General features: G+C 63.7%; 43 protein-coding genes and 3 pseudogenes. 22 read left to right on the plus strand and 24 right to left on the minus strand.

Translation table 11 applies throughout. The features are described 5' to 3' along the window. The 12 genes and pseudogenes from AC2SGK_RS16060 to AC2SGK_RS16115 all read right to left on the minus strand — a co-directional run. On the minus strand, positions 1–226 hold a 226-nt coding region (locus tag AC2SGK_RS16060), incomplete at its 3' end, for a ParB/Srx family N-terminal domain-containing protein (protein ID WP_488324480.1). Then, the gene (locus AC2SGK_RS16065) at positions 223–1,485 is read right to left on the minus strand and encodes a site-specific DNA-methyltransferase (protein ID WP_488324481.1); all 1,263 of its coding nucleotides are present in this window, start codon (positions 1,483–1,485) and stop codon (positions 223–225) included. The genes AC2SGK_RS16060 and AC2SGK_RS16065, both read right to left, overlap by 4 nt. A 423-nt stretch (positions 1,486–1,908) precedes the next feature. Continuing rightward, the gene (locus AC2SGK_RS16070) at positions 1,909–2,982 is read right to left on the minus strand and encodes a hypothetical protein (protein ID WP_295019903.1); all 1,074 of its coding nucleotides are present in this window, start codon (positions 2,980–2,982) and stop codon (positions 1,909–1,911) included. After that, positions 2,975–5,434 carry a DEAD/DEAH box helicase family protein gene (locus tag AC2SGK_RS16075; RefSeq protein ID WP_488324482.1) on the minus strand — a complete coding sequence of 820 codons (2,460 nt, stop codon included), beginning with the start codon at positions 5,432–5,434 and terminating at the stop codon, positions 2,975–2,977. The genes AC2SGK_RS16070 and AC2SGK_RS16075 overlap by 8 nt, the downstream gene beginning before the upstream one ends. Then, positions 5,434–8,508, minus strand: a complete 3,075-nt coding sequence (locus AC2SGK_RS16080; protein ID WP_488324483.1) for a DNA methyltransferase — start codon at positions 8,506–8,508, stop codon at positions 5,434–5,436. Before AC2SGK_RS16080 ends, AC2SGK_RS16075 begins: the two co-directional genes overlap by 1 nt. A gap of 141 nt (positions 8,509–8,649) precedes the next feature. Beyond that, complete coding sequence (locus AC2SGK_RS16085; protein ID WP_488324484.1) at positions 8,650–9,318, minus strand: hypothetical protein; 669 nt, start codon at positions 9,316–9,318, stop codon at positions 8,650–8,652. After that, the gene (locus tag AC2SGK_RS16090) at positions 9,315–9,887 is read right to left on the minus strand and encodes a DNA methyltransferase (RefSeq protein ID WP_488324485.1); all 573 of its coding nucleotides are present in this window, start codon (positions 9,885–9,887) and stop codon (positions 9,315–9,317) included. The genes AC2SGK_RS16085 and AC2SGK_RS16090 overlap by 4 nt, the downstream gene beginning before the upstream one ends. A 52-nt stretch (positions 9,888–9,939) precedes the next feature. Beyond that, a pseudogene (locus AC2SGK_RS16095) lies at positions 9,940–10,398 on the minus strand (DNA cytosine methyltransferase); the annotation flags it as partial. 5 nt (positions 10,399–10,403) lie between these two features. Then, positions 10,404–11,411, minus strand: a complete 1,008-nt coding sequence (locus AC2SGK_RS16100) for a helix-turn-helix domain-containing protein (protein WP_488324486.1) — start codon at positions 11,409–11,411, stop codon at positions 10,404–10,406. Continuing rightward, a complete protein-coding gene (locus AC2SGK_RS16105) occupies positions 11,408–11,803 on the minus strand; it encodes a VRR-NUC domain-containing protein (RefSeq protein ID WP_488324487.1) in 396 nt (131 codons plus the stop codon). The genes AC2SGK_RS16100 and AC2SGK_RS16105 overlap by 4 nt, the downstream gene beginning before the upstream one ends. Then, the gene (locus AC2SGK_RS16110; RefSeq protein ID WP_488324488.1) at positions 11,800–12,039 is read right to left on the minus strand and encodes a hypothetical protein; all 240 of its coding nucleotides are present in this window, start codon (positions 12,037–12,039) and stop codon (positions 11,800–11,802) included. Before AC2SGK_RS16110 ends, AC2SGK_RS16105 begins: the two co-directional genes overlap by 4 nt. Then, on the minus strand, positions 12,039–12,296 hold the full coding sequence (locus tag AC2SGK_RS16115) for a helix-turn-helix transcriptional regulator (RefSeq protein WP_295019910.1): 258 nt from the start codon (positions 12,294–12,296) through the stop codon (positions 12,039–12,041). The genes AC2SGK_RS16110 and AC2SGK_RS16115 overlap by 1 nt, the downstream gene beginning before the upstream one ends. A gap of 573 nt (positions 12,297–12,869) precedes the next feature. Here AC2SGK_RS16115 and AC2SGK_RS16120 point away from each other — a divergent pair. Further along, positions 12,870–14,135, plus strand: coding sequence for a tyrosine-type recombinase/integrase (locus AC2SGK_RS16120; RefSeq protein WP_488324489.1), 1,266 nt, complete (start codon positions 12,870–12,872; stop codon positions 14,133–14,135). 25 nt (positions 14,136–14,160) lie between these two features. On the opposite strand, the gene AC2SGK_RS16125 is transcribed toward AC2SGK_RS16120, so the two are convergent. Next, positions 14,161–14,760: a hypothetical protein gene (locus AC2SGK_RS16125; RefSeq protein ID WP_488324490.1), complete on the minus strand. Its 600-nt coding sequence runs from the start codon at positions 14,758–14,760 to the stop codon at positions 14,161–14,163. A gap of 232 nt (positions 14,761–14,992) precedes the next feature. Between AC2SGK_RS16125 and AC2SGK_RS16130 the strand changes: the two genes are divergently transcribed. Both AC2SGK_RS16130 and AC2SGK_RS16135 read left to right on the plus strand, forming a co-directional pair. Beyond that, a complete protein-coding gene (locus AC2SGK_RS16130; RefSeq protein ID WP_488324491.1) occupies positions 14,993–17,032 on the plus strand; it encodes an ATP-dependent nuclease in 2,040 nt (679 codons plus the stop codon). A gap of 75 nt (positions 17,033–17,107) precedes the next feature. Next, complete coding sequence (locus AC2SGK_RS16135) at positions 17,108–18,454, plus strand: DUF7986 domain-containing protein (RefSeq protein WP_488324492.1); 1,347 nt, start codon at positions 17,108–17,110, stop codon at positions 18,452–18,454. A 404-nt stretch (positions 18,455–18,858) separates the two neighbouring features. Here the strand turns inward: AC2SGK_RS16135 and AC2SGK_RS16140 are convergent, their stop codons facing one another. From AC2SGK_RS16140 to AC2SGK_RS16150, 3 genes are all read right to left on the minus strand, one after another. Next, entirely contained in the window at positions 18,859–21,108 is a 2,250-nt protein-coding gene (locus AC2SGK_RS16140; RefSeq protein WP_488324493.1) for a S8 family peptidase, read from the minus strand. 127 nt (positions 21,109–21,235) lie between these two features. Continuing rightward, entirely contained in the window at positions 21,236–22,315 is a 1,080-nt protein-coding gene (locus AC2SGK_RS16145) for an AAA family ATPase (RefSeq protein WP_488324494.1), read from the minus strand. A 384-nt stretch (positions 22,316–22,699) separates the two neighbouring features. After that, on the minus strand, positions 22,700–23,377 hold the full coding sequence (locus tag AC2SGK_RS16150; RefSeq protein WP_488324495.1) for a LexA family transcriptional regulator: 678 nt from the start codon (positions 23,375–23,377) through the stop codon (positions 22,700–22,702). Positions 23,378–23,485: 108 nt separating this feature from the next. Between AC2SGK_RS16150 and AC2SGK_RS16155 the strand changes: the two genes are divergently transcribed. From AC2SGK_RS16155 to AC2SGK_RS16235, 17 genes and pseudogenes are all read left to right on the plus strand, one after another. Further along, entirely contained in the window at positions 23,486–24,169 is a 684-nt protein-coding gene (locus tag AC2SGK_RS16155) for a hypothetical protein (protein ID WP_488324496.1), read from the plus strand. A gap of 202 nt (positions 24,170–24,371) precedes the next feature. Next, positions 24,372–24,575, plus strand: a complete 204-nt coding sequence (locus AC2SGK_RS16160; protein ID WP_071166986.1) for a helix-turn-helix transcriptional regulator — start codon at positions 24,372–24,374, stop codon at positions 24,573–24,575. Beyond that, complete coding sequence (locus AC2SGK_RS16165; RefSeq protein ID WP_488324497.1) at positions 24,575–24,937, plus strand: hypothetical protein; 363 nt, start codon at positions 24,575–24,577, stop codon at positions 24,935–24,937. The genes AC2SGK_RS16160 and AC2SGK_RS16165 overlap by 1 nt, the downstream gene beginning before the upstream one ends. A gap of 27 nt (positions 24,938–24,964) precedes the next feature. Then, positions 24,965–25,453, plus strand: a complete 489-nt coding sequence (locus tag AC2SGK_RS16170; RefSeq protein ID WP_488324498.1) for a hypothetical protein — start codon at positions 24,965–24,967, stop codon at positions 25,451–25,453. Beyond that, positions 25,450–26,319, plus strand: a complete 870-nt coding sequence (locus tag AC2SGK_RS16175) for an ATP-binding protein (protein ID WP_488324499.1) — start codon at positions 25,450–25,452, stop codon at positions 26,317–26,319. The genes AC2SGK_RS16170 and AC2SGK_RS16175 overlap by 4 nt, the downstream gene beginning before the upstream one ends. After that, on the plus strand, positions 26,285–26,938 hold the full coding sequence (locus tag AC2SGK_RS16180; RefSeq protein ID WP_488324500.1) for a hypothetical protein: 654 nt from the start codon (positions 26,285–26,287) through the stop codon (positions 26,936–26,938). The genes AC2SGK_RS16175 and AC2SGK_RS16180 overlap by 35 nt, the downstream gene beginning before the upstream one ends. An 11-nt stretch (positions 26,939–26,949) precedes the next feature. Then, a complete protein-coding gene (locus tag AC2SGK_RS16185; protein WP_488324501.1) occupies positions 26,950–28,641 on the plus strand; it encodes a DEAD/DEAH box helicase in 1,692 nt (563 codons plus the stop codon). Positions 28,642–28,841: 200 nt separating this feature from the next. Beyond that, positions 28,842–29,042: a DUF6511 domain-containing protein gene (locus AC2SGK_RS16190; protein WP_488324502.1), complete on the plus strand. Its 201-nt coding sequence runs from the start codon at positions 28,842–28,844 to the stop codon at positions 29,040–29,042. Continuing rightward, entirely contained in the window at positions 29,042–29,809 is a 768-nt protein-coding gene (locus AC2SGK_RS16195) for a PD-(D/E)XK nuclease family protein (protein ID WP_488324503.1), read from the plus strand. Before AC2SGK_RS16190 ends, AC2SGK_RS16195 begins: the two co-directional genes overlap by 1 nt. After that, entirely contained in the window at positions 29,806–32,103 is a 2,298-nt protein-coding gene (locus AC2SGK_RS16200) for an AAA family ATPase (RefSeq protein ID WP_488324504.1), read from the plus strand. The genes AC2SGK_RS16195 and AC2SGK_RS16200 overlap by 4 nt, the downstream gene beginning before the upstream one ends. Before the next feature lie 467 nt (positions 32,104–32,570). Beyond that, positions 32,571–33,107, plus strand: a complete 537-nt coding sequence (locus AC2SGK_RS16205; protein ID WP_488324505.1) for a hypothetical protein — start codon at positions 32,571–32,573, stop codon at positions 33,105–33,107. After that, positions 33,104–33,310 carry a hypothetical protein gene (locus AC2SGK_RS16210; protein ID WP_488324506.1) on the plus strand — a complete coding sequence of 69 codons (207 nt, stop codon included), beginning with the start codon at positions 33,104–33,106 and terminating at the stop codon, positions 33,308–33,310. The genes AC2SGK_RS16205 and AC2SGK_RS16210 overlap by 4 nt, the downstream gene beginning before the upstream one ends. Next, complete coding sequence (locus AC2SGK_RS16215) at positions 33,307–33,735, plus strand: DUF6362 family protein (RefSeq protein ID WP_488324507.1); 429 nt, start codon at positions 33,307–33,309, stop codon at positions 33,733–33,735. The genes AC2SGK_RS16210 and AC2SGK_RS16215 overlap by 4 nt, the downstream gene beginning before the upstream one ends. A 412-nt stretch (positions 33,736–34,147) precedes the next feature. Continuing rightward, positions 34,148–35,524, plus strand: coding sequence for a site-specific DNA-methyltransferase (locus AC2SGK_RS16220; protein ID WP_488324508.1), 1,377 nt, complete (start codon positions 34,148–34,150; stop codon positions 35,522–35,524). 1 nt (position 35,525) lies between these two features. Continuing rightward, positions 35,526–36,032, plus strand: a pseudogene (locus AC2SGK_RS16225) (DNA cytosine methyltransferase); the annotation flags it as partial. A 148-nt stretch (positions 36,033–36,180) separates the two neighbouring features. After that, a complete protein-coding gene (locus AC2SGK_RS16230; protein ID WP_488324519.1) occupies positions 36,181–36,636 on the plus strand; it encodes a hypothetical protein in 456 nt (151 codons plus the stop codon). Next, positions 36,633–36,899, plus strand: coding sequence for a DUF7220 family protein (locus AC2SGK_RS16235; RefSeq protein ID WP_488324509.1), 267 nt, complete (start codon positions 36,633–36,635; stop codon positions 36,897–36,899). Before AC2SGK_RS16230 ends, AC2SGK_RS16235 begins: the two co-directional genes overlap by 4 nt. On the opposite strand, the gene AC2SGK_RS16240 is transcribed toward AC2SGK_RS16235, so the two are convergent. From AC2SGK_RS16240 to AC2SGK_RS16255, 4 genes are all read right to left on the minus strand, one after another. Next, positions 36,835–37,146, minus strand: a complete 312-nt coding sequence (locus AC2SGK_RS16240) for a type II toxin-antitoxin system RelE/ParE family toxin (RefSeq protein ID WP_488324510.1) — start codon at positions 37,144–37,146, stop codon at positions 36,835–36,837. The two genes, AC2SGK_RS16235 and AC2SGK_RS16240, sit on opposite strands and share 65 nt — an antisense overlap. Beyond that, positions 37,143–37,418, minus strand: coding sequence for a type II toxin-antitoxin system Phd/YefM family antitoxin (locus AC2SGK_RS16245; protein WP_488324511.1), 276 nt, complete (start codon positions 37,416–37,418; stop codon positions 37,143–37,145). Before AC2SGK_RS16245 ends, AC2SGK_RS16240 begins: the two co-directional genes overlap by 4 nt. Before the next feature lie 75 nt (positions 37,419–37,493). Beyond that, positions 37,494–38,006 carry a DUF3489 domain-containing protein gene (locus AC2SGK_RS16250; RefSeq protein ID WP_488324512.1) on the minus strand — a complete coding sequence of 171 codons (513 nt, stop codon included), beginning with the start codon at positions 38,004–38,006 and terminating at the stop codon, positions 37,494–37,496. A 96-nt stretch (positions 38,007–38,102) separates the two neighbouring features. Next, the gene (locus AC2SGK_RS16255; protein ID WP_488324518.1) at positions 38,103–38,327 is read right to left on the minus strand and encodes a hypothetical protein; all 225 of its coding nucleotides are present in this window, start codon (positions 38,325–38,327) and stop codon (positions 38,103–38,105) included. A gap of 111 nt (positions 38,328–38,438) precedes the next feature. Between AC2SGK_RS16255 and AC2SGK_RS16260 the strand changes: the two genes are divergently transcribed. After that, positions 38,439–38,999: a hypothetical protein gene (locus tag AC2SGK_RS16260; RefSeq protein WP_488324513.1), complete on the plus strand. Its 561-nt coding sequence runs from the start codon at positions 38,439–38,441 to the stop codon at positions 38,997–38,999. 190 nt (positions 39,000–39,189) lie between these two features. On the opposite strand, the gene AC2SGK_RS16265 is transcribed toward AC2SGK_RS16260, so the two are convergent. Continuing rightward, positions 39,190–39,804, minus strand: a complete 615-nt coding sequence (locus tag AC2SGK_RS16265) for a plasmid pRiA4b ORF-3 family protein (protein WP_488324514.1) — start codon at positions 39,802–39,804, stop codon at positions 39,190–39,192. Positions 39,805–39,852: 48 nt separating this feature from the next. Here AC2SGK_RS16265 and AC2SGK_RS16270 point away from each other — a divergent pair, with 48 nt between their 5' ends. Beyond that, positions 39,853–40,068 carry a phage head-tail joining protein gene (locus AC2SGK_RS16270; protein ID WP_488324515.1) on the plus strand — a complete coding sequence of 72 codons (216 nt, stop codon included), beginning with the start codon at positions 39,853–39,855 and terminating at the stop codon, positions 40,066–40,068. 198 nt (positions 40,069–40,266) lie between these two features. Here the strand turns inward: AC2SGK_RS16270 and AC2SGK_RS16275 are convergent, their stop codons facing one another. The 3 genes and pseudogenes from AC2SGK_RS16275 to AC2SGK_RS16285 all read right to left on the minus strand — a co-directional run. Beyond that, on the minus strand, positions 40,267–40,605 hold the full coding sequence (locus AC2SGK_RS16275; RefSeq protein ID WP_488324516.1) for a hypothetical protein: 339 nt from the start codon (positions 40,603–40,605) through the stop codon (positions 40,267–40,269). Then, positions 40,599–41,021: a tyrosine-type recombinase/integrase gene (locus AC2SGK_RS16280; RefSeq protein WP_488324517.1), complete on the minus strand. Its 423-nt coding sequence runs from the start codon at positions 41,019–41,021 to the stop codon at positions 40,599–40,601. Before AC2SGK_RS16280 ends, AC2SGK_RS16275 begins: the two co-directional genes overlap by 7 nt. Continuing rightward, positions 41,000–41,255 (minus strand): annotated as a pseudogene (locus tag AC2SGK_RS16285) (transposase); the annotation flags it as partial. The gene AC2SGK_RS16280 and the pseudogene AC2SGK_RS16285, both read right to left, overlap by 22 nt.

The raw sequence follows: 41,255 nt of genomic DNA on the forward strand, positions 1-41,255 counted from the left end.
GCGCCTCGGCCAGCCCGAGCTGGCCAGCGGCCAGGATGCGGCCATGGCCTGCAATCAACTCGCCATCGGCGGCGACGAGGCAGGGAACAGTCCAGCCAAACTCGGCCATGCTGGCGGCGATCTTCGCCACCTGGTCGGCGTCATGGGTCTTGGCATTCCGGGCGTAGGGCCGGAGACGGGCGAGGGGCCAATGCTCGATCCGGCCGGGCAGGAGGGGCGCGTTCATGCCGCGAGCCGCTTTGCCTTCAGGTTGGCGAAGGTCTCGCCGGTTTCCGCCAGCACCGCCTCCTGACCCGTGAAGGATTGCCAGCGCTCGATGGCGACATCGACATAGGCCGGGTTCAACTCGACCCCGAAACAGACCCGGCCGGTCGTCTCGGCCGCGATCAGCGTGGTGCCGGAACCCATGAAGGGCTCATAGACCGCCTGGCCGGGGCTGGAGTTGTTCAGGATCGGGCGGCGCATGCATTCGACCGGCTTCTGGGTGCCGTGCACCGTGTCGGCATCCTGATCCCGGTTGGCGATCTGCCACAGCGTGGTTTGCTTGCGGTCCCCGGCCCAGTGCCCCTTGCCCTTGGCGCGCACCGCATACCAGCAGGGTTCGTGCTGCCAGTGGTAATCGCCGCGGCTGAGAACCAGCCGGTCCTTCGCCCAGATGATCTGCGACCGGATGGCGAAGCCTGCGGCGGTCAGGCTGTCGGCCACGGTCGCAGCATGCAGCGCGCCGTGCCAGATATAGGCGACGTCGCCGGGGAACAGCGCCCAAGCCTCGCGCCAGTCTGCCCGGTCGTCGTTCAGCACCTTGCCGGTGCGCTTGGTCTTGGCCGCGCCCGCCTGGTTCCGCCAGGAGGGATCGTACTCCACGCCATAGGGCGGGTCGGTCACCATCAGCAGGGGGCGCACATCGCCCAGCAGCCGCCCCACCACATCGGCCGCGGTGCTGTCGCCGCAGATCAGACGGTGCGACCCGAGCTGCCAGAGGTCGCCGGGCACCGAAACCGGCGTGACCGGAAGCTCCGGAACCTCGTCCTCGCCTTCGACCGGACCATCCCCACCCAGCGCCTCGGGATGCCGTAAAAGCGCATCGAGATCATCGTCGCTGATGCCGAGCAGCGTCAGGTCGAAATCCTCGGCCAAGAGCCCCGCGATCTCGTCGCGCAGCAGGGCTTCGTCCCATTCGCCCAGTTCCGTCAGCTTGTTGTCGGCGATCCGGTAGGCCCGGCGTTCCGCCTCGTCGAGATGGCTGAGCCGGATCACCGGCACCTCGGTCAGCCCGAGCATGGTGGCCGCCAGCACCCGGCCATGGCCCGCGATCAGTTCGCCGTCGTCGGCGACCATGCAGGGGACGGTCCAGCCGAACTTGGCCATGCTAGCGGCGATCTTGGCCACCTGATCGTCGCCATGCAACTTGGCATTGCGGGCATAGGGGCGCAGCCGGGCAATCGGCCAGGATTCAACCTGGCTCGGCGCGAAGACGAGGTCCATTAGATGGGGCTCGGGATGTGGGGGAGGGGAAATGAAAAGCGCCCGCGAGGGGGTTCCTCCGGGCGCAATTCTTCGATGATCAAGGGGTAGGTCAATGGGGGCAGGTCTGTCAACCCGAAAAGTGAAGCGGATTCAACAGCTTCTCGCAAATTGGCTTGCGGGGTGGCTTCCCGACCCCTTGGCTTCCCCGGAGGTGGCTTCCCTGGCTTCCCGCCGGGAATCCACCTCGTCCAGATCGTGATTCCGCAAGCCGCTGATCTGACTCACGAATTCCTGCAACGGGGCGCAAGGTGGCTTCCGCCTGGCTTCCCCGGTGAAAATCCCTCACGCTAGCGAACCGCCGCGCTGCGCCCCCCCGCATACGTTCAGGGCCGGGGAGGAACCAGAGGAGGGGGATACCCTTCGGTTTCGGCCCGTTGTGGGTCAGAGCGTTTCGGAGAAGTGCGCGAGCAGGAAGCGACTTGGCTGGTCCTTGTCGGCCCACGCGTCCCAAAGCGAACGCGCAACGGGATCCGAAGAAGTGATCAACCTGTTGACTTGGTCATGCCTCTTCTGACGCGCACGCGATCCGAAAATGCCATCCGTGCCGGGCAAGAGGTAGTCGTCCACAATTGACGACGTGAAATCGCTGACCGTTCTTGCCTTGCGATGCCGAATGGCCAAGTCCGCCTGGATTTCGCTGGCAAACTGCACGGGAGCCGACTTTCCATAGAATTCTGCCGCGAGCTTCCAGACCTCGTCCAGATCGTTATCCTCGATCAGCAGGCGCAGGACCTCCGGAATGTAGTCGTCGGCGCGTGCCTCTTGGAACACGATTCGTGCTTGGGCGAACTGCTCCTTGGTCGGCGGGTGCGTGTCGTCGTTGGCGTCTCTTACCAAAAACTTGCGTTGTTCCCGCAGGCCATCGAAACTCGATGTCGACACCAGGACTCCACGAATTCTGAACGTCCAAGTTTGATCGCCTACTGTGACCGGGCCGATCTCGTCGTGCAGAAAATGCGGCACGATCTGGGTGCAAACGACTTTGTACTCACCCCAACCAGCATGAGCGCCCAGCGCAAGGCCTTTCGGATCTGCGAACCCGAAGGTCTGGGTGCGGTTTTCCTCATCAACGATCCATATGACGAAGTCGGGATAGTACCAGTCCGAAGAATCAACCCGTAGCCTGAAGGACTTGGCGTCCTTTTCTATGTTCCGCTTCAGCCAGATCTTTCGTTTTCCCCAGACCAGGGGCGTAGAAGCTGCCTTTGGGTAGTCCTTCTTGGGGTAGAGGTAGGTGATCAGGTCGCGAACGAACTGCTCCTCTTCTCGATTCAATGCCCCAGGCCCAGACAAAACGCCTGAGCCCTGCTGGTCGAGAAGAAGAGGTTGGTAGACGCTTCCAGGGGCGAGAACCTCGCAGTTATTGCTGGTGGCGCTGACAATCAGGGGCAGATTCTGTACGTCAGGGCACAGCACGCGGTCACCGAACAAATTCGGCTGGGACTTGTCAGGCATTAGTGATTTCCTTGAAATACTGGCTTGGAATGCCGCTTTCCGACGCGCCAATGATCTCGTACCGGCTGTGCTTGGCTTCGATCTTGCGGTAAGCGCTTTCGAACAATTTCCTCGCCACCGTACTGGCTGCTATCTGAAGACGCTGAATGTCCTGCCGACTTTGAATGCTGCAGAAACCCGGCAGCGCCCAAACCTCGTACGGACCCGAATGAAGGGCGGTGCTGACCGAAGCACGATCGAACCGGAGGTTCCACCGTTTTCCTATGCCCTTCCACTGGACGAGATCTGAATAGATCGCGTCGATGTCTAGGAGATGAGCGGCTTGCTTGAACGCTGCGGTGACGTCGGAGCCAACACGGGCTGCATTCTCATCCAGACCATCTCGCCCGATGCGTGCGGTTGCGACACCAGCCGCATAGGACACAACAACCTTGTTCACGGATTTCAGCCATTTGGGGTCGCGCAGGTCGACAAGGAATGCGCTTTGTTGCGGACCGATGGCCTTGATGGACAGAAGCGCGGGTGTTTCGGGGAGCCAGTTCTGGACGTCGCAGACGGTCCGGGTCTTCTCACCGATCCCGTTTTCAAACAACCCGGCAAGGAAAGCCTGCAGGTATCGGGACTTCAGGCCAAAGACGAAGGCCGTCTGCAGCGCGGCCAAATCGCCTTTGATATCGCGCAGGCGCTTGCCATTCCCGTTCGTTCCAGCGAATCGAACGACACGGCCGAACATCTGGATGATGAGCGAACCTTCGTTCTGGCCCAGACGAAGGAGGGTCAAGCTCGAGGCCCTGTAGTTGTCCCATCCTTCAGCAAAGCGGCGAGATCCGATCAACAGGTTCACGCCCGAGTTGGCCAGTTCCAGGTCCGCGAACAGTGATGCGGTGAAAGCGTCATCTTCGACTTCGAGGGACGCTGCCTCCAGCGCATCTTTCAGCCCCTTCACATCGCCGACGTTCACGACGCCATAGTAATGCACGCTGTCGCCTCGACGAAGGCCGAGCCCCATCTCGCCTGGTGACGTCTTCAAGACACGGAACAACGGAACGTCGCCGTCCTGCCAGCCGAACACGTCGTTCAGTATTCGGGCTTGGATTGCCGCCGCAGACATCCCCTGCAACCCAGTGGTCACGACCTCAGGCAGGAGGCTGGCACCTTGTCGGGCTGCATCCAGCACGCGCGTGATGCCCTCCGAGATGAAGTCATCTTCTGAAAGCGCCCGGTCGAGATATCGCAGGACGTCGATCACATCGGACGTCTGCTCCTTGTCGCCTTCGTTCTTGCCGCCGATCACGGAAAGGCCGAGCAGGACCCATAGCGGCTTCGCGATACGAAGACCCCGGTCCTTGATCTGCTTTTGCACATCCGATTTGCCGAAGGATGCCAACTGATACCAATACGCGATCAGCGCCGCGGTCAGGGTCGTGTGCTGGATTTCCTCGGTGGTCTCGTCGTGCCCGTCGAGCTTCACGTTCCAGAAATCCTTGCCGTAGAGATCGGCATGAAATCGGTCGTAGGCATAGTCGAGCATGATGGCTTTGGCATAGCGGCCGAACGTGGCCTCGGCCTCCGCCACCTGGCCAAAGGTCGCTGAGAATTCGATCAGCATGCCGCGATGGTCGGGCTGGCTGTCCCCGATCCCGGCGAGGTCAGATTGCAGCTTCTTCCAGACGCTTTCTTCGCTGCGCTGGCCCTTGTGTCCTTCGTCGACAAAGACGAGGTTGCGCCCGTCGCGGAAGACCGAGGTGGGGATGGTCACCCCGTCGCCCTTCTTCGTCTCGGCCAGCTTGTTGATGTCAACGACGATCACAGTGTCAGGGTGCAGACGCCCGAGGCTCGAGGCGTCGCCATCCATCGGATAGGCAAAGACATCGAACGCCTTCGTTTCCCTCAGCTTGTCAGCGTGCTGGCGCGACAGGCTTTCCGATGGCGTGATCAGGATGGTGCGATCCCAGGTCCCGGCGGCGTGCAGCATCGCGATGCAGGCATGCAGAACATGGGTCTTGCCCGATCCGGTGGCCATCCAGAACGCGGCAAACTGCAGATCGTCCGCGGTGAAGGGGCTGATCGTCTCGCTACGGTTCTTCTGTGCCCAATCGGCAAGGAAGGCATTCAGCCGCTCAAGAAATGCCCCCTCGTCCGTTCTGCGGCACTTCTGCCAATGCGCGAACAGGATCAGCGACAGATACTGCGCATAACGCGGCGCCAGCTTCACCGTCTGGCACGCGGCTCGGACCGCCTGATCCGCCTCTGTCAGCAGGGATGCATCACCCCGGCAAAGCGACTCCAGCAGCGAAAGGTAATTGCCGTCTGCCATCGCCAGATCGGCTGTCATTGTGTCTTCGACTGTCGAGAGCCCACGCATGACGGCGGCCAGATCCAGCCCGAGTTCGTGGGCCAGCGCATCGCGCAGGACGAGGGCCTTCTTCAGCCTGGCGTGACCGGATGCCATCAGCGCCCCCCGAACTGGGTGGCAAAGATGGCCTCTATGGCCTCGAACCGCTCGCAGCCCTCAAAGGCCAGCTCCGGCATGGCGTTCGTCAGGAAGCGGTCGGCGGGGTGTTCGGCCATCTTCGCCTTGCACCAGTCCTCGTTCCCTTCCCGGTCGCATTCACGGAACAGCACGGTGACAGCCCGGTTGCGGCGGTCAGTGCCGGTGATGACCACGCCCTGATCTTCGCGGTAGAGGCGCGCGACATCGAGGCCGAGCAGGTAGATCAGGCTTTCGACCAGATCGATCTCGCGGTCCACAGCCTCACCGCCGCCCTGCGCGCATTTGATGCTGTAGCCAAAGGGTGAGCGGAAGTGGTCGACCGACTGGAACAGCTTTCGCGCTTCACGGTCGAGGCGATACTGGATCGAAAACGCGAGGTTTTCGAACGCGAGGGCGTCTTGTTCGCCCCCTTGCACCAAGGCCAGGTTCTCTAGCGTGTCTTCGTAATCCTCCAGGTTGACGGCCTTCAGGAACACGCCGTTTCCGTCCAGTGCTTCAGCCTTGCCCTTTTTCCAGTTGGTAGCCGCGGCAGCTTTCATGATGCGGGGCAGGGTGAGCGTTTCGAAGTAGTCGCTCCGCTCGGTTATGACGAACTTGCGAGTTTCGCCGTCAGATTTGTTCATTGAGAGCACGGCGTGCGCCGTGGTGCCAGAACCAGCAAAGCAGTCAATAACCCAGCCATCGGGGCCTAGGTCACATACCCTGAGGGTATCAACGACCGCATGTACCGATTTGGGGAACGAGAACACACGTTTCCCAAACATCTCTTTCAGCAGCACGCTGCCGTAATCTACGGCCGAATATTCTGGCTTTATCCAAAGCGTCGACGGCAACGAGCCATCGCTCTGGGGGCGCGCTTTCCGATAGACTGCCGGGCCATTTTCGCCACTTCTCACTTCAAGGTCGTTCAGATTGGCCCTAGCCGTTTTGTGACCCCAACTCCAAACTCGTTCGGTCCCATCGTCATTCTTTGGATAGATAACTTTCTCCCCGGGCTTGGGCGCCTCAAGGATTCTATAGTCATTTTCCTCCTTGACCCATTCGATCTCTGGAATTCGAAGTTCCTTACCCTTCACATAGATCGGGTAGTACTGCTTCGGTCGGGCGTCGCGATGAGTTGTCGCGCCACCCCGTTTCCTGAAGTTCTCCCAAGCGAATTGCCCTTTTTCGTCCTGTTCACCGAAGTGCTTTTCCTGTGCCTCTGATCGATCAAGTAACCCGATCTCAGAAGCCCCAGAGTTGCCAACAAATACGCCATATTCGTGGTTTACTCGAAATCCTCGCACAGTCGGCCGCCCAGAAGGGCTGTTCTTGATCACGGTTATCCCGAGCAGGTTTTCGGGGGTGTAGCTCCGCTCCAAAAGGTCGACGAGCTCATTCTTTTGGAAATCATCGATGGTGAAGCAGGCCATCGATGCCGGACCGAGAAAACGTCGGCTCAATTCCACGCGGTCTTGCATCATCGCAGCCCAAGAGGAGCGGCGGTAGCCATTCTTGTAGCTGATCGGACCCGCATCCGTGTTGTAGGGTGGGTCAGCGTACAGCACATCACATCGACCCGAGAACTTAGGCTGGAGCAGGTTGAGTGCCTGCCAGTTGTCAGATCTAACGGCGATGCCGTCTAGCAGCTCGTCGATGCCGTGGCGTGCAGAGCAGCGAGCAAGCAGTTCCCATTTGAGATCGTCAGGGAAGTTTTTCGTATCCAGCGGTAGGGGAAGCCACCGACTTTTCGCTTCCTGCGCCAGATCCGCAGGAATGACCTCGCGGCACTGATCTGCCTTTGAGATGTCCCCTAGTCCCAGATCCTTCCACTCAGTTCTTTGCGCGGCAATGATCTGAGGGAGATGTTCTACCAGCCAGTCTTCGCCCGCCAGCTTGGCAATCCTGTCGAGCGTGATGACATAGCGCGTGGTGAAGACCAGCTTCTTCTTTTCCCACAGCGATTTCTGGAAATCCTCCAGCACCGCCAGAAAGTCGATGATCTGCTGGCCGATCTCGCGCACGATCCGGCCGACCCTGATCAGGCGGCGGGGCAGGTCAGTGTCGATCAGCAGCTGGTCCGCTTTCAGCACTTCCGTCTTCAGGAAGATGTCGAGGTCTTCGCGCAGAGCGGCGCCCAGCCGCTTGTGGATGAAGAAATCCGACTGGTTGCGCGCGACGAAGTGGTTCAGCCAGCGCTTCAGTTCAGCCTCGTCGGCGTTGATGTGGCCCTGGATAGCCTTGACGATGTCGTCCTTCTGCTTGTTGGACTGCGCGCCCTTGAGGTACTTCAGCAAGACGATGTACCGGCCATCCTCGGCCTTGGTAACGGTGTCGATCTCGTAATGCGCCTTGTCCGTCGGCTTTAGGTTGGCCCGCGTCTTCTGCAGTTCATCGGGTTCGACCGAGAAGACGATGCGTTCGCCATTGGACAGGCGGACGGTGAAGTCGGTGAACGTGTCGCCCGACTTGATGTAGTACATGTCCTCCGTCGCCCAGTGGAACTCGGTATCCTCGCCGGTCGAGCGGATGTAACGGCTGCCATCCCGGCCATAGCGGCGTTCGACGATGAAATCGCCGTCCTGGTAATGGCGCGAGAAGAACTGATAGAGGCGGTTCAACACCTCGCGGCGGTCTGTGCCGACATTCTCACTGGCGCGCAGCTGCTCTTGAAGCGAGCGGTATTCGTCGACCTTCGATTTGAAACCCGGAAACCGTTCGGCTTGATCAAGCAGGTCGCGCCGCTCCTGGTCGTTCATTCCCGGCTTAATGCCGATTTCGCCTTCAATTTCCTTTAGACGAAGGCGGTCCCCTGCGGCTTCTTCATCGTCTGCTTTTCTAAAGGCCGTGGCGAGGATTTCAGATAGTTTTCCACCTTCCAGCGCCTTGGTGCCGTTCTTTTCGACCACCTGACCGAGGAATGCTTTCACTTCCTGATTATGGTGGCGAATGACCCGGTAAAATCCGAAGTCGAGGCGTTCCGCCTCATCCAGCTGAAACAATTCCGCCATCAACTCGACAAAGCGGACCTCAGCTTGTTCAATCGTCGTCATCAGATACCTTTCTGCCCCGGCTGCCGCCGCCGCGACATCGTTTTCCGGCGACAATAGACGGCACATCCGCCCAACGGAAGCGGTTTAGGCCGGTTGCTCGGGGTTTCCAAAGGCTTGACGGGCGTTGAACGGCGCGTGGCCTTATCTGGCCGTCCCCCAAGGCCGCGCCTTCGGCATCGCCGCCGTCACTTCGATTTCGCGCAGCATCCCGCCTGCGATCAGCCCGTCCCGAACCCAGCCCAGCGCCTGCCACCAGTCGTCATAACCACGCCGGGCGGCCTCGATCTGCTGCGGGTGCGGCGAGAACGTGACCGGGCAGGCAAGGATGTCGATGGTTTTCCATGTGCCCCGTGCGCCGGTGCCACGCACACGGATGCGTTCTGAGCCCACGACGATGGCGCCCGCATGTGTGCCATGCTGGTTCTGCTTGACGATAGTCGGCACGCAGCGCGGGACGGCGCCGGGCATCCAGTCCGGGGTCAGCCCGGCGCGAGCCAGTTCGGCGACGCGGATCGCCATGCGCTTGCCGCCGAGGCTGTCGGGGATCCCGGCGACGGTGGCGGCGATCACCTCGGCGTCCTCATGGGTGTAGCCGCCGATCTTGTGCTGGCCGCCGTCGATCTTGCAGCCCAGCACGGCCCGTTGCAGCAGGACGTATTCCAGGCCGAAGCCGAAACCTTCCTCGGTGATGTCCGGGGGCAGCGGTAGTTCCAGCTGCGCCTGTTCGATCCGGAAGGCCCATTCCAGGGCCGCTTGCACGCCCAGCGCGCGTTTGATCCTGGTGCCGCTGACGCGACCGTGGAAGCTCATGGCTGCAATCCTTCAAGGAAATCCATCTGAGCCGGGCGCTGGGCCGCATCTGACGGCCGCCAGATCCACGGGCCCGAGGCCATGGGCAGCTGCGAGAGAGCGCCACGCATGTGCCGCTGCCAGAGGGTGAACTCCGTTGCCGAGCAGACGCAGAGCGCGTGCCCGATGGGCCAGCCCATCAGCCATCCGACGAAGAGCGGGTTCAGCCGCCGCCGCGACCGGCCCTTCAGGATCCGCCGCGAGACGACGCGCCCATGCGAGGCAATCATCGAAGCCCATAGCGGGCGCGAGATCGGGGCGTGCGGCAAGGACCGTAGCCCATCCGGCAAGGTCTCCGGGGCCGGGCGGGTGAAGCCCCGCTCCGCCCGATAGTGCAGCAGGTCCATCCGGGACTTGCCGTCGGTGCGGGTGATGCTGGCCTCGGAACTGCCCTTCCAGTTCTGCGCGGCTGGGGTCGGCCAGTGGTTCGGCAGGGCCTTCGTGATGCCCAGCGCCAGCGCCTCCGCCTTCCGGGTAAAGTCGCTGTTCCCGGCCGGGTTGTAGCGGCCGGTGCCGGGATGCAGGCTCATCGGTGTGGGCCAGGATGAAGATGCGCAGCCGCTCATGCGGCGCGCCGACCTCTGCCGCCGAGAACAGGCCCGCCGCAGGCGTATAGCCCAATCCCCAAAGCTCTCGCAGGACGGTCTCGAGCCCGAGGGTGACATGCCCGGCGACGTTCTCGAGGAAGACCCATTCGGGACGGCATTCTCCGATGACCCGGGCGACGTCGGGCCAGAGGTGGCGAGGATCGTCGACGCCGCCGCGTTTCCCGGCCGCGCTGAAGGGCTGGCAAGGGTATCCGGCCAGGACGGTATCGAAGGCGCCGCGGAAGGGCCGGGCATCGAAGCTGCGCAGGTCGGTCCAGATCGGGGCCGGTGCGAAGTAGCCCGCGCGCTGGGCGGCGATGAGGACCGTGCGCGGCCAATCTTCCCATTCGACGAAAGCCCGGGTGTGATAGACGGGCTCGACGAGCATGAGGCCCAGATCAAGGCCTCCGCCGCCTGCACAGAGGGACAATCCGTGCCGGGGACGTGACACCATACCATTCACCGCACCCCGCGCTCGCGCAGGCGTTCGGGCGTTACCAGCCCGCGGGCCAGCATCGCGTCGCGCATGGTGTTGCTGATCGCGCTGACCGGCAGGTAGCGGTCGGAGTTGACCAGATCGGCGTAGAAGGCGGGCAGGTCGGTGATCGGTTTTGCGGTCGGGGCCGGGTCGGCCTTCGGCTTCCGGCGCTTCCGCCCGGCATCCTCGACCTTGCGCTGGGCCGCCCGTTGCATCGCCCGGTCCAGTGCCTTCGGCCCATCAGGCGGTTCGGGGTGCTCCTGGCGGCTGGCCTCGGCGGCAGCCAGGATCTCCGCCTCGGTCAGCCCCAGTTCGTCGCGCCAGCGCTGGACGTGCAGCCGGGGCGGCCAGCCTTGCCACCAGCCGGGCAGTGCCGCGGGGTCGAGGCCGAGTGCTGCGAGCAGATCCCCGAAAACCTCATCGGAAATCGCCTCGCGCGCTTGCGCGCCCTCCTCCTCCTTTACTGGTTTACTTAGAGGTTCCCTTACAGGGTTAGTGTCCGAAATCCGGACACGGCTTTCGGCATTTTCCGGACACGGGTCAGCCGGAAAATCGGACACGGGCCTCGCGCTATCCCCGTGTCCGAAATCCGGACACGGCAAGGCATCGGCCATGCCGCCGACGTCGCAAACATCGGCATCGTCGAGCCTTTCTGCGCCTTCATCGTCGCCGTGTCCGCCTTCCGGACACGGCACCACAGCCACGGGTGTGAAGCCCGGCTCGAACCCCAGGATGTAGCGGGTCGGCAGCTGGCGTTTGGTGACAGGATCCAGCCGCGGCACGCGCCGCAGCAGGCCCACGGCCTCGAGCTGCCCGAGGTGATCGTTCAGCGTCGAGCGGCTGATCTCGCAGTCATTGGCCAGCCGATCCTGTGAGGGGAAGCAGCCGTAGTCGGGGTTGAACCGGTCGCAGAGATGCCAGAGCACGATCTTGGTCGTGGGCTTCAACCCGCGCTGCTTGATGGCCCAGTTGGTGGCCTCATGGCTCATGGCGCGGGCCTCCGTGGGGCAGGGGCGATGCGCGTGGTGAAGCCGTGATCGGCCAGCGCGCCCAGCGCGTCGTCGAGACTGCGGACCAGCGCCCAGCCGAACCCCTGAGCCGTAACGGCATCGCGGAACGCTTCCTGCTCCGGCCGCAGTCGCCCCTTGGGTGCCTTCAGCTCGAGGAACAGAACACGGCCGTCGCAGATCACCATCAGATCGGCGAACCCGGCGTGAACGCCCATGCCAACGAGGATCGCCTGGCGCTTGGCCCCGCGGGGCCCGGCCTCGGTCACCTCGTTGGCGCAGTGGTGGATGATGGCCGTGCGGTGCAGGGCGATGCGGAGCGCCTGCACGACGGCGCGCTGCAGATCAGCCTCGGGCGTGCCACGACGCATCATCGCGCGGCCCTCCCCTGGTCTTCGCGCTGGGCGCGCGCTACCCCCCGCCGCGCATCGACGACGACCAGCAGGCGCTGGGCAGCAGCGCGCTCGCCCGGGGTCTCGCCATGTTGGACCAGCACATTGCAGGCGAGGCGGATGAGGAGATCGCTGTGATGCGCGACGTCGGCGATGACGGCGCGGGCCTCCGCCACGCGGTCGGCGGGCCAGGCGGAATTGCGGGGCGGCACCTGCATCACCGGCGCCCTCCGGCACGGCGACGGCGCGGGGCGGCCTGTTCCTGCTCCTCCAGCCATTCCTCGACGGCGGCGCGGCGGTAGTAAACCTTGCGCCCGGCCCGAACGCAGGGTGGACCCGTCCGCATAGCCTCCCACCGGCGCAGGGTGTCGACCGAAAGGCCGAGTTCCAGCGCGAGGTCGAGACGGCTGATCCAGCCGACCAGCAGCGTGCGGGGTTTGTCCTTCGGGTCTGGCATCGATCCGAGATGCGGCATCGGGTTCTCCTGGTCCTGGCCCCGAAGATCGGGGACGTCTTGCAGGAACCAGTGAGCGCAGAGCCCAAGGGGTGGCGGCGAGGCGGAGGGTGGCAGAAAGGACGCCACCTTTGTGCCACCCCTTGTTTTATTGGGGTTTGCGATGGTGGTCGGGTGGCGGGGGAAGATTACGGCCGGTCCTGTCAGATGGGCGAAACGGACGCCAAGGCCGCAAACACCAGCGAACAGTCGCATTGACCGTGTTTGACCGGCATTGAAGGGTAAAGAGGGGGTGGCACCCGACACGGTACCCCTGCCACCCATTGAATTCCTTTAGGATTTTCCGATCTGCGGCACGTCGCGCGCCGGATTTGCAGCCTGATGACCGCGCCCACGGCTTCAGAGGTCCCACGGCGCTTATGTCGTCAGTCGCGCATCGATCCGCCCAGCGCCGAAAACCCAAGAAAACAAGGGGTGGCGCGGCTCTGGCGTCCTTCCTGCCACCCTCCGCCTCCCCGCCACCCGACCTGCCATGCTTGCCTTGATAGTCAGGCGAAACCACGCCTCATGTCGGATGCAAGAAGGACCGAAGCCATGCCCGAACGCATCAAGCTGACCGAGAAAGTGCTGCGCGACGCCGAGCCGGTGCCGGGGCGGGACTATCAGATCTTCGACACCGACGTCCGGGGCTTTGCCGCCTGCATCTACCGCGGCGGCGGGCGGGCCTTCACTCTGGACTACCGCCATGCCGGGCGGCAGCGCCGGATGACCTTCGGGCGCTGGCCGGAATGGTCGGTGTCGGCCGCCCGGGAGCGTGCCAAGGAACTGCGCCGCGAGATCGACGCCGGGGCTGATCCCTTGGGCCAGCGCGAGGCAAAGCGCGAAGCCCCGCGCGTGACCGATCTGATCGAACGCTACTGCGCCGAGCATCTGCAGAAACTGTCAGCGCGCAGCGCGGCCGATCAGCGGTCGGCGCTGGCCAAGATGGTGGAATCGGTCTGGGGCCGGAAGCTGGTGACGGAGATCACGCCGACCGACGTCGACAAGCTCCTGACGAAGATCGCCGAGGGCAGGGCGCGACCGCACAAGGAAAAGCCCAACAACCGGGCACGCAAGCTACAGGGCGCGAAGCCTACGCCGGTGCGCGCCAACCGGATCGGCGAGGTGCTGCGCAAGATGTTCACGCTGGCGGTCCAGTGGGGCTGGTGCGAGGACAACCCTGCCCAGCGCTTCCATCGCCGCACCGAGACGCCGCGCGAACGCTTCCTGTCGAAGGAGGAGATCGGCAAGCTGGCCGCCGCGCTGGATGCGGCCGAGGACCGGCGTGCGGCCGACATCATCCGCATGTGCATGCTGACCGGCGCCCGGCTGGGCGAGGTGCGGCAGTCCCGGTTCGAGCAGTTCAACCTCGAACACATGAGCTGGTCGAAGCCGCCCACCATGACGAAACAGCGCCGCGCGCATCGCGTGCCGATCTCGGACGAGACAGCCGCCATCGTTCGCCAGCGCTTGCTGCTGGTGCCGAAGGGATCGCCGTGGCTCTTTCCCGGCGATACGCCCGGCCAGCCAGTGCAGGAGGTCCGCCGGTTCTGGGCACAGGTCCAGAAGCAATGCGGGCTGCAGGACGTCCGGATCCACGACCTGCGCCACACCTTTGCATCGCTTCTGGTCAGTGGCGGTGCCTCGCTGGAAATGATCGGGAAGCTTCTGGGCCACAGCCAGATGCAGACCACCCTGCGCTATGCCCACCTGATGGACTCGCCCCTGCGCGCTGGGGTCGACGCGGTCGCCAGCGCCTTCCGGCCGAAGCCCCGCCTGGTCCATGACGCGGACGATCAGGGCGGCCGAAAGACCGCATGACGCGGAAACCCAAGGCACCGCATCGTCACGCCTCCTCTCCCCGCAGCTTCTTCCAGACCGGCGTCACCCTGCGCCGGATGCTGCGGCTGTCGGGAATCTTCTTGCCGTCCGACTGATCTGCGAACCAGTCCTGCATCTCGGCAACCAGCTCTGCCTGTGTGGCGGGGAGGCCCCGTTCGTGGATGCGATGGATCAGGGCGACCATCATGCCTTCCCAATCATAGGGCGTGGTCGCCCCCGGCCCGCTCGTCACGCGGCGGACCATCTCGTTCTCTTCCTCGAAGGCGTGCACCTCCTCGGCCAGGATCAGCATGTCAGCCACAGCGACGGGAATGCCGCCCGCCGGATCAGTGATCAGCAACCAGTCCTGGCGACCAATGGGCTGAATGCGGCGTATGGTGCCTTCGGTTGGGCCAGTGCCGCAGCGGCGAAACAGGGGCAGAAGTTCCATCGGGGACAGAACCACCTTGCCCGCGACGACCTCGTCGCCGCAGCGAACGGCGGGGATGCCGGTCAGGATCCGGAACCGGCCTGCATCGGCCCATCCGGCGACATCGGCGATGTTGCAGCCCCAACGGGCCGTGACTTCCTGAAGGGTGTAGTAAACGCGGGGCGGCAAAGCCATGACAGATCATCCTCACATGAACCGAGGACGGGCCGAACTCATACCGCCTGCAGCCCGTGCCGGGGGCGGCACGGGTTAAGTGATCGGGCGCAACGACACGAGAGGCGCCGGGGCGCCTTCGGTCAGAGCGACTGGTGTACCGATAGACCTGTTATGCTTTTGGTTGAGGGCTGCTCTCCTCAAGGATGCACCCTGACGCTGGCCTCGATTCGGAGCAAGGGGGGTGAGGTAGATGAAGCTGTGGATAAGCGAGAGGGCCTTTTTGCCAACGATGGTATCAAGCGAAGGCGCTGCTCACTTGTGGACAAAACCAAGATGGGCAGGCATCACTGCTGGCATGATGAACGATGCTGACCACAACGCCGCAGAGACTGCGATTCCCACTTCAACGACAGTGAACGACTCTAATGTTGGGCAACTGGCGGCGGTGGATGTCCACGACCAATCAGGTGGCGGGGAAACGGCAGCCGACCCCAAGGCCGTGACCCTGGAAGGTGTCAAAACGGGATCACCAACTTCAGTTCTTGGCTTGCCTGACACGCGGTCGGTCCGAGCGCGTCGATGGAGTACGCTTGAATCGATCACTGTCCGTGGGTTCAAGGCAACCAAAGAAGCCACGATACCACTGGATCGAGTCACAATCCTTGTTGGCCCCAATGGGTGCGGCAAGTCGTCCGTTCTTCAGGCCATCCACTGGGCGGCGCGTTCGGCAAGCTACGTTCTGCCGAAAAACACCAAGGAAATGATTTCATTTGATCGACTGGATTATGTGCCGTCAAGCGACCCACTCACGACGCTGCATAAGGGAGAATTGAAGTCTGACGCCGCCTCTGTCCCGGTCGAAGTTGTTTTTTCCCATCGCCCGCTTGGCGAAGAATCTGTCCAGTCGACGATCCGTATTCGCGCGGCGCGCAATCGTGGCGGGATCACAGTCTACATGGACGGTGGTGCAGCCGTTACCCCTTACAAACAACGCATCCAATTCATCACCGCCTATATTCCTGGTCTTGCTGGCCTCTCAGAGAAAGAGACCATATTGGCGCAACCAACTCTGCGTCGACAGGCAGCAAGCGGCGATGCCGGTGGCGTGCTTCGGAACATCTTACTCAACCTCCGTAGCCGAAGACCGGACGAAGCCGACGATTCAAAAGGAAAAGATCGGCTCGCTAAGTTAAATCAAATGGTTCAGCGTGTGCATCCGGGCGCACATGTCGATGTGTCCTTCGATGACCGTGAAGACTATCACATCACGGCAAGTATTCGGACAGACGGGTTCGTTGGACAAAGTCGGCCGCTGGAGACCGCTGCAACAGGTGTGCTCCAAGTGGTTCAAATCTTTGCCTACCTGATCCTTTTTGAGCCGAAGGTGATGCTTATTGATGAGCCAGACGCGCATCTTCATCCCGACAAGCAGGAGCGATTGATCGAAGCGCTGGAAAGCGCTGCTTCGGAATATGATAGCCAGATCATCCTGACCACACACAGCCCTCACATCGTTCGCGCAGCGAGCCCAGCAGCAAAGCTCGTGTGGATGAGGGATGGCACGGTAGAAACGGAAGATGACGAAGCTATCCGGCGCTTGCTCGGATGGGGAGGTCTCGACAAGGGGGCGCTGTTCTTTGTTGAAGACGAAGATGACAAGCCACTTCGGGCCCTGCTTCGTCAGTGGCCAGACTTGGCACGTCAAGTTGCCGTATGCCGTTGCTTCGGTATCGAAAATCTTCCTCGCGACAAGCTGTTGGAAGGGCTTCTGATTGACGGCGAGCTGAAGATCAATGCGCTTCTTCATCGAGACGGCGATTTCATGACACCAAATGAGGCCGATCGCTGGCGGAAAGGATTCAAGACCCCTGGCGTCTTCCCTTGGGTTACAAGTGGGGCCGATATTGAGGCCTATTTCTGTCAGACGGACTATCTCTGTGCGCTCTATGGTGTGTCTGAAGAAATTGCGGAGATTTGGCGACACGATGCCGCCAAGAAGGTGTCAAAGGCACGCGAGACCTTTCTTTCTAAACGCCAGAATGTCGTTCGCGTCATTTGGCCCAATGGCGGATCGCCAGACGCAGAAGCTATGTGGGATAGTTCCGGAGGGCCCATCCCCTCAACGGTGAAGGGAAAGAAACTTCATGCTGCACTGAAGCCAATCGTAAAGGCGGCAGGCAAGGACGATTCTTTGCTGAATTCGTTCCATATTCCCGAGGGGTATGTCGCTGCGCCTGAACTCAAATTACTGATTGAGAAAGCAGTCGCGGGACCGGCGGTCATCGTTTGATTGATGGTGTGTTTAACGCCGCGGACGACGTGATGTTACGTGCCTTAAGTTCGCGACGCGTTACGGAAAAAAGGAATGGTGTTGGCCGAGCGTAACGACATATCGGTTTTTTTGGCCTTCATCAGCCGTGAAGGCGACTGGCGTGAACGGCTGCAGGATGTGGTCGCCGAACACCTGATGCCCGCGCTCGAAGAATTCGAGATCGACCAAGACGGCTTGGCCGACCTGCTGGGCGACCAATGGTCAGGCGTCCTATGGGGGTGCGGTTTCGAGGATTTCCTGGGCCAGCGCTATGAGGACGGCAACATCGTCGATCTCTATCTGAAGCGCCGCGGCCGTAAGGAAACGGCGCTGAACAGGGCCTATTTCGCCGCTCTAAGGGATGCGCCGGTCAGTCTGTATGAAGTCAGCGATGTCCAGCCCGGGACGTCTATGGTGCTGCGCGACTTGTTGTCGGATGCCGCACCCGTAACGGTCAGAGAGAAATCCGCCACGCGCACGTTGAAACAATGGGACAGGATTGCCGTTCGGGTGGTGGCCGAGCGCGATCACCATGTCATCTCCGGGGCGCTGTTGCCCTTCCGGGCCGAGGCGGTGGATTTTCTTTTCGCCGCGCTTCGCGATGCCCTGAAGCTGAAGAAGCGAGATGCGCTGCGGCTTTCGCACGATCAGCTGATGGGCTGCGCGCCCATCTTCACCTCCGCATGGCTGTTCATCGAGATTGACCGTGCCCTCAGCCCGGCACAACCGCAGTTCACCAATTCGGACGGCGACGATGTGCTGTTCCACGATCTGCGGTACCCGCTTGCGAGCGGCGTGGCGCAGAAAGCAGTGGCGGAGCGTCTGGACCGGGTGAAGGGCTTCCAGCCCGAGGGGCCGAAGTTCTGGAACTGGTTGTCCACGAGGAAGGCGCGCGGTGGCAAGGCTGGCGGTGGCATCATGCTCGACACGCAGATGGAGGGCGCCACCGTTCTGGGTTCGCTGGAACTGACGGGCAAGACGTTGCTTGTGACGGTCAACTCGGCCGAGCGGGCGGCCAAGGTCCAGACGTTGATCGGCGCGGCCGCCGGGGATCTGCTGAGGGCACCGTTGACCACGATCCGGACGGTTGAGCAGATGCGGGCCGACCAACGGCGAGACGGGCCACACGAAGCGGCCGACGAAATTCCGCCAGAGATCGCCCGCCAACCGATGAGAGATCACCTCGACAAGCATTATCGTGAAACGCTGGACGCGCCGATCCCGGCACTGGGCGGCAAGTCACCGCGCCAGGCTGTCCGGACCGTCGCTGGGCGCGAGAAGGTCATCGACTGGCTGAAGATGCTGGAAAACCGTAGTGCCGGGCATGGGGAGGGCCCGATTGCCGAGTATGATTTCGGCTGGATGTGGGTCGAGCTTGGGCTGCAGGAACATCGGAAATGAAGGCCGACAAGACGGTCTGCGATGATGATCCGCGGGGGAGGGCGCGCAAGCTACATCAACACCACATCAACCTGCAACTGCGGGCTTCAAACTTGTTTTGCATGTGAATGCCTGTGAGCGCGGCTGAGTGCGGAGGCGAAAACTCCGCCTAAACAAAGGCTTTTTGCCTAAGTGGTTGGATTGCCTAACTTATTGGAATCGCTTACCTTTGGGCTCATAACCTGAAGGCCGCAGGTTCAAATCCTGCCCCCGCAACCAAATTACTCCGCGTTATCAAACGCTTAAACGCCGCCCTCTGGGGCGGCGTTTGCGTTTCCAACACCCGTGGAAGCACTGTGGAAGCAAGAGGGAAAGAAGTCCTTCGTAATCAAGCGCATCGCGGGTGCCACAGAAAAGATCTCCACTCAAACAACCACCTGCACCTGCGCGGCGTTCATCGCTGCAATTGCTGCTTGGATCTCCGTATAAAGGTCCGTTTCGACATCTCCGGTATCCAGTTCAACGACTAGAGCGAACCGCGCGGTCTTTTGGCCGACGTTCTCAGTCGACTTAGACTTCCACCACCCTGCCACTGGGTGGACCGCAAGCATGTTTCTCCGGGCGAGATCCGAGGCAGCGCACCGCAACTCGTCGATGTGCAAACTCCCTACATCCCGTCGGTTGCGTCCATATACCCATCCATCATTGTCGCCTACAGCTTCCGCTTCCGTATCATCCGCCAGCTTGTTTATCCGAGCCTTGAACTGCGCCTGGTTCTCATTGGCGCGATTAAGCTTGAAACGAAGATTGTGGGACGCGTAGCGGAACTTCGATCCGCGTGCCGCTTCCGAGGGATTTGGCTCAATGAACGTACTCAGTGTAACTCGCAGCGTTACCTCAGCGGCACCGAGGGCCCTGAGGGCTTCGCGAGGCCAAGGAAGCTCAAAGAACATCATCTGGTTGTGGACGGGGTCAGCCCCGGCAGTGGTGCTCGGCCGGTATGGGATGATCGTGTCCTGGACGATGAGAGACAACGCATTGGCCGCGCTGCGCCGTGCGCGAATTGGGTCAGGAACCCCGTAGCCATAACGCCGAAACAGCCTTGCAAAGTCGCCCTTTGACGGATTTGGCGGAAGATGCGCCCTCATCTGCGGCGTCCAACGAGCGGACGAGACAAAGATGGCCCTGATCGTTTCCGGCCAGAGGTGTGGGTATTCTTCCCAAAGCTCCGTAACAGCTTTGGCCGCCAGCGCTGAAGCCGCACTCGTATCGGCACTAGTCGTAAGTGAACGTCGAGGATAGCGGTGATCCGTAGTGAGTAGCGAGAGCGCCGCGTGGTTCATCGGGTGCGGCGGACCGTCCTGGATCCAGTTACCACCTTCCATGACCACGTCCGGCTTGATGGGCCAGTGCCGCGACCAGCTAGCAGTCCTCGATGACGGCGAGAGATCACCCATGGGCGCGACCGGATACCCGGTCGAACCCGCTGGAAGCCTCACCTTTTCAGTAAACGCGCCGACGCAGATTGAGTTCCAAGCTTGAGCAGGGGATTCAATCTCATGGTCAAGATCGTCACAAACGGAAAGGTAATCGGCTCCTTGGAAGCGACTTTGATCCCTGATGTTGCCCGCTGAAATCACAAATAGTCGCTTCCGACGCTGATTTCCCGACACACCGGCTGCAAGTTGATCAATCTCGCTGGACCAGGATGTGGGCGCGCCGTCGTGTGGCGTGTCCTGGTCGGTCGTGCTGGCCATCGAAAAAGTTCGGCCTCGCTCGGCATTTGCCTCGACCGCGTTGATGGCCTTGAGAACTACGTCTCCCAGAAGATGATAGGGATTCTGGCCAGCATCGGGGATGATCTTGGCTGACTCAAGCCGATGGCGGACATGCACCGGCAGATTGCTTTGGATCAGCGGCAGTAAGTCTCCATAGAGCGCAAGACCTGCCAACTGCGTGCCGTGCCCGTGAGTGTCATCCAGCCCCCATCCGGGTTCCGCAGCATGGCGATCTACTGGGTCAAGGTAGGGTCGAACCAAAGGGTGATTCAGCCCCACACCGCTATCGAGTAGCGTAATGTAACGTGGATCCGCTGCAGCAGGCGGCTGCAAGAGACGTTCCATGGCCTGCGCCCACTCAGCCTGCTCATCTGGGGGCATCCCGTCAAAATAGTCCGAGAGGACGGTCGGGGCGGCAAGAGCCTTCACAATTCCAAGGCTGCGGACCGCACTGGCTATCTGAGCGTGGGTTGCGTGGCCGACTACTACTACGTCTTCCGGAAATTCAAGGCGCCCACCTCCGGCCTGCCCTTCCCCTCCTTCAAACTGGATTCCGAGTCCGCGCGCGTGCGCAATGAAATGGTCAGCCCCGCTGCGGTCAAGCCAGATTTCCCAGGGATGCGTTGCCCCATCGTCTGCAGGAAACTTCGCTGCAGGACTTCGCCAGAGAGCACGCAGTCCTGCCTCGACGATGGCCCTTATGCTCTGAACAAGGTCGGCATTCTTCGGTCGGCCGGTCTGCGTGTCCTCGTCCTGAAAGGCTTCGACCTTCCTCCGTAGATTGGCCACGCCAGCTGGTGATGCAAAAACAGTAGCACGGGCTGGAGCGTCACCGTTCTCGGCGGCAGTGTCGACCCTGAGGAGATGCAAACCGCTTGAATCGAGACTCTTGGTCACAAATGGTTCGTTCGGTCTCGCCTCAATCTCGAGATAGACCCCAGGCCGTCCCTGACCTGCGGGATCCCCGATTTCATCGATCGCTCTCAAAAGTGCCAGTGCATGCGCACGGCGATTAGGAACGTCACTAGGATGCTTTGTCTGACCGCTGACCTTTGCCCGAAACGCGACTGCTTGTCCGGGGACGTTTAGGATCAGATGGGGGCGATTTCGTTCCATTCAGCGAAGTTCCAAGTCCTTGCAACGAACGCCGGCGCTCCATTGATGCGATAAGCGTATCCGTCAAAATCCTATCTGATGAGGACAAGACAGCGCGTCGCCCGGCATCTTCTCCCGCAGCAACAACATCTGCGGTTGAAAGACCTTCCGCAACCCTCGACACGGCATCCCAGTCCACATCTGTGACGCTGAAACCGATCAAGCGCCGCCGCAAAGCCTTTTGAACGGCCTCTCTCGAAGGCAGCTCGTATGGCAGCACAAGTTCGAAGCGCCGAAGAATTGCCCTGTCGAGGATCTCAGGGATGTTCGTGGTCGCGACAACGATAGAAGGGCCGGTATCTTCATCAAGAAACTGGAGGAATGAATTCAGAATTCGCCTGGCTTCGCCAACGTCATTTTCGTTTCCGCGAGATGCCGCCAGCGCGTCGATTTCGTCGAACAGGTAAACGCCGCGAGTTGTCCGGATCGCATCGAAAATCAGGCGCAACTTCTGCGCGGTCTCGCCCATGAACTTGGTGATAAGCCCATGAAGCAGGACCGTGAATAAGGGGAACTTGAGTTCGCCTGCCAATGCCTCAGCGCTCAGGGTTTTTCCCGTGCCTGGAGGGCCGGAAAAGAGGAGCCGTCGGCGTGGATGGAGCCCCTTCTCTTCGAGAAGATTACGCTTACGGGTTTCAACAACGATTTGGCGCAGTTCGTCGGAGAGGTGATCCGGCAGGATCAGGTCGTTGAGCGTTGTTGTCGGGTACCGCGCCCCCAAGATACCCGCGAGATCGCCGCGCGGCGCTGCCAGCGGTGTCAACTTCGCAGTCGCAGCGGTCTTCGGTGACTTTGATGCTTCAGCCCATTGCCGCAGCTGTTCCGCTAGCCGACTGTGGCCGCGCTGTTCTTCCGCTGCGGCAAGCTGCATCGCGAGATCGAAGAAGCGCTCTTCGTCCCCCTCTGCGTGGCTCTTTATGAGCCCAATAAGTTGCTGTGCCGAAGCCATTTTTGAGCCTTTACGACCTTCTCGTTGCGACCTAAAATCCGCGCCTTTCGTTATTGTTTAGCAATCTCGAGGGCCGAAGCGCCAGCGAAACCGGGCTCGGCGGCTGAGTTTTTACGTCGCGTTGCCCTCAGGCATCGTGATCGTTGCTGCCCTTCCGATCTTTGCGCCCTGGAAGATGCTCGTTCTTGGACCCCAAGGCATGTTGCTGCAGCTGTCGTGGACTGATCCCAAGTTCGCCTAAGCCTCGGTAACGGATAGAGGAAATGCGTTGACAAACCTGCCCCCCTTGACGCAAGCTTCAATCATCGCAGAGGTGCGCCCGGAGAGAGATCTCGCGGGCGCTTTTTCGTTTCTGGCGTCGGGTGGGAACGGTACCACCCATCTTCAGATCTCCCGCGCGAACCAGCGGATGCGGCCGATGATGCGGATCTCGTCGGCCGTGCGCTCGTAGGCTGGGTAAAGCGGGTTGTCCGAGATCACCCGTACGGCGGGCGGGTCGCTGTTGGGGATGTGCTCAAGGCGCTTGGCCACGAGGCCCATGCCGTCGTCGAGAACGAAGATGCCGGGCGGACTGGGGAACTGCCGCGTCATGTCGACCAGCACTGCATCCCCGTCGTGCAGGGTGGGCACCATGCTGTCGCCTTCGACATGCATGATCCGGAGTTGTGACGGACTGGCCTTCAGCTTGTGGCGGATCCACGACTTGCGGAAGTGGTAGGCACGGCCGGGCGTGTCGCCATCCTCGGTCACCACCGCGCCGCCGCCCATGGCGGGGCGGGGCGTGGCATGCGCGATCGCCACGAAGGTATCTTCGGGGGTCTCGGTGAAGGGGGAGGGGCCCTCGATCTCGCCGATGCCGTGGATCAGCCACTCGCGGTCCACCTTCAGCACGCGAGCGACATCGGCCAGCCGGTCGATGCTCGGGCGCGAGGAACGCCCGCGCAGAATGTCATAGACGAAGGAGCGGTTGACCCCGGCCATCTCCGCGACGTGGGCCGGTGCCAGGCCGAGCTGGTCGGAGCGGGCCCGCAGACGGTCGGCCAGGGTGTGATGTTCGGTCATCTTTTCCCCAAGGGGCTGTGGATAGAGTGGGATATGACAGGATTGAATTGGGATCGTCAAGCGGCTAGAACAAAAGCCAAACAGATTGCATTGGAATCGGGGGCCCGGATGGAGATCGAGAAGGCGTATTTCACCCTGCCGGAAGTCCTCGCCCGCTGGTCGATGCCCGAGGTCGATCTGGTCTATCTGGCCGAGAATGACCAACTGCGGCTGTCGGTCCGCATCCTCAACCTGCCCATCGAGTTTGGCGACTACGAGGAGACTGACGATGGCCGCTGCTACTCGATCCCCACCGAGCGGTCCTTGTTCAACGGGCTGCTGGACCTGCACGTCCAGGACGTCTTCCAGCTTTTTCGCAAGGGTGAGGTCAGCATCACCCGCTTCCGGACCGCAAAGGCGGACTACGCCTGTTTCTATGGCTCGCGCGAGAGCCTGACGATCCGCAAGCCGGATTTGATGCTAAGGCGCGAAGAACGCGACCGTTTCGAGGCGGCGACAGGCTTCGGCGGTGCGTCGGGCATGAAGCCAGCGGGCGCCTTCCACGCCTCCGCTGATTACCAGAGCGTCCGTTGCAATGGCTGCGAGTTCCGGCTGGGGCCGATCCAGGCGCAGGTCGTGCGGATCCTGCATGCTGCGGCCAAGCGGGGCGATCCGTGGCAGAGCGGCAAGGCGGTGCTCTCCCAGGCTGGGTCGCGCAGCCTCAAGATGGCGGATGTCTTCAAGTCCAAGAAGGACTGGCCGCTGCTCATCGAGTCGAACGGCCGTGGGGCCTATCGCCTCGCTGGCCTCTGAGTCGGACCCTCCGCGCGTCCCTGTTTGCTCCCCGCTGTGGGATGCACCGGGGGATGGAGGGGGATGGCGATCCCACCGTCATACGTTTCACCCCATGATTGAAACGGTCCGGCTGATCCCCCGCCGTATCCCACTCTGATCCCGACGACATCCCCGCATCGCACCGTGCATCTTCCTCCCAACGACACACCGGGAGAGGACGATGCAGACCAGAACCTGCCTGAACCAGACCGAACTTGCCGCGCGCTGGAGCATTTCGGCGCGCACACTTGAACGCTGGCGCTGGACCGGCGAGGGCCCAGCCTTCCTGAAGATCGGCGGCCGCGTGGTCTACCGGCTTGAGGATGTGCTGGCCTATGAACAGGCCCGCCAGCGGCGCAGCACCGCAGATCGGGGCGCGGCATGATGGCCCGGCATTCCACCATCCGCGCCACCGGCGTCGTGTCGATCTTCGGCGCGGGAGGACCGGCCCTCGACGAGGTCGCGCTTTCGGCCTGGATCGCGCAGGCCGCACCCGGGGAGACGCTCGTCTACCACCGCGGCTTTCTCGCAGTCGATGCGACCTCCGTGATCTCGAAACTGCCCCCTAAACAGCAGCGCACCCTTCGCCTCGTGGCTTCGGCCGCGTTGCGCGCCGCCGAGCAGGGCCTTGTCCACCTCGTGCAGGCCCGGATCGGCCCCGACCAGTTCGCCTACATCGCCATCGCCCGGACCAAGCCGCGCCAGGCCGGTCCCTCCCTTTCGGTGCGCCTCTTCGAGGCCGCCTGACCCCATTCCCCTATCACGGAGACCCCCATGACGTTCCCGCAGAACACCCCCAGCATCGATCAGCTGATCAACCTGCCTGCTGGCGAGATCGCCCAGCTGCCTGTCGAGCTTCTCGCTGCCCTGCAGCGCGAGATCGACGCCGCGGCGAAGCAGATGAAGGCCGTCACTGCGCGCTTTTCCACTGCGCTCGAGGTCCGCTATGCCGCCCGCGCCGCCGAGGCACGCCGCGCCTGCGGCAAGGACACCGGCACCGTCCGCATCGCCGATGGCGATTTCACGGTGGTCGCCGACCTGCCGAAGCGCGTCGAATGGGACCAGGCTAAGCTCGCGGCGATGGTCGAGCGCATCCGCGCCGCAGGTGAGGATCCGGCCGAATATGTCGAGATCAGCTTCAAGGTGCCCGAACGTGCCTATGTCGCCTGGCCCGAGGCGATCCGCCAGGGCTTCGAGCCCGCCCGCACCGTCAAGACCGGCACGCTGAAGATCGACCTGCTGCCCCAGGAGGATCGCGCGTGAGCCTGCCGATCATCACCGCCGATCAGCGGTTGGCCGAGCCGCGCGGCATCAAGGGCTGCATCTTCGGAAAGTCCGGCATCGGCAAGACCAGCCTCCTCTGGACGCTCGACCCGGCTCGCACGTTGTTCATCGACCTCGAGGCGGGCGATCTGGCCATCGAGGGCTGGCCGGGTGACAGCATCCGGCCGCGCACATGGGCGGAGTGCCGGGATTTCGCGGTGTTCATCGGCGGGCCCAATCCGGCCCTGCGCGACGAACAGCCCTACAGCCCCGCGCATCATGCCGCCGTCTGCCAGAAGTTCGGCGATCCGGCCGCGCTCGACCGCTACGACACCATCTTCGTAGACTCGATCACCGTGGCGGGGCGGCTCTGCTTCCAATGGTGCAAGGGCCAGCCCGAGGCGGTGTCGGAGAAAACCGGCAAGCCTGACGTGCGCGGGGCCTACGGGTTGCACGGGCGCGAGATGATCGCCTGGCTGACCCACCTCCAGCACACCCGGGGCCGCAACGTCTGGTTCGTGGGGATCCTCGACGAGAAGTTCGACGACTTCAACCGTCGCATTTTCCAGCCGCAGATCGACGGCTCGAAGACCGGCCTCGAACTGCCGGGGATCGTCGACGAAGTGATCACCATGGCCGAGTTGAAGGCCGACGGCGGTGATCCCTACCGCGCCTTCGTTTGCCACACCATCAACCCCTGGGGCTTCCCTGCCAAGGACCGTTCCGGTCGCCTTGGCCCGGTGGAAGAGCCGCATCTTGGCCGCCTGATGGAGAAGATCCGCGCCCCCGGCACGCCCGCGCCCCGCCGCCTGACCTTCACGCCGCTCGCTGATGGCGCGGCCGATCACCCCCTTCCGCAATCCTGATCCGCAGAGGAGACACCCCATGGGTTCCTGGAACGACTTCAACGACGCGCAGTCCAACACCAACCTCATCCCCAAGGGCACGCTGGCCAAGGTGCGGCTGACGATCCGCCCTGGCGGCTTCGACGACGCATCGCAGGGCTGGACCGGGGGCTATGCCACCCGCGGCTCGACCGGCGCCGTGTACCTGAACGGCGAGTTTACGGTGACCGAAGGCCAGTATGCCCGGCGCAAGATCTTCACCCTGATCGGTCTCTACAGCCCGAAGGGACCGGACTGGGCGAACATGGGTCGCAGCATGATCCGCGGCATGCTGAACTCGGCGCGCGGGATTTCCGACAAGGACCAGTCTCCGCAGGCGCAGGCGGCGCGGCGGATCAACGGGCTCGGGGATCTGGATGGGATCGAGTTCCTCGCCCGGATCGATGTCGGCACCGATGCCACTGGCGATGACAAGAACGAAATCCGCAGCGCGGTGACGCCGGACCATCGTGACTATGCCCAGCACATGGGGCTGGCGGCGCAACCGGGCTATCACCCGCCCGCACAACCCGCGGCGCAGCAGCCGGTCCAGCAGCAACCTGCGTCGCCGGTGCCCGGTCGTCCCTCCTGGGCACAGTGAGGGCCTGATCCATGCGCCTTCGCCCCCGTCAAAGCCTCTTCGCAGAGCGCAGCCTCGCTGCGCTCTGCGATCACGGCAACACCCTCAGCATCGCCTCGACGGGCTTCGGCAAGACCATCGCCCTGTCGGCGGTTGTCGCGAAGTCCCTCGAGGGCGGTGATGCCAAGGCCTGCATCCTGGCCCATCGCGACGAGTTGACCGCGCAGAACCGGGCGAAGTTCGGCCGGGTCGCGCCTGGCATCCCCACGTCCGTCGTCGATGCCGAGGCCAAGAACTGGGCCGGACGTGCGACCTTCGCCATGGTGCCGACCCTCTCGCGACCCACCAATCTGGCCGCGATGCCCGCGCTCGACCTGCTGGTCATCGACGAGGCGCATCACGCGGTGGCTGACAGCTACCGCCGGATCATCGATCATGTCCGGGGTGCCAACCCCGCCTGCCGGATCTTCGGCGTCACCGCCACGCCGAACCGGGGTGACCGCAAGGGTCTGCGCGAGATCTTCGACAATGTCGGCGACCAGGTGCGGCTGGGCGAGCTGATCGCCTCGGGCCACCTCGTCCCACCCCGCACCTACGTCATCGACGTCGGCGTGCAGGACCAACTGCGCGCGGTGCGCAAGAGCACCGCGGATTACGACATGACCGAGGTCGCGCAGATCATGAACCGCGCGCCGGTGACGGACGAGGTGGTCCGGCACTGGCAGGAAAAGGCGAGCGAGCGGCCGACCGTGGTCTTCTGCTCCACCGTCGCCCATGCCGAAAACGTCGCGGCGGCCTTCAAAGGCGCAGGTGTTTCGGCGGCCGTCATCCATGGCGATCTCGATGCCAGCACGCGTCGCCGGATCCTCGCCGCCTATGCCTCAGGCGAAATCCGCGTCATCGTCAACGTGGCCGTGCTGACCGAGGGCTGGGACCATCCGCCCACCTCCTGCGTCGTGCTGCTGCGGCCGAGTTCCTACAAGTCCACCATGATCCAGATGGTCGGACGGGGCCTGCGCACGGTGGATCCCGAGGAACACCCCAGCGTCATCAAGACTGACTGCATCGTGCTGGATTTCGGGACATCGAGCCTGATCCACGGCACGCTGGAACAGGATGTCGATCTGGACGGCAAGACCGAGACTGGTGACGCCCCGACCAAGACCTGCCCCGGCTGTAGCGCTGAAATCCCGCTGGCTGCCATGGAATGCCCGCTCTGCGGCGAGGTTTTCGCGCGCGACCCGGAGGAGCAAGGCGAAGGCCAGGATGCCATTCCGCTCTCGGGTTTCATCATGTCCGAGATCGACCTTCTGAGGCGGTCGAGCTTCGCATGGGTCGATCTCTTCGGCGATGACGCCGCGCTGATGGCCAACGGCTTCAATGCCTGGGGCGGGATCTTCTTTCTCGATGGACGCTGGCACGCGGTGGGCGGCGCGAAGGGGCGTGCACCCCGGCTGCTGGGTGTTGGGGAGCGGACGGTCTGCCTCGCGCAGGCCGATGACTGGCTGAATGAATACGAGACCGACGAGAGTGCCTTCAAATCGAAGGGCTGGCTAAAGCAGGCCGCGACCGAAAAGCAGCTGCAATACCTGCCGCCTGAGTTCCGACAGGACTATGGCCTGACCCGCTATCGCGCCTCGGCGCTGATGACCTTCGGCTTCAACAAGCGCGAAATCCGCCAGCTCGTCGGCCGTGCCAGCCCGGGTATCGGGAGGGCGGCGTGAATCATGCTGCGCATAGTGCACCCCCTCGCGAACTGGCCCGCCACTGGCACCCGCGCCTGCAACCTTGCGCCGTCTGCCTGCGTCCCGCGCAAGGCTTCGGCTTCTTCAACCCCGCCAAACCACGCCCTCGCAGGCATCGCTGGTTCTGCTCGATGCCCTGCCAGGGATGGTTCGCGGCCCGCCATCGCAAAGGACTGACCATGCAGGGAATGACCGAGGAAGAGCGCGCGGCCATCGCGTTGGTGATGAAGCGTTTAGGCCAGACGATGGAGCAGATCGGCTGGGACAAGCGGCTTCGCGATCTCACGGCGGCTGAGGTTACCGCCCTGATCGAGGAAGTGCTGGAGGGCTATGGCGCCGAGATGTCGCGCATCGCCGCCACGGCGGAGGTGCCGTTCTGATGCTGGACTACAATCACCGCCCCGGCATTGCCGAACGCGTCAACGCTGCTGTCGACGCTGCGCTCATCGCCGAGCGCGAGGCCACGCCACCCCGAACCTATCTCGGCGCATCCCGGCTGGGCCATGCCTGCGAACGGGCCTTGCAGTTCGAATTCGCGGGCGCGCCCAAGGACGACGGTGCGGATTTCGGCGGTCAGACGCTGCGGATCTTCGAGATCGGCCACCAGCTCGAGGATCTGGCCATCCGCTGGCTGCGCGCGGCCGGGTTCGACCTCTACACCCGCAGGGGCAATCGCCCCGATGGCGAGCAGTTCGGCTTTTCCGTCGCGGGCGGGCGCATCCGGGGGCATGTCGACGGGATCATCGCCGCGGCACCTGCGCCGCTAGGCATCGGCGTTCCAGCGCTCTGGGAATGCAAGACCATGAACGCCAAGAACTGGCGGGCCTGCGTCAAGGACGGGGTCGCCGTCGCGAAGCCGGTCTATGCCGCGCAGATGGCACTCTACCAGGCCTACATGGAAGGGACCGTCCCCGGCATCTCGGCCAATCCGGCGCTGTTCACGGCGATCAACAAGGACACCGCCGAACTGCACCACGAGCTTGTGCCCTTCGACGCAGGGCTCGCGCAGCGCATGTCGGACCGGGGCGTCCGGATCCTGCAGGCGACCGATGCGGGCGAGCTGCTTCCCCGCATCGCCACCAATCGTGACTTCTTCGAATGCCGCTTCTGCCCATGGGCCACGCGTTGCTGGGGGCTACCCGGATGAGTGACGACAAGATCATCCACTTCAGCCCCTGGCAGGATTTCAACGACGCCCCGGCGGCCGAAGACCCGTTTGGCGTGGAGCCTGACCCGGTCCAGATCGCGACGTTCCTCGATGTGGTGTTCGGCTGGTGCGAAGGCCAGATCCCAGTCCGAGGCTTTGTCGACATGGGGCAGGGCAAGGAGGGCCGGCCGCACAACGTCTGGATGGACGCCGACGCCACAGCAGCGGGCAAGCTTGTGACTTTCGCCAACTGGGCCTGGCGCGAAGGGGCCGCCGTCTACGTGATCCCCGGCACGGTCGCCGGGGCAGGACAGGCCAAAGCCGCCGAAGTCCTGCAAATGCAGGCACTGGTCGTCGATCTCGACGCGGGCGACATCCCTGCCAAGCTTGCCCATCTGTTGCGTCATCTGGGCCGACCCACCCTGATCATCGAGAGCGGCGGGCGGACGTCCGAAGGTGCAGCCAAGCTGCATGTCTGGTGGAAGATGACCGAACCCGCCGAGGGGGCGGCGCTGGCCAGTCTTTGCCGTCTGCGGGGCGAGATTGCCCTGAAGGTCGGCGGCGACACGCATTTTCGGTCCGCGCACCAGCCGATCAGGGTGGCAGGCACCGTCTATCACAAGCATGGCAACCAGCGCCTGGTGCAAATCCGCGAGCACCATTCCGTCGAGGTCGATCTCGACGAGTTCGCAGAGCGCGTCGCCGAAATGCCGACCTTGCCGGGGGCCGGGATGGTCGCCAGCGGCAGCTTTTCCCCTGACAAGCCCCGCCTCGATGATGTCTTGATGACCCCGGTGCGCGAGGGTGGGCAGGACGACTGGTCCCGTTTTGAGGGGGCATCGGCCGCGATCGGCCATTTCATCCGCCTGGTCCACGAAGGCCGCATGTCGAAGGACGAGGGCTGGCAGGCGATCTGCGGCTACAACGCTGCCATGTTGCGGCCCTCCTGGCCGATCGAGCGCCTTCAGCGCGAATCCGAGCGGCTCTGGGATCTGCATGTGCAGAAGAAAGGTCCGCCGCTGGTTCGTCTCGATAGCGCAGCCCCCGCACCCAGTGAAATGCCCACCTTCACGCTTGGCGCGCTGCTGGATGATACCAGCCCGATGCCCGAGGACATCATCGCGCCGCGCGTGCTGACGCCGGGTGGCCTGCTGGTGCTGGGCGGAGCGCCGAAGGTCGGCAAGAGTGATCTGACGATCAGCTGGCTCGTGCACATGGCCGCCGGTCAGCCCTTCCTCGGCTTTGCCCCGCCACGTCCGCTGCGCGTGTTCTACCTGCAGGCCGAGATCCAGTACCACTACCTGCGCGAGCGGTTGGGCCAGATCGCGCTGCCCGCCAGGGTTCTGGCCGCCGCGCGCGACACCTTCGTGGCTACGCCCAAGCTTAAGATGCTGCTCGACTCGGAAGGCAGCATGCGGGTGGCGCGCGCCATCCAGGCGGCGTTTCCGGATGCGGGCCCGGACATCATCTGCATCGACCCGATCCGCAACCTCTTCGATGGCGGCCCGGATGGTGGCGGCGAAAACGACAACACCGCCATGATGTTCTTCCTCAAGGACCGGGTCGAGGTGCTGCGGGATTACATCAACCCGGCCTGCGGGGTGATCCTGGTTCATCACACGCGAAAGCTGTCGAAGCAGCAGCTGAAGGATGATCCGTTCCTCGCCCTGTCGGGGGCCAGCGCGCTCCGGGGCTTCTACACCTCCGGCCTGATCCTGCACCGGCCGGATGAGGACGCACCAGAGCGCAAGCTCGAGATCGAGCTCAGGAATGGCCCCGCGCTGCCCTCGAAGCTGATCGACAAGGTTGGCGGCCAGTGGGTCGAGATCAACCCGATGAACGAGCGCCTGGTCCGCGCCGAGGTTGGCGCGAAATACGACGCCGAGCGCGTGCGCAAGCAGGAGGTGATCCTCTCCATCCTGCTCGAGGAGGCGGCCGAGGGGCGTCTCTGTACCGTCAACCAGTTCGCCGAGATCTTCGAAAACAAGGGCGGTCTGGGCGGCAAGGATGCCATCCGGGACCGGATCGCGGTGCAGGCCACCAAGGGCGCCGTCAAGTTCGTCCGCAACGCGGCGCCCTATGGCCTTGGGCCCTCACGCTCGCGCTTCGGCTACCTCTGCGTCGAGGGAATGGTCATGCCCACGGGCGGCGAGGAGGTCGATCCGGAGACCGGCGAAGTCATGCCCGTCCGCGTTGCGGTGCTCCCGACCCATTACAAATCGCCCCAGACCGGCGCGCTTCTTGAGGTCGAAAATCCGCATGTCTGGGTCTATCCCGAGGGGGATCGGCCATGATCGCGCCCCCAGATCGCTTCGCGCGGAATTGCGCAGAAGCCAGTTTGAACCAGATTGGCCCCGCTGCCGAGACTGCCCCGCCATTCTCACGCAGGACCACGCAGGGTCCAGTTGTGACCAGTTTCGGCCCGCTTCCGAAACTGCCCATGCAGGATTGCGCGGATGCCGCAACGGCTACGCTGCAACCAGTTTCGGCAGGATCGACCGAAACCCACCTCCCGAAACTGGAATTCCCGTTTCCTGTCAGTGTCTTGATCGGTGTTCCAAGTTTAGGGGGTGAAACCACCCCCTACGGGGGTGGGGGAGAACGCCGCAGGCGGGTTCTCCCTCGCCCACCCCCAGGGGTTTCGCGCGCGTGGCCTGTCGCGGGTCCGATCACCCGATCCGACAACAGCAGTCCGCATCTTCCGCAGCATTCACCCGATGTCACCTTCCAACGTGCAGCCAACCAGAAGAGGAGACCACCCATGGCTGACCTGACCTTCGCCACCCAACCCCATGTGGCCATCCCCGATCTGCCGATTTCCGTCCGGTCTGGCCGCACCCTGCTGGCCCTCGATCTCGGCACTACGACGGGATGGGCGCTGCACGGTCTTGATGGGCTGATCACTAGCGGCACCGTGTCCTTCCGTCCTGGCCGCTTCGACGGCGGCGGCATGCGCTATCTGCGGTTCACCAACTGGCTCGCAGAGCTGGATCGTCTGTCCGGGCCCATCGCATCCATCTGGTTCGAAGAGGTCCGTCGCCACGCGGCCACCGATGCCGCCCATGTCTATGGCGGGCTGATGGCCACGCTGACCGCATGGTCGGAACTGCGGGGCGTGCCTTACGAGGGCGTCCCAGTCGGCACCATCAAACGCCACGCCACCGGCAAGGGCAACGCCGACAAGGCGGCAATGATCGCCGCAGCCCGGGCGCGGGGGTTCAGCCCGGCCGATGACAACGAGGCAGATGCCATCGCGATCCTGTTCTGGGCGCTCGAGACCAAGGGGGGCCTGCAATGAAGGGCATGCGTTTTGCCCCGAAGGGCTATGGCGGCCGTCGCCGGAATCCCGATGAGGTCAAGCGTGATGGCTGGCACGAACAGCGCGTGTTGGCCGTCGCCCTCGACGATCACCGCCTGACCTGGCCCGAGCGGGAACTGGTGCGACAGTTGGGCGAAAAGCTTTACGGCCCAGCTGCGACCGGGCGGGAGGTGCAGCGATGACTGTCTGGACCCCCGCGCTGGTCGAGGAACGACTGGCCGAAGCCGCCTTCGTCCTGAAGCGTCTACCCGAGCCGCGCAGGCAGGGTTACTTCAGCACCTGGCCTGCGGTCCTGCACAGCTTTGGCGACAAGGTCGGGCAGGAACCCAAACCGATGCGCGTGCTTCCCTCGCCGCAGGCGATCAGCCGCATGGAGGAAACCCTGACGTGGACCGCCTGCCTCGAGCCCGTGGACGGTCGCATCGTCTGGATGAAAGCCCACGGCGAGCGGTGGAAGGAGATCTGCTGGTCCACGGGGCTGCACCGATCCGCCGCGCATCAGCACTGGCAATTCGGCCTCGCCGTGATCGCCCTCACCCTCAATAAGCGGCGGTTCAACCGCAACCTGTCGAAGCAGCGCGTGATCGAACTGGCCAGTGGCGCGTAACCCCGCGCGCCAGATAGAAAATTGTCCGGCGGACAGTTTTCGAAGGGACAGAAAGCCCTCTCCCGGGCTAGAAAGTTGATATGCTCGGGAGAGGAGCGCGCGGGGCAGGAGGCAGCCGGCTTCCGGTATCCAGCGAGAGTCCGGTCGGGGTCCAGCCCCGGAGAGTTGGCGGTTCCTTCTGGGCGATATTCGTATGCTGGCGGGCGAAGCGCGGCATATCGCTAGCGACTGGGCCGGATTTTTGGGAAGCCACCCGGAAGCCGCCGCCGCCTGAACCCGCCTGAAACACTGCAAATTCAAACCCTTGATGCTGGACACCCCTGGTGGCCGCTGGACCCTGCGTGGAGTCCAGTCTGGACCCCGAAGTCCGGAAGCCAGGGGTATCCACCCTGATCCGAGGACTGACCCGACGATGACGCTGAGCTTTGCCCCGGATCGGATCGAGATGTGGCCGCTGGCGAAGCTCCAGCCCTACGCTCGGAACGCCAAGGCACATGGCGCGGACCAGGTCGCGAAGATCGCCGCCAGCATGGCCGAGTTCGGCTGGACCGTGCCCTGCCTCCTCGGCGAGGACGGCGAGCTGATCGCGGGGCATGGCCGGGTGCTGGCGGCGACTCAGCTGGGGCTGATCGAAGCGCCGGTGATCGTGCTGGGGCATCTGACCGAGTCGCAGCGCCGGGCTTACCGGATCGCCGACAACAAACTGACGGAGTTGGGCTCCTGGGACGAGGCGCTGCTGTCGGCGGAATTGAACGACCTGCTGGCTGAGGATTTCGACCTGTCGCTCGTCGGGTTTACCGACGGCGAGTTGGACAAGCTGCTGGCCTTCGTGCCGGGGGGGGACAGGGAAGAAGGTGGCGCCGGGGGCTCCGTGCCGCCGGTGACCATCCCTGAACCGCCGCGCAACCCGGCCTCTCGCACCGGCGATCTCTGGATCCTCGGCGACCACCGGCTGCTCTGCGGTGACAGCACCAGCGCGGCCGACGTGCGGTGCCTGATGAATGGCGAACGGGCGATCCTGTTTGCGACCGACCCGCCTTACCTCGTTGACTATGACGGTTCGAACCACCCGACACGGAACAAGGACTGGTCGGCCTCCTATGGCACGACCTGGGACGACAGTTCGCAGGGGGCCGAGCTTTACGACGGCTTCATTGCCGCCGCCGTGGCCGAGGCCATTGCTGAGGATGCCGCTTGGTATTGCTGGCACGCCTCGCGCCGCCAGGCGATGCTGGAAGCCTGCTGGGAAAAGGCGGGCGCCTTCGTCCATCAGCAGATTATCTGGGTGAAGGACCGCGGCGTCCTGACCCGGTCGCATTACCTGTGGAAGCACGAACCCTGTTTCATGGGCTGGCGCCGCCCGAACCGCCCGCCGAAGGTCGCGGAGCAGACGCTGCCCTCGACCTGGGAGATGCCGAGCTTTGCCAAGGACGAGCGGCCCGACCACCCGACGCCGAAACCGCTCGACGCCTTCGGCATCCCGATGCGCCAGCATGTGGCGCGGGGCGGGCTGTGCTACGAGCCCTTCTCGGGGTCCGGGTCGCAGATCATGGCCGGCGAAGCCAATGGCCGCCGCGTCTTCGCGATGGAAATCAGCCCGGCCTATGTCGATGTCGCCGTGGAACGCTGGCAGGCCGAGACCGGCAAGGACGCGATCCTCGATGTCGATGGTCGGACCTTCGCTGAGGTGAGGACCGAGCGGCTGGGCGACGACGCCGGGGCCCCAGCCGATATGACGGACACTGACGTCGCCCCCGAACCCGCGCGCAAGCGCAAGACCGCCGCGTGACATGCATGACCTGGCTTTATCTTCCTCCGGACGCGCTTCCGAGGCCGGAGACGCATGCCTCTTCGGCCTCTCCCTCTGTTCCGGCGCGGGCGGTCTCGACCTTGGGCTCGCCATCGCCATCCCCGGCTATCGTGCTGTGGGCCATGTCGAACGGGAAACCTTCGCCGCAGCCACTCTCGTGGCGCGGATGGAAGACGCGTCCCTGGATCAGGCTGTTGTCTGGGACGACCTTGGAACCTTCGACGGCCGCCCTTGGCGCGGCGCGGTGGACATCGTCACTGCGGGCTATCCGTGCCAGCCGTTCTCCGTCGCGGGCAAGCGCCGGGGTGCAGACGACCCGCGCCACCTCTGGCCGCATGTCGCCCGCATCATCGGCGAGGTCGAACCGCCCTTCGTCTTCCTTGAGAACGTCGCCCATCATCTCCGCCTCGGCTTCCCCGAAGTCGCCAGCGGACTGGTCGGCATGGGCTACCGCCTTGCGGCAGGCCTCTTCACGGCGGCGGAAGTCGGCGCGCCCCACAAGCGCGAGCGGCTCTTCATCCTCGCCATCCGCGAGGGCGACGAGTTGGCCGACCCCGCGCGCCTGCTCTGGCACCCGCTCGAGTGGCGGGAACCGGACGGAACTGCTGCGCCTCTGGCCGACGCCGAGGGCCAGTGTGAACGAGAACCGGCAGACGAAGCCGACGCCATCGCAGGAAGCGGGGCAACACGGGATGAACCTGGCGACGACGGCAGCGCTCTGGCCGACGCCAATGGCGAACGACGGCTGCAAGCCGAGCGCGGGCAACCGCCGGACAGCAGACCTGACCCATGCGGCCGGGATGTGGATGACGCCGACGGCACGCGATCACAAGGATGGGGCGACGACACTGGCGAACACACCGGTGAACGGCCTGCTTGGCCGCCAGGTCCTGGCGACGCCGATGGCTGGGAGCGGTACCTCCGATGCGCGCCGGACCTTGAACCCGCTGTTCGTCGAGGCGCTGATGGGCTGGCCCACCGGGTGGACCGGCTTCGCCTCTGTGGCAACGGCGTGGTCCCCTTGGTTGCGGCGCATGCGCTGCGAACTCTCGCTGCTGAACTACTGGCCGATGGATGAGGTGGCAACATGAAGCAGTCGCGCGCCATGTCGCTGGTCGAGTCCGTCGCCAATGTAGTCGTGGGCTACGGCGTCGCCGTGGTCACGCAGATCCTGATCCTCCCAGTCCTCGGGCTGCACACGACGCTGGCGCAGAACCTGAAGATGGGCGCGGTGTTCACCGTGGTGAGTATCGCCCGGTCCTACCTACTGCGACGGCTGTTTGAAGGGATCAGGGTCGCCAATCGCTCCGGCGGCCGTGGCGGACATGCAGAACCCGCACCGCGCCGTCGATGACGGCGTAGTAGATACGCCAGCGCGTCGCCTTTCCAAACAGCGCGCGACGGATCGGTAGATCAAATTCACGCGACTCTGGGGCAATCGGATGAGCTTCCGGCATCGCGCCGAGGGCAAGGATCGTATCGCGGATGCCCTCCAGCCAATCGTCCGCCGCCGTCGGGTTGCGATCGCGCAGGTAAGTCCATGACGCTGTCAGATCATCCGCCGCGTTCGGTGTAATGATCACCGGGAGAGGGGAAGTCATTTCGTCTGGGCAAGGCCGTCGAAGAACGTGCCCACGTCGGTGCCTTCACCCGCGTGGGCCTGCGTCAGGCCTTTGCGGATCCCCGCGACGGTTTCGGCATAGTCGAGTTGGTCCTGCATCTCCTGCCACGCGGCGGCATCCATCACGACGACGGAAGGCTTGCCGTTCACTGTCAGGATCTGCGGCCGACCGGTCTCCTTGATCTGCGCGATCAGACGCGCCGAATCCCGCTTGAACTCGGTCAGCGGGCTGATGTCCTTGGTGATGTTCATGACTGGCCTCCCGACGCGCATCCAATTAGGTGCGAATATAGCGCCTTTTTCGATGCGCGTCGAGGGTTGCGGTACCTACGTCAGGGTGTAGACCCGACCGCGTCCTTCGACCTTCTCTGAGATCACCTCGAGCCCGAGCTTCTTCTTCAGGGGGCCCGCCATGGCGCCTCGGACCGTGTGGGCCGCCCACTGGAGCGCGGTGGCGATCTCCTCGATGGTGGCGCCGCCCAGTGCCCGCAGCATCTCGATCAGGGCTTCCTGCTTGGTGCCTCTCCGGCGCTGGACCGGTGCGGTGACGGTTTCGGCTGCCTTCGTGGTCGTTTCGGCCTCCGTGATCCCGAGCGTGGTCTGTGCCAGCGGCGTCGCGCGCAGGGTGATCGGGCCGCGCTCCTCGTCGTGCCGCCAGACAGTGTTGAGGTCGGTGGCGGCGATTTCCTCGATCAGCCCGAGCTTCAGGAGGCTCTTGCAGACATTGCCGACGGCGCCGCCCTTCAGCTTGGCGGTGACGGGAAAGACCGCGCCATCGTCACGCGCGCAGGCCGCCGAAAGGATGACGGCTTGGGTATCGGTCAGCTGGATCTGGGTCATGGGGTCGTCTCCGTTCTCGGGGCCGCGACTGCCGCTGCCCTCCTACGACCCCAAGCCGCGCTGGGCGCGCGGCGAGAGTTCTGGCGTTGCGGATGGTCACTCGGCGTGTTCGCCTTCCCTGAAGGCGCTGTCGGTGATCTCGCGCAGCTTTGCGCGGTAGTGGTTCAGGGTGCCGACGTGCCCCCAATGGATTTCGTCGGGGCTGGTCTCGAAGTGGTCGGCGCTGAGGGTGGCGAGGCGTTCCAGCATCGCGTGGATCTCGAACTTGGCGGCGAGGAAGGCGTCGAGGGCTTTGGTGTTGTCCTGTGCGCGGCGGGTCATTTTGGTGGCTCCCAAGTGAGTTGCATCGTCCTGCTGAAAGGATTTTCGCTCTGTCCGCGATGCTTATCAACGAAATAAGAGCATGATTTTGAATGATAATCGGAGCCGCCAATGCAGGGCATGAGCGAGCGCCAATACGCCGCGCACGTCGGCCTGTCGCGGGGCGCGATCCAGAAGGCGAAGACGGCCGAACGACTGGTCCTCTATCCCGATGGCAGCATCAACGCGGCCGCGAGCGACGCACGACGCGCCGAGACGACCGATCCGTCGAAGACGAGTAAACCGCCCGCGCCGAAGCTGAAGCCTGTCCCCGAGGCGGCAGTGGCCGCTGTCGGCGACACGCTCCGCGAACAGGGATTGGCGGTCCCGGCGGTGGGCGGCGGCACGACCTTTCTGCAGGCCAAGACCGCGAACGAGGTGCTGAAAGCGCAAGAACGGCGCATCCGGCTCCAGAAGCTGAAGGGGGAGTTGATCGAGCGGGCGCGTGCCCTGGCGCTGGTGTTCCGCCTGGCGCGGGAAGTTCGGGACGCATGGGTGAACTGGCCTGCACGCGCGGCGGCGCTGATGGCGGCGGAACTGGGCGTGGAACCGGCCGCGATGCAGAAGGCCTTGGAAAAACATGTACGCGCCCACCTCGACGAACTTGCCGAGGTCCGGCCTGATTTCCGGTGACGATGATGGCCTGACGGAGTTCGAGGGCGCAGGAGAAATCTTGCGCACCTGGGGCGCGGGGCTGACGCCAGACCCCGACCGGGACGCAATTCGGGCCGAGAGCGGACCAACGCTCGCGCGTAGTCCAAGGACTACACAGGGGCCTCGGCGCCGGACGGTGCGCTCGACCTATATGGGCTGACCTTCGGAGCTACTGCTGTCGCAGCGCGCGGCTGCGGGCGAAGGCCTCGAGGGAAATCTTGCGCCGGGTGGCAAGATCGCGCACGCGCGCCGCGATCTCGGCTTCGCCAAAGTCCACCGGGTTGAAGGGGCCGCCATACCAGCGGAGCATGTCCTTGTGCTGCGGATGGCGGCGGTTTGCGATGGCCTCGACGAACTCCATGAAGCCGGGTGGACCACCCACGTCCTCGGGCGGCGCGGTGCGCTCGCCCGCGACGAACAGCGGATAATCTGTGCCGGGATCGGCCGCGCCGACGTGTTCGACAAGGACGCGGTGCTGCCAGTCGTCCCCGAAATCGTAGGTGTAGAGGAACTCGGTGACGCCGCGATCGATCAGCGTGCCGAGGCGCATGCCCTTGGCCTGATAGATCTTGCGGCCCCACACCGCGTCCTCTGGATCGGGTTCGCCATAGACCCTGTCGCCGATCCGGAAATCATAGAGGTGATAGTTCTCCCACGGCATCACCGCCTGGATGATTTCGTGCAGAGCGCGGAGGTTGGTGGTCAGGCTGACCTCGAGCTCACGCCAGATGCAAGGCTCGAGATGCAGCAGTTCGATGCGAAGGCGGGCAATCCGGTCGGTCATGGCGGGCCTGGTCAGGACGGGTCACGAGCAGGATAGAGGTGGGCTGTCATGGCGACAATCACGGACCTCCGCGCCCGTCGCGAGGCGTTGGCCGCACAGCGTGCCTCGGGCGTGGCTCGGGTCAGCTATGACGGAAAGACGGTCGATTACCGTTCGGTTGCTGAGATCGACCGGGCCCTCGAGGCGCTGGATCGCGAGATTGCGACGGCCGAAGGGCGACGGATCGTGCGGCAAGTGCGCGCCATCACGGAAAAGGGGCTCTGAGCATGGGGCTGTTCGACAGGTTCCGCGGCGGGTCCATCCCCGGGCGGGCGAGCGGCAGCCCTGCAGCCGTTCGCGCTCGGCTCGAAGGAGCCATGGCGCGGCGACGGCTCAAGGGCTGGAATCCACCGCTCGAGAACATCAACGCGCTGGTGGCCTCCGGCGGTCCGCGCCTTCTGGCCCGTGCCCGCGAACTGGTTGTCACCAACGGTTATCGTCATGCTCGACGCCGAGTTTGATGAGCTCTCTGTCGACCTTCTCGGTCACCGCTTTCTGGGCGTCTTCGAACATCGCGCGACGCTTCTTGGGAGCGCCGATGATGTTCATCGCGCCCCAGGTCAGCATGCAGGCTATGGGGTTGAGGTCGGCGGCATAGGCGTCGCAGCCCATCCGTGCAGCCTCGAATGGAATGGATCCGCCGCCGGAAAAGGTGTCACCAACGCGCGGCCGATGCCCAAAGCGCAATACTCCCATTTGCTCGACGAGTTCGGAAAAGGAGCGCGCCTTGATGCCCCATTGGGCGTAGTGATTGTTCACCACGGGCCAGACCGGAGCGTATAGCCAAGCCTGATCAACTTCTTCAGGTCGCTTGCAGAAGCTGGCTTGCCGAAGATGACCCACGGGTTGCCTTCGATGCGCTGGGCGTTGCGGAGCAGCTCGACGGCCGGCTGTCCGAGATGGACGACCTTGGCGCCCGACTTGGAGTCCGGCAGGCGCAGAACACGCTCGGCCAGATCGACGTGCGCCCATTGCAGCGTCATGATCTCGTTCAGCCGACAGCCGGTCAGGATGAGCAGGCGGGCGGCGAGAATGGCCGAGGGCAGTTCGATCCCCTCCGCCTCCATCTCGCGCAGCACCTCGCCGATCCGGCGCAGTTCCGCCGCGCTGAGGAAGCGCTCGCGCTTCTCCTCGGGGTACTTCCGGATGTGCTTTCGCGGATTGCGACACGTTGCCAATCCTTGAGGCGGCCGAACGTGATCTCATTGCGGTTGCGCCATTTGTGGCGCCGCTAGTCATATTTGACGGTCTTCTGCGGGACTTCCGTACGGGGATACACACCTTTATCCCCTTGTCTTCCAACGCTTCTCTGAGCCAATCGGCGTCATGGCCTCTGTCGGCCAAAAGCCGACCCGCCTTCGGCACGCTGCCCAGAAGCGCCGCTGCGCCGGTGCAATCACCCACCGGACCGG

The organism is Paracoccus sp. NIOT.M2S5SZ12 (genome assembly GCF_057748165.1).

Excerpts from the sequence above, each read along its gene's own strand:
- AC2SGK_RS16155 (WP_488324496.1), top strand. The coding sequence starts at position 23,486 with ATGGAGATCGAGAAGGCGTATTTCACCCTGCCGGAAGTCCTCGCCCGC.
- AC2SGK_RS16115 (WP_295019910.1), bottom strand. The coding sequence starts at position 12,296 with ATGCCGCATCTCGGATCGATGCCAGACCCGAAGGACAAACCCCGCACG.
- AC2SGK_RS16210 (WP_488324506.1), top strand. The coding sequence starts at position 33,104 with ATGAAGGGCATGCGTTTTGCCCCGAAGGGCTATGGCGGCCGTCGCCGG.
- AC2SGK_RS16180 (WP_488324500.1), top strand. The coding sequence starts at position 26,285 with ATGGCGCGGCCGATCACCCCCTTCCGCAATCCTGATCCGCAGAGGAGA.
- AC2SGK_RS16075 (WP_488324482.1), bottom strand. The coding sequence starts at position 5,434 with ATGGCATCCGGTCACGCCAGGCTGAAGAAGGCCCTCGTCCTGCGCGAT.
- AC2SGK_RS16190 (WP_488324502.1), top strand. The coding sequence starts at position 28,842 with ATGCAGGGAATGACCGAGGAAGAGCGCGCGGCCATCGCGTTGGTGATG.
- AC2SGK_RS16240 (WP_488324510.1), bottom strand. The coding sequence starts at position 37,146 with ATGACTTCCCCTCTCCCGGTGATCATTACACCGAACGCGGCGGATGAT.
- AC2SGK_RS16235 (WP_488324509.1), top strand. The coding sequence starts at position 36,633 with ATGAAGCAGTCGCGCGCCATGTCGCTGGTCGAGTCCGTCGCCAATGTA.
- AC2SGK_RS16170 (WP_488324498.1), top strand. The coding sequence starts at position 24,965 with ATGACGTTCCCGCAGAACACCCCCAGCATCGATCAGCTGATCAACCTG.
- AC2SGK_RS16250 (WP_488324512.1), bottom strand. The coding sequence starts at position 38,006 with ATGACCCAGATCCAGCTGACCGATACCCAAGCCGTCATCCTTTCGGCG.
- AC2SGK_RS16215 (WP_488324507.1), top strand. The coding sequence starts at position 33,307 with ATGACTGTCTGGACCCCCGCGCTGGTCGAGGAACGACTGGCCGAAGCC.
- AC2SGK_RS16135 (WP_488324492.1), top strand. The coding sequence starts at position 17,108 with ATGGTGTTGGCCGAGCGTAACGACATATCGGTTTTTTTGGCCTTCATC.
- AC2SGK_RS16080 (WP_488324483.1), bottom strand. The coding sequence starts at position 8,508 with ATGACGACGATTGAACAAGCTGAGGTCCGCTTTGTCGAGTTGATGGCG.
- AC2SGK_RS16100 (WP_488324486.1), bottom strand. The coding sequence starts at position 11,411 with ATGAGCCATGAGGCCACCAACTGGGCCATCAAGCAGCGCGGGTTGAAG.
- AC2SGK_RS16220 (WP_488324508.1), top strand. The coding sequence starts at position 34,148 with ATGACGCTGAGCTTTGCCCCGGATCGGATCGAGATGTGGCCGCTGGCG.
- AC2SGK_RS16255 (WP_488324518.1), bottom strand. The coding sequence starts at position 38,327 with ATGACCCGCCGCGCACAGGACAACACCAAAGCCCTCGACGCCTTCCTC.
- AC2SGK_RS16165 (WP_488324497.1), top strand. The coding sequence starts at position 24,575 with ATGGCCCGGCATTCCACCATCCGCGCCACCGGCGTCGTGTCGATCTTC.
- AC2SGK_RS16160 (WP_071166986.1), top strand. The coding sequence starts at position 24,372 with ATGCAGACCAGAACCTGCCTGAACCAGACCGAACTTGCCGCGCGCTGG.
- AC2SGK_RS16085 (WP_488324484.1), bottom strand. The coding sequence starts at position 9,318 with ATGAGCTTCCACGGTCGCGTCAGCGGCACCAGGATCAAACGCGCGCTG.
- AC2SGK_RS16195 (WP_488324503.1), top strand. The coding sequence starts at position 29,042 with ATGCTGGACTACAATCACCGCCCCGGCATTGCCGAACGCGTCAACGCT.
- AC2SGK_RS16270 (WP_488324515.1), top strand. The coding sequence starts at position 39,853 with ATGGCGACAATCACGGACCTCCGCGCCCGTCGCGAGGCGTTGGCCGCA.
- AC2SGK_RS16205 (WP_488324505.1), top strand. The coding sequence starts at position 32,571 with ATGGCTGACCTGACCTTCGCCACCCAACCCCATGTGGCCATCCCCGAT.
- AC2SGK_RS16065 (WP_488324481.1), bottom strand. The coding sequence starts at position 1,485 with ATGGACCTCGTCTTCGCGCCGAGCCAGGTTGAATCCTGGCCGATTGCC.
- AC2SGK_RS16185 (WP_488324501.1), top strand. The coding sequence starts at position 26,950 with ATGCGCCTTCGCCCCCGTCAAAGCCTCTTCGCAGAGCGCAGCCTCGCT.
- AC2SGK_RS16200 (WP_488324504.1), top strand. The coding sequence starts at position 29,806 with ATGAGTGACGACAAGATCATCCACTTCAGCCCCTGGCAGGATTTCAAC.
- AC2SGK_RS16145 (WP_488324494.1), bottom strand. The coding sequence starts at position 22,315 with ATGGCTTCGGCACAGCAACTTATTGGGCTCATAAAGAGCCACGCAGAG.
- AC2SGK_RS16120 (WP_488324489.1), top strand. The coding sequence starts at position 12,870 with ATGCCCGAACGCATCAAGCTGACCGAGAAAGTGCTGCGCGACGCCGAG.
- AC2SGK_RS16105 (WP_488324487.1), bottom strand. The coding sequence starts at position 11,803 with ATGATGCGTCGTGGCACGCCCGAGGCTGATCTGCAGCGCGCCGTCGTG.
- AC2SGK_RS16090 (WP_488324485.1), bottom strand. The coding sequence starts at position 9,887 with ATGAGCCTGCATCCCGGCACCGGCCGCTACAACCCGGCCGGGAACAGC.
- AC2SGK_RS16150 (WP_488324495.1), bottom strand. The coding sequence starts at position 23,377 with ATGACCGAACATCACACCCTGGCCGACCGTCTGCGGGCCCGCTCCGAC.
- AC2SGK_RS16260 (WP_488324513.1), top strand. The coding sequence starts at position 38,439 with ATGCAGGGCATGAGCGAGCGCCAATACGCCGCGCACGTCGGCCTGTCG.
- AC2SGK_RS16110 (WP_488324488.1), bottom strand. The coding sequence starts at position 12,039 with ATGCAGGTGCCGCCCCGCAATTCCGCCTGGCCCGCCGACCGCGTGGCG.
- AC2SGK_RS16130 (WP_488324491.1), top strand. The coding sequence starts at position 14,993 with ATGAAGCTGTGGATAAGCGAGAGGGCCTTTTTGCCAACGATGGTATCA.
- AC2SGK_RS16070 (WP_295019903.1), bottom strand. The coding sequence starts at position 2,982 with ATGCCTGACAAGTCCCAGCCGAATTTGTTCGGTGACCGCGTGCTGTGC.
- AC2SGK_RS16265 (WP_488324514.1), bottom strand. The coding sequence starts at position 39,804 with ATGACCGACCGGATTGCCCGCCTTCGCATCGAACTGCTGCATCTCGAG.
- AC2SGK_RS16245 (WP_488324511.1), bottom strand. The coding sequence starts at position 37,418 with ATGAACATCACCAAGGACATCAGCCCGCTGACCGAGTTCAAGCGGGAT.
- AC2SGK_RS16125 (WP_488324490.1), bottom strand. The coding sequence starts at position 14,760 with ATGGCTTTGCCGCCCCGCGTTTACTACACCCTTCAGGAAGTCACGGCC.